Genomic DNA, 56148 nt, shown 5'->3' on the forward strand with positions numbered 1-56148 from the left:
CTGGCGCCAATTCGATGAACCATTTCATCGCCCGCGCCATGCCCATCACGCTCATTCTGTTCCTGCCGCTGCTCTCGCATTTCGGCGTGGTCACCGGCCTCTGGCAATGGCTGCTCTTTGCCATCAATCCCGGCCACGCCATGTTGCGGGTCATGCTCTGGGCGGCGGAACCCTCTGCCGTGTCCCTTGCAGACACCATCTATGGCTTTGTCTATCTCGGCATCACCGGCGTGGTGTTGTTCCGCTGGGCCTTGGCCGTCTACAGCTCCGAACTCAGCCGTGTCGAAGAATAGGACCGGACCATGAACCAGATCCTCACCGTCATCCGCCACGACATTGTTTCGATCACCCGCGACAGCGTCATGATCAATATTGTCGTCATGCTGTTCGTGCTGGCGGCAGCAGCAGCCACCTTGCGCCATATGGGGGTCTATCCCGAATACTGGCACAATACCCAACTCTTGCTCCTGCTCACCTATATGCCGGGCATGGGCTATCTGTTCGCCATGCTCATCGTCGACGAGCTCGACAGTGGCGTGAATCAGGCCCTGCTGGTCAGTCCCGCCTCGGTCATGGGCGTACTCTGGGCGCGGGTGGCCATGCCCACCCTCTTCGTGATCCTCTACGCCTTCCTGTTCATCTACAGTGCCCGGGCCATCGATCTGCCCTTCGTGCAATGGCTTCTGCCGGTGCTCACGCTGTCGCTCGCCGTGTCATGGGTGACCCTCCTGGTCCCCGCCATCTCGCGCGATAAGGTGCAGGCACTGGGCCTGTTCAAGATCCTCAACCTCTATGTGGCCATCGCCACGGTTGGCCTCTTCATCCCCCAGGATGCATGGTACCGCCCGGTACTGTGGCTGACGCCCGCAAGCTGGGCCCTCAACGGCATCGAGGCCTTTGTCGCGGGCAATGGCGGGACTGGTTATGCGTGGTCCGCCGGAGGACTGGTGTTCTTTGGCCTGCTGGTGGCCCATGCCGCCTGGCTCTATCTGCGTCGACAATCACGCTGAAACTTCACATCATCGCCTGCAGCAACAGTCCTGCCATTGCGCAGAGCACCAGGGTCCGCAGCACGCCCCAATGCAGGACAAACAGCGAGAAGGCAGCCAGGGCGGTCAGGGCAAGCGCCCACACATCCAGGCTGGACCATAAGGGCAGTGCAATCGTGACCGGCCCGCTGACAAAGGTTCCGACTTCATTGAACAGCACATGCAAGCCGAACCACAGTGCCAGATCGAAGATCACGCCCACCACGGCGGCTGTTATCGCGGAGAGTGCTCCAGCCAGGGCGGCATTGTTGCGCAGCCGCTCGATATAGGGCGCACCGAGGAATATCCAGAGAAAGCAGGGAACAAAGGTGACCCAGGTCGCCAGGCTCGCCCCCAATATGCCACCCCAGACCGGATCGAGGCCGAATGACTGCCGGAAACCGGCAATGTAGCCGACAAAACTGAGCACCAGCACCAGCGGGCCGGGCGTGGTCTCCGCAAGCGCCAGTCCATCGAGCATTTCCCCGGGCCGCATCCAGCCAAAAGTGCCCACGGCCTCGGTGGCGACATAGGCCAGAACCGCATAGGCGCCGCCAAAGGTCACCACCGCCATCTGGGAGAAGAAGCCCATGATGGCGACAAAGGTGTTGTCCCAGCCCCAGATCAGCACCAGTGGGATCAGCGGCCCCAGCCAGAGCGCGCCCCAGATTGCCAGGACGCCTGCGGTGCGGTGCCAGCTCGGAACGATCTCGGCGATGTTCTGGTCGATGACAGCGGGGCCGCTGGATTTCGTGTCGCCGCTCTTGTGACCAGCGTTGGCCAGCAGGTCCGGCCGCTGACGGGCGACGAGAAAGCCGATCATCCCGGCCAGGAGGACGACAATCGGAAAGGGGACGGCAAAGACGAACAGGGCGATGAAGGCGGCGATGGCCAGCCCATAGGCGATTGCGTTCTTGAGGGCACGCCGGCCCACCCGGATTAGGGCCTCCACCACGATGGCGAGGACAGCGGCCTTGAGGCCAAAGAAGATGCTCGCAACCCAGTCAAGCTGCTGGAACAGCGCATAACCGGTTGCCAGCGCCAGGATGACGGCGAAGCCAGGCAGGATGAAGAGCACGCCTGCGGCCACGCCGCCGCGCCATCCATGCAGCAACCAGCCGATATAGGTCGCCAACTGCTGCGCCTCGGGACCGGGCAGCAGCATGCAATAATTCAAGGCATGGAGAAATCGCGCCTCGGATATCCAGCGCCTTTCCTCGACCAGTTCCTTGTGCATCAAGGCGATCTGGCCGGCCGGGCCGCCGAACGAGAGAAACCCGATCCTGGCCCAGACGTGGACCGCCTCGGAGAAAGTGGGGTAGGGTGGGATCGAAGTATCGTGCATGGAGATGGGCACTCAAGGAAGTCTATTTGGGTACCACGACCTCTGCGTCCACCACCATGGTCTGGAAGCGCGACGGAATGGTGACGCCCTGCCCGTTCCCGGCGCCGTCTCCGCCGATGCAGAAGTCGCCCCGATTGGCGCGGTCTACCCAGGGGTGCATCCGCCTCAGGCTCTCGTCCACGCTCATGGATTGCTCATGCGGCGTTTCCACCAGCAGATGGTCCAGCGCATAGGAATAGCTGTCATAGCGGTAGTTGAGCGCCCGCACGAACCAGTCGATATGCCACTGGTTTTCCGTCCGCCGGGCCGCGACATTGTCGGCAACGCTCTGCTCGATCCCGCCCAGTTCGGCCAGGGCCACCCGCCGCTGCCGGTCCACCTCAACGACAGCGCAGATCGATTGAAACGTCGTAGGCAGCGTGTCGAAATCGGCCAGCACATGGCGGCCGACCGTGTTGTAGCGGGTGGGCGAGGATTGGTACGTCGTGGTCCGCAGCCAGGTGTAGTAGCGCTGTTCGGTGTATCGGAAGTCGCGGGTCGGCCCGATCCGTGTGCGCTGCAATTCCACCGATGAATCAAACATCCAGTCACGGCCGTGCGCGGCAATGAGGAACCGCCATGTGCGGTCATGCATCTCGCGTTCCTGGTCGGTCTGGTTGAGATTGGAAACCGGCTCCTTGCGATTGGTCGCAATCAGCTTGCCGGCATAGGGCATGACAGTGTCATGCAACACGCTGGGCTGGGCGCGGCCGAAATCCCCCACGGGCCGGGCGACGCAGCCGGTAGCAAGGGCAGCCACAAAAAAAATGGCAATGGAACGGACCCATGGCCCGATGGGCCTATACACGCTTGCGCTTGCGCCTTGCATCGCTGTGCTTGCTTGGTGGCGACGGCGTCCCGCGTTCATAACGCACCCCGGTGAAAATCAGGATCTGGGCGTCGCCGAGAACTTGCATCCCGGCTTTGGCGGGTTTCTTACGCCCATCGAACTTCAACAGCTTTCCCAAGCCGGCCTCCTCATATGCGCCGCTCCCCCGTCCCTAGTGGAGGCAGCGAGTCAGTGACTCATGTTCCCGGCGCGACGCCCCTCGCGCTGTTCTGCATTAAGAGATCGTCAAGGTTAACAGTCTGCTAACGAATTGGCGGCAAGAGTCGTACTCGCATCAAATTCGATGCAAAAACGAGTCGATGGTTCCGCCAGAAATGCTTGGATTTCAGCCTTACGAGACCTTTCAGCTATTGATCGAGACGGGTGGTGTTGATCGCACCAATACCCTCCTGATCGCTGCATGCGACGCCTATGCGCGGCGCGGCAAGCCGACGGCTCCCGAAATGGAACAGTTCGAGGTCCTGGCGGCGCGACTGTTTCCCACCGCAGGCCCCCAGGCCCGGGCCAAGGGTGCGGCTATCCTTGGCCGTGCCGAAATACTCTCCCCGGCGCTCGAGCGACTGGTGGTAGAGAATATCGGCGAGGACCTGATCCCCTTCCTCGAAGGGGCCGCCGAACTCTCCGACCAGACCATGCTCGACATCATTGCCCGTTATGACGTGCCGGCCTGTGCCACGCTAGCGACGCGAGCCGACCTCTCCAATGTCGTCATGGCCAAGCTTTTTCAGATGAATTCGCGCAAAGTCTATCGGGCCCTCGCCGCCAATGGACAGATTACGCCACGTGGCGCCTATCTCAGTGCCCTCGCCCGTTCGGCGCAGATGGATCACCTCGTTGCCGAGGCGCTGGGACGGCGCGACGATTTCGACGCGGCGCTCCTGGCCCCGGCCTTTTTCGATCTATCCGACGCGCATCGGGTCAAGGTCATCCAGTCCTTTGCCAACCGCACCACCCCGACTGCCCCGATATCGCGCACCATCGAGCAGCTCTCGGTTGCGAGCGGCGAGTTGACCAAGGCGTTGATGAAGCTATTCTCCGAGAACCGTCGTCCCGAGGTGACCCGTCTTCTCGCCCAGATCACCGGGCTGGACGAAGTCCGTTGCGGCCAGATTGCCCATGATGTTACCGGCGCCTCGCTGTTCGTCATCCTGCGGGCCTTCGGTGCCACGGCCTATGACGGGCTCAAGGTGCTGATCCATGCCACCAGCCATGACAGCGAGCGCTCCCGCGCCCTGGCCGATTTTGCCACCCTGTTCGGCGCCGTCTCGTCCGAATCCATGGCCTATCTGATGAGCGCCTGGCGCGGCGAGGTGAACCTGCTCGAACTGTCCAAGCCGCAGCACCAGCCTCTCGCCCAGGTCAGCAAGCGCACCGCTTCCCTCGGCCCGGCGCATAATCCGGTGGTCGAACAAGCCATCGAGGCCCTGGCCAAGATCGGCGTGCGCCGCGCCAGTTAGCCCGTTTCTGCACGAAAGATTGCAAAGCCCTCGAACCTGGTTCGGGGGCTTCTTGCTATGGGTTGGTGTCGCGCACTAGGTCGATATCGAGGTCATCACCCCGCCGGTCGATGCTGAGCACCCAGAGGTCAGGATCGAAGTCGATTTCCTGGGCGATGCGTTCGCGCACCTTGCCCGGTTCCACCCGCATGTAACGACGCTGGAAGACCGGTCCTACCTCGTCGCCGCGGCTGATGGTCGGCGCGGGCGTATAGAGCGAGCGCGTACCATCGAGGTGATCGACTTCGATGAACACCTGTCCGGCGATCGGGTCGCCGCGCCGCACCACGACGCACATATTGCCCATGTCATTGTGGCGCCGGACAAAGGCCATGCACCACAGATCGCTGCGGAGGCTCGTCACCTCAGATCGTCGCGCCGGCCTTGACCAGCAGCTCCACCAGGTCCGGCTGCACCTGCCCGGTCATCTTGTAGCGATGGAAATTTTCGAACTCGCGGATGGCGCGAGAGGTTTCGGGGCCTGGTTTGCCGTCAATAGGTCCGCGGAAGAACCCCAGGCTGGCCAGCCCAGTCTGGATCTGCGCCACCAGCGCGGTGTCGGTTGCCGGCGGCACGCGGGCTGGCATCGAGCCGCTCCCGGCGCTGGCAAGTTGAACCGTAGGCGCTGGAACGGAAGCCGTCGGCTGCACAGGTGCCGGCATCGGCTGGCTCTGCGCCGTCAGGCCCGGCAATGTCGCGCGAGGAACCGGCGGGCTGCTGTTGGACGTTGGTGAGCCCCGCGACACATCAACCGCGGCAATGATGGAATCGATGGTGTTGGCAGCCGATTGCGCGACATCGTCGAACACCTGCTCGGCCGGCGAAAGAGCGGGCAAGCGAGCCACCACCTGATCCTGCTGCACCGGCGCCGGGGCGACCTCAGCCACAGGCTGCAATGCTTGAGGTTGCGCCACCGGTGCGGGAGCCACGGCCTGGGGCTGTACCACTGGCGCAGAAACGCGGCCCGCGGAATCCGCCGCCAGAATTGCCGCAATCACGGCTGGATCATTGGCGCCGGTCGGGGTCAACCCATTGCGCTGCTCGAAGGCGCGGATCGCCTCTGCGGTCTTGGGGCCGTAATAGCCATCGACCTCGCCAGTAAAGAGCTGCAACTCGAACAGTTTCTTCTGCACCGCAAACATCTGTTCATTGCCCACTGGGGCATCGGGGACAGTTGGCGCGGTCGCATTCGCTACACTGCCGGTGGTCTCGGCAGACGAGACCGACGCTGCAGGGATTGAGGGCAGAACCTGAACAGCGTTGCTTCGCTGTTCAACCGGTCGCTCGACCACAGGGGTCGGCAGTGGCGCAACAGGGCTGCCCAGATCGGCAAAGAAGGGCGAGGGATGGTCCGATGTCTGGAAGAACAGCGCATTGCTGCCGGCAAGCGCCGTCAACGTGACCATCGCCAACAGGCCGGTGGATGCCAGGGGCGCGCGCATATAGCGCGAAAATGTCCAAAGCCCCGCGCGGCCAAGAGTGCCGAGCAGGGCGCTGCCGGCCATGAGCGGCAGCTGGGTGAGGGTCGAAGCCGTCATTGCGCTTTTCTTTTTTCGTTTGGCCATGAAATGGGGGCCGCCGATGCGGGCTCGGAAAACAGAGGAAGAATGTCGGCAGTTTCACCTGGTTTGGTTGCTGGACCGTTTATGGGCAGCAAGACAGTGATGGTTGTTCCCGCCCCGATTTCGGACATGGCCCGCAATGTGCCGCCATGCAGTTCCACCAGTCCCTTGACGATGGAGAGCCCCAGTCCGGTCCCCTCATACTTGCGCGCCAGCCCGTCCTGCACCTGGAAGAAGGGCTCGCCGATCCGCGCCATGGCGGCCGGCGCCATGCCGATGCCCCGGTCGCGGACCGAGAAATTGATGGACTGGCCCTGCCGCTTGGCGCTCACCGTCACCAGGCCGCCGACATGGCTGAACTTGATGGCATTGGAGAGCAGGTTGATCATGATCTGCCGGCAGACCCGCTCGTCGGCATTCATCAGCGGTAGTTCGGGCTCGATTTCCGAGACCAGGCGAACTGAGCGTTCCTGGGCCAGCGAGTCGACCATGTTGAGGCATGCCGGAACAATTTCTGCGGGATCCATCGATTCGGCCTGGATTTCGAACTTGCCGGCCTCGATGCGGGACATGTCGAGCAGCATGCCCACCACTTCGAGCAGGTGTTTGCCGCTCTGCTGGATCAGGCCGGCATATTCCTTGTGGGTCGGCGACAGGTCGCCGCCGATGCCGCTGCTCATCATTTCGGAGAAACCCACCACCGCGTTGAGCGGGGTGCGCAATTCGTGACCAATTGTGGCAAGGAAGCGGGACTTGGCCTGCGAGGCGTCTTCGGCCACGCGGCGCGCCTCGGCCATGGCCGTCTCGGCGTCCTTGCGAGCCGAAATGTCCCGGACCAGCGCAATCACTTCGTGGCGCGGGCCGCGATTGCCCTCCTCCACAATGGGTGACAACTGCATTTCCGCCCAGACGAAGCGCGGCACATTGCTGCGAGCGCGCGGGTCGTCCTGGCGCAGGCGCACTTCGATGGTCCGGCTGCGGCCATCTTCCGCTGCATCGGCAAATGCCGTGAGGAAGGTGGGACGGTCCATGACATGAAGGCGTTCACTCAGCTTGGCGCCAGCGATCTGGTAGCGCGGGCAACCGAACAGGGCTTCGGACGACCGCGAGGCAAGCAGGACCGCCCCATCGGGCGAAAAGCGCAGCACGGCGTCCTGAACATGTTCGATCAGATGCCGGTAGGCGCGGATCTGTGCCTTGTCGTGCACTTCAAAGGCAGCATTGATCCGGTGGGCACTGTGGGCCACCACAGCAAAGGCAATCATGAAGCCGGCAGCTGACGAGGCCAGCAGAAACGGCTCGGCAACCGGCACGGCCGGCAGGCCAAATATGGAGGCAACCAGCCCGAGCAATACCACTGGCACGAGGGCCAGCCAGCTCAGGCGGCGCAGCATGGTGCGGGCCAGCAGTGCGGCGAGGACCGGGCCCATGACGGCCATGGCAAGCCCGGCATCGCCGAGGCGCGGGTCGGCCAGGGTCAGCACCAGGCCCAGCGCCATGAGCGTGGCCGTTTGGGTCGCGACCGCAACATCACTCTGGCCCCGCCGATGCTTGGCCAGGCTCACCAGTCCACCGGCCAACGATATCATGGCCAGGAGAAATGGGAGCGAAGCCCCTGACAGGAGGGCGTAAATCGCTGGGGCCGTGCTGAGCACGGCCGCGATGATCAAGATGTGGGCATTGTTGGCGATGGTCTTGCGCCGCAGCATTTCAGGTCGATTGCCGCCGCTCACCAAAATGGGGTCGCTCGCCTTGCTGGCTCCGAAGACCTTGAAGCTACGCATCCACAAAAAACTCACTCACCAACGCCTGTCTTTGTCCGGCCGCTGCGGCCTGGATCGCGGCCCTTCCCCGAGCCGTTCCGCCCGAATGGGTTCGGGTCTTTGCTGGCGCGAGCCTCGTCCCCCAACCGCTAAGACGAGCTTAAATCGGGCGGTCCAGGAGGCAGTTACTGGGCCATCTGGGGCTGTTTTGGCAGTTAGCGTAAACAAGGGGTTGCAGGAGTTGAGCGAGACCTCGGCATTTGTCTCAAATTTTATCGACTTGTCCCAGTCGCGCTTAATCGGTGACCGCTAGCGTTCAGTCATCGGACGGGAAATGGTCCCCGCCGCGATGGACCCGAGACGATGTTTCTTTTGCGCTCCGCATTCTGGCTCACCCTCGCCTTCCTGGTCATCCGGCCGGGTATCGGCGCAGACATGAGCGACAACGCCGCGACAATGTCGCGCGACGCCATGGCGCGCGGCAGTCTTTTCGTGGCTGAACAGATCCAGGCCATCGAATGCAGCGAAATTCAGTGCCTGGGTGGCAAGGCTCTTGCCGCCGCAGCACTCCAGGCCACCCCGCACGTCGGCATTCCCATGCACGCTGCGCCGGCGAAAATACAGGTTCCGTCCCCAAGACCTCGACCGGACCGCGCGGGATGACAGATGCTTGCCCCGGCACCTGAGTTTCTACCCCAGGGGTCGTGTCACTTCCCCAAGCGACGCTACTCCATAGGCCCCTGGCCCTGCCGCAGATGCGCTGCCCCGCATCTGCGGCTTTTTCTATCGCCTCCGGGTCTGGCAAAGGCTCTTCTCTTCCCCTAGATAGGGCGCATGACCCAGCTTGATATTCAGCCCCAACAATTCCGTGAGATAGCCGAAAACCTCTCCTATCTCGGGGACGGAAGCGACAGTCTTGAGTACTTGATGGAGCTCGGAGAGGCATTGCCGCCTCTTGCCGAAGAAGAAAAGACCGATCAAAATCGACTACGCGGTTGTGTGTCCGACGCCTGGCTTGTGACAGAGCCATTCAATAAGGGTGAGGAAATTGCACTCCGTTATCGCGGTGCTAGCAAATCAAGAGTAACTCAGGGGCGAATGGCGGTGCTTATAGCCTTGTACTCTGGCCGTACAGCAGCAGAAATCTATGCCACTGACGCAGTTTCGCTACTGAATCAACTTGGTCTTCGGGAAAACTTGCCACTTAGTAGAGCAGCCGGCCTCAAGTCGATGATTGACCGCATCCGCAATGAAGCTCTCGCTCTAACGAGAGTTTGAGATTCTCCCTGGCACACTGTGCCAATGGCCTGGTGGCCATGGTCAATCGCATCCGCGGCCAGGCGCGGGCCGCGCTTTAGGCAAACGCTAGTACGCCCCGGATGGTACTTTCATTTTCCGGCAAAGCAGATTGCTTTGGTGGACAGGAGCAGCCTCTTCGATATGCCCGACCCTGCCGTCAAGACCAGCAAGGGCTCTGCGAATAGGCGTGCGAAGCTGGCATCAGGATTGCGGCAGAGGCGCAAGGAATGGATGGCAGCGATCCTGGATGACATGGATCGGTGCGCACGCCATTTCCCTACTATCGCGGAGGCTGACGCAACAGCACCAGGCATCACATCGTTAATCTGCGCATCCCGCTTAACCCATCGGAACGCGCTCGGGCAGCCAGCTTCGCGTCGTGGCGCGATCCCGGCCAGTAGCCTGTTCCAGCAGGCCCATTCGGGCGGCGACCTGATCGAGACCAATGCGTAGAACCAGCTTGGCACTTCGCCTTGGCCAGTTGCGTTCGGTCTCGACCTGCTGCAGGCCCTTGTCATACAGGCAGACATCGACCAATACGCCCCAGCAATCGGGCGGCAGCAGCCCGGCGAACACGGCGAGCCTTTTGCGGGCATCGGCGGCATTGTCCGAAATATCTGCCTGTGCCGCTCCCCTGCTGCGCCCCACCCGCCCCGGATCGTAGCTCATGGTCACACGCTGCCGCAGCGCCGCCCCGTCGAACAGTCGCGCGAGGCGGGACGAGGCCTCCAGATGGTGGGGAGCCAGAAAATCTTCCGGCTTGCCGGTACCGCCCAGCCGAAGCAGCGGCTCTGGTATCGATGGTGCAGTTTCGAGGCCGGCCATGGCTCAATTACCGCCATTCTGCAATCGCAGCTCAAGGTCGGTGACTTCGGCATCGAACTGGGGGTCGTCGCGCATATCCTCGATCAACCCGCAAGCATAAGAGACTGTAGTCCTATCTCGCCCGAAGGCCGTCCCGATCGATGTCAGGCTCTCGCCCAGAATCACATGCGCCAGGTACATCGCCAATTGCCGGCTCCGCGCCACACCGACCCGGCTGCGAGAACCATGAAGAATCATGGCAATCGGGATACCCTTGTGTGCCGACACCAGGCCGACAACCTGGCTGATGGATCCCTGGGGCAGCTTGGCAGGCAACAGCACTGCGGCTCGAATGGTCCCCGTGATATCGATTTGCATGGTTCGCTCCGTCGTGACTAGGATTCTATTCCTAACCATGAACTAAAGCTAGCCACCCGGGGATAAGTCAGCGCCTCGCCGCTGATGTCCTGCCGCTAAAAATGAGAATGGCCGCCCAAGGGGCGGCCATTGCGGCAGACACTGCAATCACGCCTGAAGCGTGTCAGCCGGCCTTGCGGCCCAGACCATTGTCCTTGGCAAGCTTGGAGCGCGTTGCCGAATAGCTCGGAGCAACCATCGGATAGTCGGCCGGCAGGCCCCACTTCTCACGATATTCCTCGGGCGAAAGATTGTAGTGGGTCCGCAGGTGGCGCTTGAGCGACTTGAACTTCTTCCCGTCTTCCAGGCAGATGATGTAGTCGTTGGCAACCGACTTGCGGATCGGCACCGCAGGCTTGAGTTCCTCGACAGGCGCGGGAACTTCATTGGCATGCAGGGCGCGCAACGCACCATGGACCTCGGCGATCAGCTTGGGCAGATCACCCGGGCTGACAGCATTGTGACTCACATAGGCAGAGACAATCTCCGTGCTGAGCTCGATGAGATCAGACTCAGCAGTTGCGAACGCGCCGGTATCGTCGTTCATTTTTCAACCTTCCGTTTTTTATTGGGCGGCAACAGGGGCAGCCACCGCCTTTTTGATCTATTATGACCCTTTATTAGTCCATGCAACCCCGGCGGAACGCCTTAACATGTAACTCACGAGGGATTTATGTGGCAGGATTTTGTTCGTTGTTTGTGGCGAGTTGATCAATCAAAGTTTCATTACATGGCTTGTAGCCGGATATATAACTCGCCCTCGCCAGCAGATGGGCGGAAACAGGCGTTGTCAGCAAAGGAAAAACCACGCCAATAACGGCGCCCATTGCAGCTGCGGCGTCTTGACGGAGCACGGCCACCGCAAGGAGATTCAGTCCCCCGCCCACCGCGCCGGCCTTCGATGCTGCGTGCATGCGCGTATAGAGGTCGGAAGGCGAACCACGTCTCTCGAGATTTGTATTGCCTGCCGCGCCGTCACTCTCGCTCTCCCGCAAGTCCGGTGGCGGCGACATAACGCGACGGGTTGGCGATATCTGCTGCACCCGTGATGATGGTCTCCATCAGCGGGCCGGGCCAGAGGCCGATAATGACAATGCCGGTTACCAGGAAAGCCGTTGCTCCGAAGGCCAGACGACCGCGACGATCGAGTGATAGTAGCGGCAGGGACGCATGCTCGGCGCCCTCGCCTTCCGGCCCCGCGCGCCAGAACACATGGGCCCAGAGCCGCGACCCCGCGATCAGGGTGAGAACGGCGTTGATCATCAGGGCAAACACCATGGCAACTCCCAGCCAGCCCGGCGCCACCCCGGTGGCGCTTTCGGCAAGGCCCGCTTCAAGCAGCAGCAGCTGGGGCCAGAAGCCGAGGAAGGGCGGCACGCTGGCGGCCGCCAGCACCAATATCAGAAAAAGAATCGAAATCGGCGCACTGGCCGCATAAAGCCCTCCCATCTGCCGCGTATCGGTGACCCCGGTGCGCTTCTCAATCAGCCCCGCGACCATATAGAGCGCCGTCATGGTCAGGATCGCATGGAAGATATAGAGGCCCGAGCCGGCAATGCCGTTCAGGGAGGGCATGGCAAGGCCCACCATCACGGCGCCGATGCCGCCAATGACCACGAAGCCGATGGCGCGGCGCAGGTTGGTCTCGGCTATGGCCCCGAGCGGCGCAATCACCAGCGTAGCCATGGCGAGCATGGCCAGAGCCGGCTCCAGAAGATCGCGGCTGCCCGGCAATACGGCGACCAGCGCCCGCAGCATGGCATAGGCGCCCACCTTGGTGAGGAGGCCCGCAAACAGCGCGGAAACTGCCGCCGCCGGCGTGTGATAGGAGGCCGGCAGCCAGGCATTGACCGGGAATGCCGCCGCCTTCATTCCGAAAGCCAGCAGCAGCAGGGCCGCGACGCCGGCCATGGCTGCCGGATTGGCACCGGGCGCCACGCGCATGATGTCGGCCATGTTCAGCGTGCCGAGCAGTCCATAGAGCAGGCCGAGGGCGAGCAGAAAGAACGTGGTCGCCAGGAAATTGAGGAAGCCGTATTTGACCGCCCCGTCCAACTGCATCGGCCGACCGCCTTGCACGATCAGTCCGAAGGAGGCGATCAGCATGACTTCGAACCACACATAGAGGTTGAAGAGGTCGCCGGTGAGAAAGGACCCCGTCACCCCGGCCAGCAACAGCAGGACCATCGAGTGGAACGCATCGCGCCCATCGGCATCGGCCCGGTCGATTTCGGCGTAGAGAAGCACGATCAGGGTCACGACTGCAGCAGCCAGGGCGAAGCTGGCGCCAAACAGGTCGGCCGTCAGGCTGATCCCGAAGGGCGGCAACCACTTGCCCATGGTCATGCTGACCGGCCCGTTGGCCAAAATCTCAATCAGCAGCGCGACCTCGCAGGCAATGATGCCCAGGACCACGATCAGCGCGCCGATCAATGGCGTGCCATTGCTGCGGCGGAACATCAGCAGGCCGGCCGCGCCCATCAGGGCGAGCGCGATGGGCAGCACGATCGCCCAGTCGGCTGCGGGCGTCACCGTGTCGAGCATGGCCAGCGGCAGGTTGGTCGCGGGAGAGGGAGTTGCCATGGGATCAATAGCTCAGTGGCGGGCTGGGCGAGCGTTCAGGCTCAGCCATGCGCATGGTGTCGGTATTGTCCGCGTCCAGGCTCTGATAGGCGCGGAATGCCAGCACCAGCAGGAATGCGAACATCGAAAAGCCGATGACGATCGCGGTGAGGATCAGCGCCTGCGGCAGCGGATTGGCGATCGCGCCTTCGGGCACGTCAAGTCCAGGTGGCACGATTGGGGCGATTTCCCGTGTCAGCCGTCCGGCCGTAAAGATGGTCAACAGGACACCATTGCCGAAAATGGTCATGCCGATCAGCATGCGGATGACCGAGCGCGACAGCAGCAGATAGGTGCCGACGGCGATGAAGAGGCCTACGAGGCCAGCCAGAATGTATTCCATCCTAGAGATCCTCCTCGCGGTCGCTTTCGAGCGAGAGCGCTATGGCTGACAGTGTGCCAAACACGACGCAATAGACCCCGAGATCGAAGAATAATGGGGTGGAAAGCGGGATTTCGCTGCCTCCGAGGGGCACATAGAGCCAGATACTGGTCATGAAAGGCGAGCCGGTGAACAGGCTGAGCAGACCCGAAAATCCGGCCAGCATCACGCCGAATCCGGCAAGTGCCATGGGATCGACGTGGAGGGAACGGCGCACGGCGCGCACGCCCACCGCCATGCCGAACACGGCAATCGAGGCTGCGGCGATCAACCCGCCGATAAAGCCGCCGCCCGGCTCGTTGTGCCCGCGCAACGTCACATAGACCGAGAACACCAGCATGATGGCGACGATTAGCGGCGCTAGGGTCCGGAAAATGACTGTGTTCATGATGCGGCCTTCCTGGGCTTACGAACCCGTTTGGGCTTGGCCGTCTCGGAGGGAGACACATCCATGGTCTTTTTCTGCCGCCGCAGCAGCGCCAGTATGGCCATGCCCGCGCCCATCACCACGGCGATTTCGCCCAGCGTATCAAAGCCGCGATAGTCGACCAGGATCACATTGACGATGTTGCTGCCATGGGCAATGGGCACGCTGGTCGCGGTGAAGAAGTCCGAAAGCCGGGTGTCCAGGGTTCCGTTCAGCACCAGCATGAGCAACAGGCTCACGCCAAGGCCGCAGACAATTGCCAGCAGGCCATCGCGCGCCCAATCTTCGAACGGACGGTGATCGCGCTGGTCGAGCCGCAGCCGTGTCATCACAAAGGTCAGGATGACCACCGAGAGGATTTCAACCATCAATTGGGTAAAGGCCAGGTCCGGCGCGCCAAAAACCAGGAAGATCAGCGCCACGGCCGTGCCTTGCACGCCCAACGACAGGATTGCGACAAGGCGCGACGGCGCCACCAGCACGGCGATCAGCCCCAGCACGGCAAGGCCGACAATGCCCCATTCATAGATTTCCAGCGAGGGCAGAACGAGGCGGTGGCTCCAGTCCCCGAGTTCCGCTATGGGCACAAGCCAGTCAAGGCCACCCCAGGCCAGCATCGGCCCGAACAGTGCCACCGCCATGGCCCCGAAAACCGCGGCCAGATAGAATTCCAGTTGCCCGTGATGCAGGAACCTTGTGACGGCGCCTGCGAAACGGATGAGACCGAACATGACCGCGTCGAACACCGTGTCAGCGGTCCAGCCCAGGGCGTTGTCGAAGCGGCGCAGCAGGGTGCGGATGGTGTCCGCCTGCCTGAAGACCAGCACGCCCAGCCCCCAGGTCAGCGCTGAAAGCCATAGCAACGGCGAGGTCACGTCCAACGCCAGCGTTAGGTGGCTCTCCACCTCCGTTGCCAGAATGGCCGAGGATCCGGGCACCAGTACGTCATGACCCAGCCAGTCGGGCAGGATCCCGGTCACGATACCGGCGGCACCCAGCAGGATCGGTCCGGCCAGCATGGCGATGGGCGCTTCATGCGGTTTCTTGGGCGTTTGCACGGCTTCCCCGAGGAAAGGCCGGATCATGACCAGCAGTGCAACGCCCGCCAGCATGGCATTGCCGATGACCAGCACGACCAGCACCAGCCACGCGGTCCATTGCCCGCTCATAAGCCCGAGATACATTTCCTCCTTGGCGAAATAGCCCACGGTCAGAGGCAGCCCGATCATGGACAGGGCGGCCAGGGCCGCCCCGATGAACGTCACTGGCATCTTGTCGGCCAGCCCGCCAAGGGCGGTGATTTCGCGCGTCCCGGCCTCATGGTCCACGGCGCCGGCGACCATGAACAGTCCGGCCTTGTAGAAGGCATGTGCGACGAAATAGATCACCATGCCGGCAATGGCATAGGTGCTGCCCAGGCCGATCAGCAGGACCAGCAAGCCCAGCGAGGCAATCGTAGTCTGGGCGAGTATCTGCTTTAGATCGGTCTCCTTGAGCGCGCCCAGCGCGCCCCAGATCAGCGTCATGCCGCCAAAGGTCACCAGCACATTGGTCCAGACATCCGTCCCCCCCAGCGACGGGGTCATGCGCGCAAGCAGGTAGACCCCTGCCTGCACCATGGTGGCCGAATGCAGGAATGCCGAGACAGGCGTCGGCGCCTCCATGGCATTGGGCAGCCAGAAATGCAGCGGAAACTGCGCCGATTTAGTGAAGGCTGCGCCAAGGAAGCAGATCAGCACCAGCAGATAGAGACCGTTGCCGCGCAGCACGTCGCCCATCTCGTGTACGACGCTCATCTCCCAGGTGCCGGCCAATTGATGCACCAGAATGGCCCCGGCCAGCAGGAACATGCCGCCGATATTGGTGATCACCAGCGCCTGGATAGCGCCGCGCCGAGCCGCCTGGCGAGAATGATCGAAACCGATCAAAAGGAATGACGTGACCGAAGTCAGCTCCCAGAACAGGAACAGCGACAAGAGGCTATCGGACAGCACCAGCCCGAGCATGGCGCCCATGAAGGCCAACATGAAGCCGAGGAACCGCCCCTGATGGTGATGTCCTGCAAGATAGGCCCCCGAATAGAGCACGATCAGCGTGCCTATGCCGGAAATGGTCAGCGCAAAGATCAGGCTCAGTCCATCCACGAAGAAGGACAGGTTGATGTCGTAACCCGGTATCCATGCGAGCGAGCTTGCAGCAGAGCCGCCGTCGACCACGGTTTCGACAAAACCAAGGAGGAAAACAAAGATGCTGGCCGGGACAATGGCAAGAATCCAGCCGGTATATGCGCCCGCAAAGCGGTGAATGAACGGCGCCAGGACAGCGGCCACGAATGGCGCAATGGCAACAAGCCCTATGCTTGCATCAAGGGTCGGCCCCAATGCTGCCACTCCTCTCTCGCTCTCGAGCGATTCAATTGGATAGGGTTGCGACCTTACCGATTGGCGACCGGGGAACAAGGGGAATCGGACCGGGTGCGACCATAGGGCCATGTGTTTTCAACCATTTCCGGGGCTGGCATTGCCGCATCGGTCGGCCTATGTGCTCTTGCAGCTTGTTCACGCGGCCCCGGCCGACTGTATCGCGGAGAGATCATGACCAAGGCCACACCGCCCCTCGCCAGGCGCGTTCCCCACAGCCACACGCATCACAACGTCACCCGCGATGACCCCTATGCGTGGCTGCGCGCCGATAATTGGCAGGAGGTGATGCAGAAGCCTGAAACGCTCGATCCGGAAATCCGCGCTTATCTCGAAGCCGAGAACGACTATTACGAGAGCCAGTTCGGGCAGCCCACGGCCGACCTGCAGGACGCGATCTACAAGGAAATCCGCGGCCGCATCAAAGAAGACGATAGCGGTGTGCCCTCCCCCGACGGGCCGTTCGCCTATAACTCGCGCATGCTGGAGGGGAAACAATATCCCCAGATCGTGCGAACACCCCGCAATGGCGGCGAGGAGACAGTGCTGCTCGATTGCAACATCGAAGCCGGTGAGAGTTATTTCGGTTTTGCCGGCGCCAGCCACGATCCGTCGCACCGCACCCTCGCCTGGGCCGCCGACCGCGCTGGTTCGGAATATTACGACATCGTGCTTCGCGACCTCGCCACCGGCAGGGACAGCGACGAGGTCATCCAGGACACTGCCGGCGCCTATGTCTGGTCCAATGACAGCCGCGCGCTCTATTACACCGAATATGACGACAATCACCGGCCCTACCGCATTCGTCGCCATGTCATCGGCACCGACCAGTCGGCGGACCCGATCATCTACGAAGAAAAGGACCCCGGCTTTTTCGTCGGGGTGGGCAAGACGCTATCTGACAAATTCATCATCATCGATGTTCACGACCACCAGACCAGCGAGGTCTGGCTGATCGACGCGGAAAAGGGCGGCGAACCGCGCCTCGTTGCCCCACGCGTCATCGACCGCGAATATGAGGTCGATGAGCGGGATGGCGTTCTCTATATCCGTACCAATGCGAATGGTGCGGAGGACTACAAGATCGTCACGGTCTCGGCAGACAATCCGTCCGCGGAGAACTGGGTCGACCTCGTTCCGCACCGCGAGGGCGTGCTGATCCTCGATCTGTCCCTGCTCAAGAACCACATGCTTCGCCTTGAACGCGAGGACGGGTTGCCGCGCATCGTCGCCCGCGACCTCAGGACCGGCAAGGAGGAAACCGTCGATTTCGCCGAAGAGGCTTATTCGCTCGGAATGTCCACCGGATACGAATTCGATACCAGCGTCTTCCGGCTGTCCTATTCCTCCCCCACGACGCCCAGCCAGGTGTTCGACATCGACCTTGAAACCGGCAAGCGCACCTTGCTCAAGACCCAGGGAGTGCCCTCGGGCCACAACCCGGTCGACTATGAAACCAAACGCCTCTTTGCCACAGCGGCCGATGGCGAACAGGTGCCGGTGACCCTGCTTTACCGCAGGGGCATCCAGCTCGATGGGTCGAACCCCGCCCTGCTCTATGGCTACGGCGCCTATGGCATGTCGATGCCCGCTGCCTTTTCGGTGTCGGTGCTGTCGCTGGTGGATCGTGGCTTTGTCTATGCCATCGCCCATATCAGGGGCGGCATGGACAAGGGCTATCGCTGGTACAGGCAAGGCCGGCGCGAGCACAAGGCCAATACCTTCACCGATTTCATCGCCGCTGCCGAAATGCTCATCGAGGCCGGCTATACGCAGAAGGGCCGCATCGTTGCCCAGGGCGGTTCGGCCGGTGGCATGTTGATGGGCGCCATTGCCAATCTGCGCCCCGACCTTTGGGGCGGTGTCATCGCGCAGGTGCCCTTCGTGGATGTGCTCAATACCATGCTGGACGAGACGCTGCCGCTCACTCCGCCGGAATGGCCTGAATGGGGCAACCCGATCACCTCGCCCGATGACTATAGCCGCATTGCTGCCTATGCGCCCTATGAGGCAGTGTCCGATCAGGTCTATCCGCCGATCTTCGCGCTTGCCGGCCTGACCGATCCGCGCGTCACCTATTGGGAACCGGCCAAGTGGGTGGCAAAACTGCGGGCAACCAAGAGCGGGGACGCGGCTTTATACCTCAAGACCAATATGGGCGCCGGCCATGGCGGCGCGTCCGGCCGCTTCGACCGCCTCAAGGAAACTGCCCAGTGCTATGCCTTTGCAATAAAGTCAGCCGGACTGGACGTTTAGTTCCACGCGCGACATTGTTGCGGCCAACGCATCTGCCTATAACTCACCGCGAATTGCGGCTTGTGCCGGCGTCATCCTGAAATCCAACTGGAGGCTAAAATGACCACCTTTGAACTCCCCGCCCTGCCCTATGCTTATGATGCGCTGGGCCCCTACATGTCCAAGGAAACGCTCGAGTTTCACCACGACAAGCACCACCAGGCCTATGTGACCAATGGCAATAACCTGCTCAAGGACTCGGGTCTGGAAGGCAAGAGCCTCGAAGAGATCGTCAAGGAGAGCCATGGCAAGAATGCCGGCCTCTTTAACAATGCCGGCCAGCACTACAACCACATCCACTTCTGGAACTGGATGAAGCCCAATGGCGGCGGCAAGTCCCTGCCGGGCAAGCTGCAGGTGGCCGTGGACAGCGATCTGGGCGGTTACGACAAGCTGCGCGCTGATTTCATCGCCGCCGGCACCACCCAGTTCGGCTCCGGCTGGGCCTGGATTTCGGTCAAAAACGGCAAACTCGAAATTTCCAAGACCCCGAATGGCGAATCTCCGCTGGTCAGCGGCGCCAGCCCGATCCTGGGCGTCGATGTTTGGGAACACTCCTATTACATCGACTACCGCAACGCCCGCCCGAAATATCTCGAAGCCTGGTTCGACAACCTGGTGAACTGGGACTACGTGGAAAAGATGTTCGCGGACGCCACGGCTTAATTCCAGATCATCGACCCGATCGATTTCCAGACCCGTCAGCGCAAGCCGCTGGCGGGTTTACCTTTTTCGAAATCGCTTTGGGGAACTCCAACCCCGCCCTTCAAACCCCCTGTGGCGCATGTTAACGAAGGCTTAACGATAAAAAGGGGAAGCCGTGAGCGTTCCGGGCAAGACCATAGCCATGCTGGCCGCTAACCCGGCCCTCAGCGCCGTGTTGACCATGGTGCTGGTCGGCGACTCACGCCTGCGGGTGCGCCCTTTCGACAGCGAAGCCGAGCTGTTCGCCTATATGCGCATTGCCCCGCTCGATCTGCTGGTCGTTGATTTCGACCGCGAGGGGCGCCCGGCCTATGAAATGGTCGAGGCCATCCGTCTGGATCCCGCTTTCGTGTCGCGCGAACTGCCGGTCATTGCGCTCACCCGGGCCGTTACCCCGCCCATGCGCCAGCAGGCAATCAGCGCCGGCATCGACGAGGTGGTGGTCAAGCCGATGTCGCCTCGCCATCTGCTGCAACGCGTGCAGACGCGTCTGCTCAATCGCAGCGTCGTCGGCGCTCTGGGTGCCGGTTATCGCGGCCCGGAGCGGCGCAACCGCCCGTCGGCGCGCCTGCCCGAGCCGCATCCCGGCCGCCGCTATACCGACAATGTGGTGCCGCTCTTTCCCGATCGCCGCGCCCAGCGGCCCGATCTCGGACCCCTGAGCTAATCCAAGTTAGGGTTGAGCAATCGGTTCCTGCGCCCCCTCGCCCTCAGGGGAGAGGGTTGGGGTGAGGGGTGAAGACCCCTCGGCCAACCTCAAAGCTAAACCCCTCATCCGGCCCTGTCGGGCCACCTTCTCCCCTCAGGGGAGAAGGGCACGACAACCAGCCCCATCTAGGCCCCTCGCCTACCGCCGCTGCTCGCTGACCCAGATGACCTTGTTCCATAGGTCCTCGACGCTGTCGGCGAACTGGATATTGCGGTCGTGATTGGGAACCGCAGCGGCCAGAACATCCACGGAAAAGCCTCGTAAGACCTCGAAGGCACGGTGGCGGTTGAGCATCACCACCGGCCGGGAACTGCCCGAGGCCCAGGTGCCGAACAGCGATGATACCGAGGCCAGCGATCCGGGCAACGCCACGAAGGCCGTGCTGGCCGCGCCGAGATAGGCCAGCCGCTCAGCCCGATCGGGCAGCACGGTGATCGGAACACCGCCCAGTGCCTGGGGCAGCACGATGCTGGCATCGGCCACGATCTCGACTGTCCCGCCGGCCGTGCGCGCCGCCGTGATCAGCGGCACGGGGATGATGCCCTGTTCGGCCAGGCACAGCATGCGCGCGCCCTTGCGGGCAAACACCCGTCCGACCTCGCCCATCAGGCTGGCCCGTTCCGGGTCGCCCGGCCCCTTGTCAGAGGCAAAGATGGCGACGGCTATGGCAGACTGGACGGGAGCGGCCATCAGCGCCTCCCCCTGAGGCCACCGAGAATGCCTCGCACGAGTTCGCGTCCCAGCGTGTTGGCAACGGTGCGTGCGAATGACGTCATTGCTGCCTCGGTCGGCGACGCGCGCGTGCTGCGGCGCGGCGCGGCTGCCTTTTCGGCGCGGGCGCGCTCCTTGGCCAATTGCTCGGCTTCGGCCTGACGCTGCGCGTCATATTCGGCACGCTCGTCGGCCAATTGCCTGTCGCGGGCGCGCTTGTGCAACACCTCGAAGGCGGATTCGCGGTCAAGCACGGTGTCATAGAGGCCACCCACGGGCGAGTTCGCCAGCGTTGAGTCGCGCTCTGCCACAGAAATCGGCCCCACCTGGGCCGAAGGTGGACGGATGAAGGTGCGCCCCACCACGGAGGGCACGCCCTTATCCTCCAGCACCGAGACCAGCGCCTCGCCGATCCCCAACTGGGTGATCGCCTCTTCGGTCGAAAAGGCAGGGTTGGGCCGGAATGTCTCGGCGGCGACCCGTACCGCTTTCTGCTCGCGGGGCGTATAGGCGCGCAACGCGTGCTGCACCCTGTTGGCCAGCTGGGCCAAAATGCTTTCGGGAATATCGACCGGGTTCTGGGTGACGAAATAGACGCCCACCCCCTTGGAGCGGATGAGCTTGACCACCTGCTCGACCTTGTCGATCAGCGCCTTGGGCGCATCATCGAACAGCAGGTGCGCCTCGTCGAAGAAGAACACCAGCTTCGGCTTTTCCGCGTCGCCCACCTCGGGCAATTCCTCGAATAGTTCGGAGAGCAGCCAGAGGAGGAAAGTGGCATAGAGCCTTGGCGATTGCATGAGCTGATCGGCGGCGAGAATGGAGACCACACCCCGTCCATCTTTGTCGGTCCGCATCAGGTCGGCAATGGAAAGAGCCCGCTCGCCGAAGAAATTGTCCGCGCCCTGCTGTTCCAGCACCAGCAGCGCCCGCTGGATGGCCCCAATCGAGGCCGAGGTCACATTGCCATAGCGTCCCGAGATTTCCCTGGCGCGCTCCTGAACATCGCTCAGCAATGCCCGCAGGTCCTTGAGGTCGAGCAGAAGCAGACCCTCTTCATCGGCCAGCTTGAAGGCAATGTTGAGCACGCCCTCCTGGGTGTCATTGAGGTCGAGGATGCGGCTGAGCAGCACCGGGCCCATCTCCGAAATGGTGGCGCGCACCGGATGGCCCTGGGCGCCGAACAAATCCCAGAAGATCACCGGATAGACATCATCGGCGAAATCGGTGAACCCGATCTCCTCGGCCCGCTTGGTCTGCCAGCCCTGCGCCTGCCCCAGCTTGGACACGCCAGAGAGATCGCCCTTGATATCGGCGGCGAAGACCGGCACGCCGGCAGCCGAAAACCCTTCTGTCAGCACCTGCAGGCTCACCGTCTTGCCAGTGCCGGTGGCCCCGGTAATCAGACCGTGGCGATTGGCATATTCGAGGTTGAGATATTCCGGCTTGTCGCTCACGCCCAAAAAGATCCTGCCGTCCACGAGCATGCCGCATCACCTGTTGGTCAATCTTCGATCGCTGTTATAGCCGCCGGTGGAGGGCGCGAACAAGCAGACAGGCAGGAGATCCGCACGAAGACGATCGGCCAGACTTGCCATTTGGCAAAATCACTCTTATTTTACGCCACAGGAGTTTTGCGATGCTTGTTGAACTGCCGCGAACCCGGGCCTTGCCGGATGTGCCTGTCATCACCGAAGAAGAAGCAGCCGCCATGGCCCGCGCCGTGACGCGCCTGTTCGAGCACTGGCAATTGAGCGATGCCGAAGCACGCGATATTCTGGGCGGGTTGGCGGCCCGCACCTATGCGCGCTGGAAGGTCGGTGAACCGGGCCGTATCGACCGCGACCTCGCCACGCGTCTCTCCCTCCTCATGGGCATTCACAAGGGCCTGCGCTTTCTCTTTTCCGAGCCCGAGCGCGGCTATGCCTGGGTCAGGAAACCCAATAGTGCCCTTGGCGGCCGCACCCCTGTCGAGATCATGACCGAAGGCAGCATCTTTGCCCTGGTGCGAGTCCGCTCCTGGCTCGATGCGGAGCGCGGCGGCTGGTGAGTGACACCATCGCCATCGCGCATATCGACTGGCCCAGGGCCCACCGGATCATCCGCTCCATCCATCCGCCGATCGACCTCTTCGAGGACATTGCCGATCCCCGCGACTGGGAGGCCCTGGCCTCCGCCGAGTCCAAGACCAACCCGCGCCTCTGGGAGCATCTGGGTCGGCTTGACCTGGTCCCATCGGAGCGGCGGGTTTCAGGGCCCGGCTCGAGCTATCTCATGGCGCCTTTCGTGCATGTCAGTCCCGACCGGCCAGGGCGGTTCACGGATGGCAGTTATGGCCTTTACAGCGCCGGCAGTCGCGAGGAAGTCGCCATCAGGGAAGTCGCCCATCACCAGGCGCGTGCCATGGCCGCAAGCGCCGAGACGCCGGGCTGGACTTCGCAATTCCGTCTTCTGGTCAACAGCGTGAATCTCGACCTGCACGATGTCCGGTCGCTGGATCGCTATCACCACCCGGACGACTACTCCGCCCCGCAGACGCTGGGGCGGGACCTGCGCAATACCGGCAGCAATGGAATTATTTACCGCTCGGTGCGCTGCCCGGATGGGGAATGCGTAGGCATCTTCTGGCCCGACCTCATCCCGGTCCCGGTGCAGGCCGACCATTTTGATTTCCACTGGGACGGCCAGAAGGTCGACAAAATCCGCAATTGCCGGACGCAGGCGATCTTTGGGCTCTAGAACCCAACCGCCCGCATTTCCCCAACCACTGTACCGCGCACATTCCTGGTCGGCTGCCGCGCAAACTGTTCCAGCACGTCCTTCTGCGCCGCATCCGGATCGGCATATTTCAGCAGCAGGCCCGCGACCATGGCATGGCTGGCCGCCATGTTGCCGTCGTCGCATTTGAGCGCATAGCCCCAGCCCTTGTCGCGAATGGCGCCGCATTGCACACCCTCTGCTCCGCCCTTCTGCATGACGCGCCCTCGGAAGGCCGTCATGACCAGCGTATCCAGATGCCCCGTCCCGGCCACCAGATGCGGATGGCTGGTTGCCGCGTCGAACAGCAGTTTCGCGCCGGCGGCATGGCCATTGTCGAGGCCCTTGCCGGTCGCCATGCGGGCAAAGCCCTGCGCCCAGGCGCGCAATGGCGCGGCCCAAGTGGGAATCGAGCAGCCATCGGTGCCACAGCGGTCCTCGGTCAGGTCCTCGCCGATGACATATTCCATCGCGGCCCGCACGGCCTTTTGCACATCGTGTTCACGCTCGACATAGCCCGCCGTCGGCACGCCCATGGCCAGCGCCACGCTCAGCATGCCCGAATGCTTGCCCGAGCAATTATTGTGCAGCGCACTTGGCTCCGCTCCCGCCGCCCGCAGGGCCGCGCGCGCCTTGCTATTGGTGGGCATGTGGGCGCCGCATTCGAGGTCCGAGACGGTCAATCCCATGCGGTCGAGGAAATGAGCGACATTGTCGACATGCTCGTCTTCGCCATGGTGGGAGGCGCAGGCAAGGGCCAGTTCTTCGGCACTGTGATGGAAGCGGTCGATCGCGTGCCGGTCAAAAATCGCCAGCGCCTGCATGGACTTGATGGCCGAGCGCGGAAAGATCGGCCGCTCGACATCGCCGCCCGAGGCTATCAATGCGCCGTCGGCATCGACGATGATGAAAGCCCCGCGATGGCGGTTTTCGACCCAATTGCCACGCACGGCTTCGGCAAGAATGGGGTTGGCGTCCATGCAAAAAGCTCCGGTCCAAGACTGTTCACCACGAACAACCGAGGACCGGAAAAGTCAACATGCACGGAAAGGAGATACGCAGTACTGAGGCAGGCGCGACGGGGTCAGTTGTCCCAGTCGTAGGCGGGTGTGAGGAAGCGGGAATTGACCCAGCCCTTGGTGTCGCTGCGGTCGACCAGGCACCAGTCCGAGCTGTTCTGGACCTCGATGCACCGCTCGACCCAGACATGGACGCCGGGCTCGAAGGCACCGACCTTCTGGGAATAGCTGGCGGGCCACTTGCGCACATTAAGTTGGTCCCAATGAGCCACGCCGGTGATCTGCGCCAGCGTGTCGACCTGGTAGCCCGCGGCCATGGCGGGCTGTACGGTAAAAGCGGCGGCGGTGGTGACGATGAGGCCGCACAGCGTGGCCACGAGCACCTTTTCCTGAGCCTTGTTCATTTGATGTCCCTCTGGACAGGTTGAAGCGTTGAAGGGACCCTAGTGGCCGCCCATTGAACCCATGCTGAGAGTGTCATTCAGACTCCGTTCATCCTCGCGCTGGTTGGCAGAACGGCCAATCCGCACTAGGCTTGATCACAACAGGCGCGGGAAATTCGCGTTGAATAAGAGGAGGTTCGAATGGCCAAGGTTCTGGTGACGGGTGGCAGCGGCAAGCTCGGGCGCGCGGTGCTACGCGATCTGGTCGAGCACGGTTACGACGTCCTCAATGTCGACCAGCAGGCGCTCAGCGAACCCATTTGCCCCAGTGTCAGGATTGACCTGAGCAATTTCGGCGAGGTGGCCGGGGCGGTCCTGGGTGGCGTTGATGAACGAGGGGGCCCCTTCGATGCCGTGGTGCATCTGGCCGCCATTCCAGCGCCCGGTCTTGCCGCCAATGCGCGCACGCTCTCCAACAATGTCACCTCCAGCTACAATGTCTTCGAAGCCTGCCGGCTCGCCGGCATCAAGAACGTGGTCTTTGCCTCCAGCGAGACCGTTCTCGGCCTGCCCTTCGACAATCCGCCGCCCTATGCGCCGGTCGATGAGGAGTATTTTCCACGGCCCGAAAGCGCCTATTCGCTGGGCAAGCTGCTCGACGAAACCATGGCCGCCCAGTTCTGCCGCTGGGATCCGGAACTGCGCATGGTGGGGCTGCGCTTTTCCAATGTCATGTATCCGGAGGACTACAAGGCCTTCCCGGGCTTTGACAGCGATCCGCGCAAGCGCAAATGGAACCTCTGGGCCTATATCGATGCGCGTGACGGGGCGCAGGCGGTGCGCCGGTCCATCCAGGCCGATTTCAAGGGCTTTGAGGCCTTCATCATCGCCAATGCGGATTCGGTGATGTCGCGCTCCAACATTTCCCTCCTGGCCGAGGTGTTCCCCAGCGTCGAGCAGAAGGGCAATATCTCCACCAATGGCACGCTGCTCTCCATCGAGAAGGCAAAGCGCATGCTGGGCTATTCGCCCCAGTTCAGCTGGCGGAACGAGCTGAAATAGCCCAGCCTTTCGCTGTCGCATAGGTCAACTGCAAGCAATTTTGCATCTGAAATGTGCATTTTGGACACTTGTGCTTTTTCTATGCACAAGCATAAGTGCCCTCGATGCCGAGCCCCGACCTGTCCATCCTGATCATCGATGAGAACCGCATTCGCGCCTCGATTATCGAGGAGGGGCTGCGTGAAGCGGGCTATGAACGCGTCGCCGTCATCCATGACGTCAACGAGGTCGGCCGCACCATTGCGCTGACCGCGCCGGACGTCATCTTCATCGATCTCGAAAATCCCAAGCGCGACACGCTCGAGCACTTCTTTTCCCTCAGCCGGGCCATCCAGCGCCCCATTGCCATGTTCGTCGACCGCTCCGACGGCGCGATGATCGAAAAGGCCGTCGAGGCCGGCGTTTCGGCCTATGTGGTGGACGGGCTCAAGAAGGAGCGCGTCAAGCCCATCCTCGACATGGCCATTTCCCGCTTCAATGCCTTCTCGCGCCTCAGCCGCGAACTTGAGGAAGCGCGCAGTGCGCTCGAAGAGCGCAAGATCGTCGACCAGGCCAAGGGCATCTTGATGAAGACGCGCGGCCTGGGCGAGCCCGAGGCCTATGCCCTCCTGCGCAAGACCGCCATGAACCAGAACCGCCGGCTCGTGGACATTGCCCAGAGCCTCATCACCGCCGCCAATCTGCTTGGGCCGTAGGAAATCGCCATGTTCCGTCCCCATCTCACCGCCGGCTTCCTCCCCCTGCTCGACAGTGTCCTCCTGGTTCTTGCCCATGAACTGGGCTTTGCCGAAGCCGAAGACTTCTCCCTCGCCCTCACCCGCGAGACGTCCTGGGCCAATATTCGCGACCGCACGGCGCTGGGCCATTTCGACATTGCCCTGGTGCTGGCACCCATGCCCATTGCCGCCAATCTGGGCCTTACACCCATAGCGACACCGATGATCACCCCGGTCATGACCGGCCTGGGCAACAATGCCATCACGGTCAGTGCTGAGCTCTGGTCGGCCATGGAAAATGCCGGCGCGCCAGGCGACATGGCGGCCGGGCCTGCTGGCGAGGCCCTTGCCAAGGTGGTGCGCTCGACGACACGCAAACTGCGCTTCGGCGTGGTGCACCAGACCTCCTCGCACAATTACGAGCTGCGCTACTGGCTGGCCGCCAGCGGCATCATGCCGGATCGCGACGTGGAGATCGTGGTGCTGCCGCCGCCCCTGCTGCCCGAAGCGCTGGGCGCGGGAAGCCTTGACGGCTATTGCGTCGGCGAACCCTGGAACAGCGTGGGCGTGGTCAATCACGGCGCCCGTATCGCCACCACCAAATCATCGATCTGGCAATGGAGCCCGGACAAGGCCATCGGCATGCGCGCCGACTGGGCTGAGCAGCATCCCGAGATCGTCTCGGCAGTGATCCGCGCCATCTACCGGGCCGCGCAATGGTGCCAGAAGACCGAGAACCGGCTTGAGGCCGCCCGGATCATGGCCGCACCGGCCTATCTCAACCAGCCGGTCGAAATTGTCGCGCGGGCGCTCACCGGCCAGATCGACGGCGGCGTTCAGCAGGTCTCGATGCCGGACTATTTCGTGCCCCATGACGGTGCCGCCAACTTCCCCTGGAAGAGCCATGCCCTGTGGTATTACAGCCAGATGGTGCGCTGGGGCGAGATTGCCGCGAGCCCGGCCAATGCCGATCTGGCCGCCGCCACGTTCCGTCCCGACCTCTATCGTGCTGCCCTCGCTACCATCGGCGCGCCCGTGCCCGCCGAGGACTATCGCCGCGACGGCGACCAGGCCCAGAGCCACGACATCCCCGCCCTCAATGGCACGCTGACATCGGGTCCGAACCGCTTTTTCGATGGCGCCATATTCGACCCCGCCGCCCTCGATTCCTACATCGCCGGACAGCGCTCAAAGGCGTGACTATATTTGTCGCAGTGTGTGTTTCTGCCTAATTGATAGGCGCGCGCCTGTTCAGGCTGCCGCTCCAACAAGCAGATGCGTCACCTCGGCATTGCCCTGTCGATAAATTCAAATCACTGCCAGAGCACAACAAATCGATCCAGCGCCGAGTTGGCACGCTTCGTGCAATGAGGTTGGCGAATGAGCTCCTCCCAAGACGGCTCATAGATATCGGCGTCCGATGCAGGGCGCTCCAATGGCAAAGCCGCCAACTGGCAAGCGTCCGATCTGAGATCGGAGCGCGGATCAGTTGGCGGCTTTTGTTTTTTGGAGTGCTCCGGGCGGGGCCGGTTTGTCGACACAACACGGAGACGATGATGCCTCAGCCTGCCAGCCCCACGCCGCCACGCCAATTGCTCTTGCTGTTCGCGGGTCTTGCTGCCTGCCTGATGGCGAGTACTGCCAGTTCGGCGGCCATGCTCGATGTCGAGAAGGATGAACTCAAGTTCGGCTTCATCAAGCTGACCGACATGGCGCCGCTCGCCGTCGCCTATGAGCTTGGCTATTTCGAGGACGAGGGCCTCTATGTCACGCTGGAGCCGCAGGCCAATTGGAAGGTGCTGCTCGACGGCGTCATTACGGGCGCGCTCGACGGCGCCCACATGCTGGCCGGCCAGCCGCTTGCGGCAACCATCGGTTACGGTACCAAGGCCCATATCGTCACCCCGTTCTCCATGGACCTCAACGGCAATGGCATCACCGTTTCCAACGCTGTCTGGGAGCTCATGAAGCCGCATCTGGAAATGGGCGCTGACGGCAAGCCGGTTCACCCCATTTCCGCGGCTGCCCTCAAGCCGGTAATCGACGAATTCGACGCCGAGGGCCGCCCCTTCAACCTCGGCATGGTCTTCCCTGTGTCCACCCACAATTACGAACTGCGCTATTGGCTGGCTGCCGGCGGCGTCAATCCGGGCTTTTATTCGCCCGAGGATGTCTCCGGGCAGATTGCTGCCGAAGCCTATCTCTCGGTCACCCCGCCGCCGCAGATGCCCTCCACGCTCGAAGCCGGCACCATTGACGGCTATGCCGTGGGCGAGCCCTGGAACCAGGCAGCCGTGTTCAAGAAGATCGGCGTGCCGGTCATCACCGACTATGAAATCTGGAAGAACAATCCCGAAAAGGTGTTCGGCATCACCGCCGAGTTTGCCGAGACCAATCCCAACACAACCATCGCCCTCACCAAGGCCCTGATCCGCGCGGCCAAGTGGCTCGACGAGAATGACAATGCCAACCGTGCCGAAGCGGTGGAAATCCTGTCACGCTCCGAATATGTCGGTGCCGATGCCGAGGTCATCGCCGCTTCCATGACCGGTACATTCGAATTCGAGCCCGGCGATGTGCGTGAGGTGCCCGACTTCAACGTCTTCTACCGCTACTTTGCGACCTATCCCTATTACTCCGACGCGGTCTGGTATCTCACCCAGATGCGCCGCTGGGGCCAGGTCGCCGAAGACCAGCCCGACAGCTGGTATGATGACGTTGCCCGGTCGGTCTATCGCCCGGACCTTTATCTCGAAGCCGCGCGCCTCCTGGTCGAGGAAGGCCTGATCGAAGAAGCCGATGTCCCGTGGGACAGCACTGGCTACCGTGACCCGACAGCCGAATTCATCGATGGCGTCACCTATGATGGCACCGCCCCCAACGCCTATATCGACAGCCTTCCCATTGGCCTCAAGACCGGTGACCGGGTCGAAGGCGCTGAAGTCGTAGCCAGCAACTGATCGCTCAGGTGGCCGGTTCGCCGGCCATCCCAGCCCCGAGGATAAACCGATATGACCCTTGCAAGCGAAGCCTCCACCCCATCGGGCGAGCGCCGGCAAAAACTGTTCACCGCCATCAATCGATCTGCCGCCTGGCTCACCGCACTGGGCCTGGGGTGGCTCGTGCCTCTGCTCAAGATCGCTGCTGGCGACGATCTGCGCGAACAGATGGGCGAGTTGCGGGACAGTCTGTTCTTTCCGCTGCTGGGCATTGCCATCTTCATCATCGCCTGGGCGAGCCTGGCCCCGCAGGTGCAGACCTCGCTCGGGGCCATTCCCGGTCCCGCGCAGGTCTGGGAACAAACCGGCGCCCTCTGGCAGGACCATGTTTCCGAGCGCGAGAAAGAGGCCGAATTCTATGCCCGGCAGGACGAGCGCAACGCCGAACTAGTGGCCGAGGGTCGTGAAGACGACGTCAAATGGCGCGCCTTCACCGGCAAGCCGACCTATCTCGACCAGATCCTGACATCGCTCAAGACCGTTGGCCTCGGCTTCATCATCGCCACCATTGTCGCGGTTCCGCTCGGCATCGCTTCTGGCCTCAGCCGCCCGTTCAATGGTGCGCTCAATCCGCTGGTGCAATTGTTCAAGCCGGTGTCGCCGCTGGCCTGGCTGCCCATCGTCACCATGGTGGTTTCGGCCACCTATGTGGACGCCAGCGACGCTTTTCCCAAGGCCCTGGTCATCTCCGCGGTTACCGTCACCCTTTGCTCGCTCTGGCCCACGCTCATCAATACGGCGCTGGGTGTCGCCTCGATCGACAAGGACCTGGTCAATGTCGGCAAGGTGCTCCAGCTCTCTACTGCCACCACGATCACCAAGCTGGTGCTGCCCTCCGCCCTGCCCCTGATCTTCACGGGCCTGCGGCTTTCGCTCGGTGTCGGCTGGATGGTGCTGATCGCGGCCGAGATGCTGGCGCAGAATCCTGGCCTTGGAAAATTCGTCTGGGACGAATTCCAGAACGGTTCCTCCACCTCGCTGGCCCGCATCATCGTGGCGGTGCTCACCATCGGCATTATCGGCTTCCTGCTCGACCGGGTGATGTTCACCCTGCAGACCGCGTTCACCTTCTCCGGCAAGCGATAGGAGCGGACCATGGCCCTCATTCTCCAGCTCTCCGGTATTTCCCGGCATTTTGGCGAAGGCACCAAGCGCGTTGATATTCTCGACAACATCAACCTGGACGTCGAGCATGGCGAGTTTGTCGCCATTCTCGGCTTCTCGGGCGCCGGCAAGACCACGCTGATCTCCCTCATGGCGGGCCTCTCCGAACCCGACCGGGGTGGCGTCATCTTTCGCGGCCGTGAAATCGACGGCCCCGGCCCGGAGCGGGGGGTGGTGTTCCAGTCCTATTCGCTGATGCCCTGGCTCAGCGTTGCGGGCAATGTGGATCTCGCCATCGACGCCGTGCACAAGCGCAAATCGCGTGCAGAACGGCTCGAACTGCGCCAGCGCTATGTCGAGATGGTCGGTCTCGGCCATGCCCTCGACCGGCGCCCAGCCGAGCTGTCCGGTGGCATGCGCCAACGGGTCGCCGTGGCGCGCGCCCTGGCCATGCAGCCCGAAGTGCTGCTGCTCGACGAACCGCTTTCGGCGCTCGACGCGTTGACCCGCTCCAAGCTGCAGGACGAACTCGCCCTCATTTCGGAGGCGGAAAAGAAGACCATCATCCTGATTACCAATGATGTCGACGAGGCCATCCTCCTGGCCGACCGCGTCATTCCGTTGACACCTGGCCCCGCCGCGACGCTGGGGCCGGCTTTCACAATCGGCATCGAGCGTCCGCGTGATCGCACTGCCCTTAATGGCGATGATCGCTTCATCACCCTTCGGCGCCAGATCACCGAATATCTCATGGATGTGGGGGCCGCCCGCAACCAGTCGGGCGATTCGGAAATGACCCTGCCCAATGTCGTTCCGATCGCGCGGGGCCGCTCGGCGCGTCCGCCAAAAGCCTATGCCGAGGCGGCAGGGGCCGCAGGCAGCCAGAGCTACCTCACCTTTTCCGACGTCTCCAAGGTGTACCCTACCGCCAAGGGGCCGCTCACAGTCGTCGACCGTTTCGACTTCCAGATGAAGAAGGGCGAATTCGTCACCCTTATCGGCCATTCGGGCTGCGGAAAATCGACTGTGCTGTCCATGGTCGCCGGGCTCAACGACATTTCCTCGGGCAGCATCACTCTTGATGGCAATCCGGTGGTCGGCGCCGGGCCGGAGCGGGCCGTGGTCTTCCAGGCCCCCTCGCTCATGCCCTGGCTTACTGCTCGCGAAAACGTTGCCCTGGGCGTCGACCGGGTTTATCCCAAGGCCAGCGCGGCGGAGCGCCGCGATGTGGTCGAATATTATCTCAACCGGGTGGGCCTGGGAGATTCCATGCATCGCCCCGCATCCGAACTCTCAAACGGCATGAAACAGCGCGTCGGCATTGCCCGCGCCTTTGCCCTCTCGCCCAAGCTGCTGCTGCTCGACGAACCCTTCGGCATGCTCGACAGCATCACCCGCTGGGAACTTCAGGATGTGCTGATGGATGTGTGGGCGCGCACACAGGTGACCGCGATCTGCGTCACCCACGATGTGGACGAGGCAATCCTCCTGGCCGACCGAGTGGTGATGACGTCGAACGGGCCGAACGCGCGGATCGGCAATGTCATGGAGGTCGACCTGCCCCGACCGCGCTCGCGCAAGGCACTGCTCGCCCACAAGGACTATTACGCCTATCGCGAGGAGCTGCACGATTTCCTTGAAGCCTACGAGGGCGGCGCCGATCCCGACCAGGCCACACTCGACCATATCCGGTCCAAGCGGGCAGGACGGAGCCAACCTGTTGCGGCGGCAGAGTAGTGCAGAGTGTTCGCACATAAAAGGTGCAACCACTCTCAACACGCAATTGCAGCCTAAAATATGGGCATCATGATGCGGATTGCTGCTGACGGACTGCGTGTCCCGTCATCCAGAGAAGATACGAATGTCACGCTAGCTATTGAAATCGCATAGAAATCTGGACCCTCGTACATCTGGCACGGTTCCTGCAATGAGGTAGCCGAAGGAGCTCCTCCCAAGACGCTCTTTAGTGAAAGTCGACGTCCAAGGGTGGGCGTCCAGTGGCAAGGTCGCCAACAGACACAGACTGGTCCTGAACCAGCCTCGTGTCGGTTGGCGGCCTTTTTGTTTTCAGACCCGAACCGGAGCCCATCCGATGATGCAGCCTGACCCTATCCGCCCTGCCGCCGTGCAGCTCGACTGACCCGATTTCTGGAGCCCAATTATGGAAAAACTGGTCGTTATAGGTGCTGGCATGGCCTCAGGCCGCGCCCTTGAGCACATCTTCGAAGAAGCGCCGGGCCGCTACGACGTCACCCTGTTCGGTGCCGAACCGCGCGGCAATTACAACCGCCTGATGCTGTCTCCGGTTCTCGCCGGGGAAAAGGACTATGAGCAGATCATCACCCACGACTCTGCCTGGTACGAGGCTCAGGGCGTACATACCCGCTTTGGCGAGGCGGTCACGCTGATCGATCGCCAGCGCAAGGTGGTCGTCTCCAAATATGGCGAGACTCCCTATGACAAGCTGATCATCGCCACCGGCTCGGCGCCCTTCATCATCCCTCTGCCCGGCAAGGACCTGCCCGGCGTCATGGCCTTCCGCGATCTCGACGACGTCAACCGCATGGTGGACGTATCGAAGCGCCCCGGCGCCAGGGCCGTGGTGATCGGCGGGGGCCTCTTGGGCCTCGAAGCGGCCGCCGCGCTCAATGCCCGCGGCATGGAAGTGGTCGTGCTGCACCTGATGGGCCATGTGATGGAGCGCCAGCTCGATCCGGCTGCTGGCTTCCTCTTGCAGCGTGACCTCGAAGCGCGCGGCATCAAGGTGCATTGCAAGGCCCAGACCAAGGCCATCCTGGGCGAGACCCATGTCGATGCCGTCAGCCTTGAAGATGGCACCGTCTATGGCGCCGACATCGTGGTGATGGCCGTGGGCATTCGCCCCGAGACACGCCTTGCCGTCGATGCGGGCCTGCATGTGGAACGCGGCATCGTGGTCAATGACCAGATGGTCACCTCAGATCCCGACGTGCTGGCCGTGGGCGAATGCGTCGAACACGAAAAGATGGTCTATGGCCTGGTCGCGCCGCTTTATGACCAGGCCAAGGTCCTGGCCAAGACGATGGCCAAGGTCGACGCCGTCTTCCGCCCGGTGCAGACCGCCACCCAGCTCAAGGTGACCGGCGTGTCCGTCTATTCGGCCGGCGATTTCGCCGATGCCGAGGACCGCGAGGAAATCGTGCTGCGCGATGCCACTTCGGGTATCTACAAGCGGCTCGTGCTCAAGCAGGACAAGATCGTAGGCGCCATGCTCTTTGGTGAAACCGCCGACGGGCCATGGTTCTTCGACATGATCCGCAAGGGCACGGATACGCGTGACATGCGCGACACCCTAATTTTTGGTCAGGCCTATCAGGGGGGAGCCGCGCTGGACCCTATGGCGGCCGTTGCAGCCTTGCCGGATGATGCAGAAATCTGCGGCTGCAACGGTGTCTGTAAATCAACGATCACCGGCACGATCGTTTCCAAGGGCCTGACCGATCTCGATGGCGTGCGCGCCCACACCAAGGCCTCGGCCTCGTGCGGAACCTGTACGCATCTGGTTGAAAAGCTCATGGCTATCACCCTGGGCGACAGCTACAACCCGGCTGCCGTCAAGCCGATGTGCCCCTGCACCGAGCACGACCATGGCACTGTCCGCCGCCTGATCGTGGCCAAAGGTCTCAAGTCGATCCCGGAAGTCATGCAGGAGCTGGAGTGGAAGACCTCCTGCGGCTGCGCCAAGTGCCGCCCGGCCCTCAACTATTATCTCGTGGCCGAATGGCCCGGCGAATACGAGGACGACAACCAGTCCCGCTTCATCAATGAGCGCGTGCACGCCAATATCCAGAAGGATGGCACCTATTCGGTCGTGCCGCGCATGTGGGGTGGGATGACCAATCCCAAGGAATTGCGCGCCATCGCCGATGTGGCCGACAAGTTCGCCATTCCCGCCGTGAAGGTCACGGGCGGCCAGCGCATTGACCTGTTGGGCGTCAAGAAGGAGGACCTGCCCGGTGTCTGGGCTGATCTGAATGCCGCCGGCATGGTTTCGGGCGCCGCCTATGCCAAGGGATTGCGCACGGTCAAGACCTGCGTGGGTTCGGACTGGTGCCGCTTTGGCACGCAGGATTCCACGGGCCTGGGTGTGCGGCTCGAAAAGTTCATGTGGGGCGCCTGGACCCCGGCCAAGGTCAAGCTCGCGGTCTCGGGGTGTCCACGCAATTGTGCCGAGGCCACCTGCAAGGACATCGGCGTCATCTGCGTGGACTCGGGTTACGACATCCAGTTCGCCGGAGCCGCCGGCCTCGACATCAAGGGCACCGAACTCCTCTGCCACGCCAACACCGAAGACGAGGCGCTGGAGATCATCGTGGCGCTGACCCAGCTCTATCGCGAGCAGGGCCACTATCTCGAGCGCATCTACAAATGGGCCAAGCGCGTCGGCAATGAAAGCATCAAGGCTGCCGTGGTCGACGACCTGGCCAGGCGCGGCCAGCTCTATGAGCGCTTCGTCCATGCCCAGCAATTCGCCCAGGTCGATCCCTGGGAAGAACGCGTCAATGGCAAGGATGCCCATGAATTCGCCGCGATGGCCGAATTCGGGCTCCCGGTAGCAGCGGAGTGATGGCGATGACCGAATGGATCGAACTGGGCAATATCACGGCCATCCCGGTGCGCGGGGCCCGCTGCGTCAACACCCCATCGGGCAAGATTGCCGTGTTCCGCACGGCCGAAGACCAAGTCTACGCCATCGAGAACCGCTGCCCGCACAAGGGCGGCCCGCTCGCCGAAGGCATAGTCCATGGAAGCTCCGTCACCTGCCCGCTGCACAACTGGGTCTTTGACCTTGCCACCGGTCAGGCCCAGGGCGCCGACGAAGGCGCGGTCCGCACCTACCCCGTCAGGCTGGAGAATGGCCTCATCTTCATCGCCCCCGACGTGCTCATGCAGATGGCCGCCGAATAGCGGTCCTCTCTGTCCTTTCCCGAGATCAGGAGAAATCCAATGTCCTATGTTGCCCCCAAGGAACTCGCCGCCAAGATGATCGAGGCCGGCGAATCCAAAGTCTTCATGTCCACGAAGGACACGCTGATCCGCGCCTATATGGCTGGCGCCATCCTGGCGCTGGCCGCCGCCTTCGCCGTGACCATCACCGTCAACACCGGCCAGCCACTGGTGGGCGCCCTATTGTTCCCGGTCGGGTTCTGCCTGCTCTATCTGATGGGCTTTGACCTGCTCACCGGCGTCTTCACGCTGGCACCGCTGGCGCTCATTGCCAGGCGTCCGGGCGTGACCTGGCAGGGGGTGCTGCGCAATTGGGGCCTGGTGTTCGTCGGCAATTTTGCCGGCGCCTTCACCACCGCGGTCTTCATGGCCATCATCTTCACCATGGGCTTTTCCCATGCGCCGGACGCCGTCGGCGTCAAGATCGGCCAGATCGGCGAAGCCCGCACCTTGGGTTACGCAGAGGCCGGCTGGTCGGGCATGCTGACCCTGTTCGTGCGCGCCGTCATGTGCAACTGGATGGTCTCGACTGGCGTCGTCGCCGCCATGATGTCCACCTCTGTCTCGGGCAAGGTCATCGGCATGTGGATGCCGATCCTGGTGTTCTTCTACCTCGGCTTCGAGCACTCGATCGTCAACATGTTCCTGTTCCCCTCGGGCATCATGCTGGGCGGCCAGTTCACCTGGGGCGACTATCTGATCTGGAACGAAATCCCCACCGTCGTGGGCAATCTGGTTGGCGGCCTGACCTTTGTTGGCGGCATGATCTACGCCACCCATTATCGGACTTCGCCCAGCCGGGCCCCGGCCGCTCGCGAAGGCCAGGCCACTGTTCGTCCCGCAGAATAATTGACAAAAGGGGGCGGCGACAGTCGCCCCCGCTCCTCCCTGCATGCTGGACAAACCCTTGCCCCCAACCCTGTCCGTCACCATCGGTCAGCATTCATCGCAGGGCTGCAAGCCGCTCAATCAGGATTTTCATGGGGCCCTTGTGCCCCAGGGCACCGCGCTATTGCACAAGGGCATTGCCGTTGCCATTGCCGATGGTATCTCGCCCAGTCCGGTGAGCCATATCGCCGCCGAGACGGCGGTCAAGAGCTTCCTCACCGACTACTACTGCACCTCAGAGGCCTGGGCGGTGAAGACCGCCGTCAGCCGGGTCATCGGCGCCACCAATAGCTGGCTGGCCGCGCAGGGCGCCGCAATCGAGGAGCGTGACCATGCCTATGTCACTACCTTCAGCGGATTGGTGCTCAAGGGCTCGACCGCTCACCTCTTTCATATCGGGGACAGCCGCATATGGCGCCTGTCGGGAGACAATCTCGAACCGCTGACCCAGGACCATCGCGCCCTGATCACCGGCGGTCAGGGCTATCTCGCCCGCGCCTTGGGCCTGGAAGCCTCGATCGAGATCGACTATCGCAGCCTGGCGCTCGCGGCGGGGGACATCCTGGTCCTGACCACCGATGGCGTGCATGGTTTCCTGCCGCCCCGCGACATCGCGGCGCGCCTGACAAAGGCGACAGATTTCGATGCCGCAGCCCGGGACATTGTCGATGCTGCGCTGGCCGCCGGCAGCGACGACAATCTCACCATCCAGATCGTACGCGTGGATAGTCTGCCAGATCCCGGCCAGGTCGCCGATCTCGATGACGGTCAATTGCTGCCCCCGGCGCAATTGCCGCTGCTGCCGGCGCTGCTCGATGGCTATCGCATCCAGCGCGAACTGCACGCCTCCAGCCGTAGTCATGTTTATCTGGCCACCGAGGTCGACACCGGCAACCGGGTGGCCATCAAGTTTCCTTCCGCCGACCTGCGCGAGGACGAAGGCTATTTGCGGCGCTTTGCGGCCGAGGAGTGGATCGCCCGCCGGATCAGTTCGCCCCACGTGCTGGCCGCGGCGCCCGTCCCCGCTGGCCGCCGCACGCTCTACACTGTCACCGAATATCTCGAAGGCCAGACGCTCAGGCAGTGGATGGAAGACCATTCCGCCCCGCCGCTTGAGACAGTGCGCGGGTTGATCGAGCAGATCGGCGCGGGCCTGCTCGCCTTCCACCGCAAGGACATGATCCACCAGGACCTCCGGCCGGAAAATGTCATGCTCGATCCCGATGGCACCGCAAGGATCATCGATTTTGGCGCCGTTCGCGTTGCTGGCGTGGTCGAGGCCATGCCCCGCACCGATAGCGACGACATTCTGGGCACGCACCAATATGCAGCGCCCGAATATTTCGCCGGGCTGCGCGGCACCGAGCAATCCGACCTCTATACCCTAGGCGCCATCGCCTATGAGCTGATCACGGGCGATCTGCCCTATGGCGCTGCGGTGGCGCAGGGCCGGCGTCTCATCTACCGGCCCGCCTTTTCCCGACGGCGCGACATCCCCAGCTGGGTGGACAGCGCCCTGCGAAAAGCGGTCCATCCGGACCCGGCGAAACGCTATGACGCCATCAGCGCCTTCCTCTATGATCTACGCCATCCCAACCCGGCCCTTCCGAATTTCGATCATCTGCCCCTGGCCCAGCGAAACCCGCTGCGGTTTTGGCAGTCGATCAGCGCGATCCTGGGGATTTTGTGTGTCCTGCTAACCTGGTTGCTGCTGCACGAATAGCCCATACGCCTAATTTGTAGTCATGAAATTCTTTTGCCCCGTTTTTGCGCGTTTTTCTTTGCGCCGCAGCGAACTCAGCGCTAAGTTGATCCTGTCGTCCACAGCTGGGCGACGTCCCGGCAAAGCCGCCAACCCGGATTGAAAGCCCCAGTGCTTTCGCTCCCGGTTGGCGGCTTTTTCTTTTTGGACCTTCCATGACCCAAACTTTGGCAAGCGGCACCGTCAAGACCACCTGCCCCTATTGCGGGGTTGGCTGCGGCGTGCTGGCGACGCTCCAGGCCGATGGCTCGGTCGCCATAGCCGGCGACCCCGACCATCCGGCCAATTTCGGGCGTCTGTGTTCGAAGGGCTCGGCGCTTGGGGAGACCCTGTCGCTCGATGGACGCCTGCTACATCCAGAAATCAACGACGCCCGCGCCAGCTGGGACGCCGCCCTTGATCTGGTCGCCAACCGCTTCAAGGCGACCATTGCCGAACATGGTCCGCAATCGGTTGCCATATACGGTTCGGGCCAATTGCTGACCGAGGACTATTACGTCGCCAACAAGCTGATGAAGGGCTTTCTCGGGACCGCCAATATAGACACAAATTCGCGCCTCTGCATGGCGTCATCCGTAGCCGGGCACAAACGCGCCTTTGGGTCCGACACGGTGCCAGGCAATTACGAGGACCTTGAACAGGCCGATCTCATCGTCCTGGTTGGTTCAAACCTGGGCTGGTGTCATCCGGTGCTCTATCAGCGCATCGTGGCCGCGCGCACCGCCCACCCCGAGATGAAGGTGGTTCTGATCGATCCGCGCCGCACGGTTTCGGCCGACATTGCCGAACTGCACCTGCCAGTGGCGCCGGACGGAGACAGTGCTCTTTTCGTCGGCCTCTTGGCCCATCTCGATCATCTGGGCGTTACCAACAGCGATTACATCTCCCACTACACGACCGGCTTTGGGGCGGCGCTGCTGACAGCTGAGGACTGGGACATTGCCCGTGTGGCAAAGGCCACCGGCCTGTCGCCTCTTTCCATCGCCCGCTTCTACGATCTGTTCGCCCGCACTCAGAAGGTCGTCACGATCTATTCGCAGGGGGTCAATCAGTCGGCCGCCGGCAGTGACAAGGTCAATGCCATCATCAATTGCCATCTGGCCACCGGCCGCATCGGCAGGCCGGGCATGGGGCCCTTCTCGGTCACCGGTCAGCCCAATGCCATGGGGGGCCGGGAAGTGGGCGGGCTGGCCAATATGCTGGCCGCGCATATGGATTTCACGCCCGATGCCGTCGACCGGGTTTCCCGGTTCTGGGGTAGCAGGTCGGTTGCCCAGGCGCCGGGGCTGAAGGCAGTTGATCTGTTCGCCGCCATGGCGCGGGGCGAGATCAGGGCCATCTGGATCATGGCTACCAATCCGGTGGATTCCATGCCGGAGGCCGATGCCGCGCGCGACGCAATCAAGGCCTGTCCCTTTGTCGTGGTCTCCGACATGAATCGGCATACCGATACGATGGAACTGGCCCATGTGCGCCTGCCAGCCGCCGGCTGGGGCGAGAAGGATGGCACCGTCACCAATTCGGAGCGACGCATTTCGCGCCAGCGCCCGTTCCTCGCCCTCCCCGGCGAAGCCCGGCCCGACTGGTGGATCATCAAGGAAGTGGCCCGGCGTCTCGGCGTTGGCCAGGCGTTTTCCTATTTCGACGCCGCGCAGATCTTTGCCGAGCACGCTGCCCTCTCCGCCTTCGAGAATGACGGCAGCCGCGATTTCGATCTCTCTGGCCTGGTCGGCGCCGACTACGAAACCCTGGCGCCGGTTCAGTGGCCGGTGCGCTCGCGGCCCACAGCCCGCATGTTTGGGGATGGGAAATTCTTCACGCCCGATGGCAAGGCCCGCTTCCTGCCCGTCCAGCCGCCGCCACCCTTTGCGCCGGCTCCGGGCAGCTTCATCCTCAATACCGGACGGGTGCGCGACCACTGGCACACCATGACCCGCACCGGCAAGACGGCGCGCCTGTCGGCCCACATGGCCGAGCCCTACGTGGAAATCCACCCCGCCGATGCCAATGCGCTGGGCGTGCGCCGCACCAGCCTGGTGCGCCTCTTCAATCGCCATGGTTCGACGCTGGTGCGGGCGCTGATCACCGACCGGCAATTGCGCGGCCAAATCTTCGTGCCCATGCACTGGACCGACCAGTTCGCCTCAAATGGGCGGGTTGATGTGCTGGTCACCGGCAAGGCTGATCCCGTTTCCGGACAGCCGGCGCTGAAAATGGCGCAGGTCCATGCCGAGCCAGTAGGCATCCGTCTTTTCGGCTTCCTCGTCGCGCGGGAAAGACCAAATCTTGCCACCGACTACTGGGCCATCGCCCCGGCCAGTAATGGCTGGCGCGGCGAAATCGCCCTGGTGGAAGAGCCACAGGACTGGACTGCATTCCTCGCGACCACCTTTGGCACCGACGCCGCCTTCCAATCCATCCGCGACGAGCGCTCCGGTCGCCGCGCCTTTGTGCTGATTGCGGACGGGTTGCTGGTGGCGGCTCTCTATACATCGCCCGACCCGGTGCTGGTCTCCCGTCAATGGGCCGTTGATCTGCTGGGCGAGACTGACCTCACCGCCTCCATCGTGCTGGCCGGACGACCCGGAGCCGACCGTCCGGATGGCGGGGCCATTGTCTGCTCCTGCATGGGCGTAGGCATCAACACCATTACCCAGGCCGTGACCCGTCACGGCTGCACCAGTGTCGAAGCCGTTGGCGCCCTCACCCGCGCCGGCACCAATTGCGGCTCCTGCCGCGCCGAAATCAGGGGGATTGTCGATGCAAACCGTCTCATCGCCGCCGAATAGAGCGCGGATTTCGCCGCTCGCTGTCCTTCCGGTCTTTTTTGACCTCAACGGCAAGCGCGTCGTCGTCATCGGCGGGAGCGAACCTGCCACCTGGAAGATCGAGCTGCTGGCCGCGGCCGGGGCGCAGGTGGATGTCTATGCCGAGGAGGTGTGCGCGGAACTGGCGGCGCTTTCGCTTCCCACCATCACCATCCGCCCCCGCCCCTGGACCCCAGCCGACCTTGCCGGCGCCAGCCTCGCCATTGCTGACATCGACGAGGATTCCGAGGCCCATGCCTTTATCGCTGCCGCCAGGGCTGCGTCGGTCCCCTACAATGTCATCGACCGCCCCGAGTTCTGTCAGTTCCAGTTCGGGGCCATCGTCAATCGCTCCCCCGTCGTGGTTGGCATTTCCACTGCCGGTGCCGCGCCCATTCTCGGGCAGGCCGTGCGCCGCCGCATCGAAACCCTCTTGCCGCAGACGCTCTCGCTCTGGGCGCAACTGGCCGCCAAGGTCCGCAACACGGTCATGGACCGGCTTGAGGCCGGACCGCAGCGCCGCGCCTTCTGGGAGAAGCTGGCCGACAATGCCTTCGGCAATCGCGCGCCCGAGGCCAGTGACGCCGACGTCACCTTCGCTGCCCAGCCCGCCATCGGCCGCGTCACGCTTGTAGGTGCCGGCCCCGGCGAGGCGGACCTGCTCACCATCAAGGCCGTGCGCGCCCTGCAATCGGCCGACGTCATCCTCTTCGATGATCTCGTCTCATCCGAGGTGCTGGAGCTGGCCCGCCGCGAGGCTAGGCGCATGCTGGTGGGCAAGCGGGCCCAGCGCGAAAGCTGCGCGCAGGATGAGATCAATGCCATGATGCTGTCGCTGGCCCGGCAGGGCAAGCACGTGGTCCGCCTCAAGTCCGGCGATCCGATGATCTTCGGCCGTGCAGGCGAGGAGATCGAGATGCTCGAAAGCCACGGCATCGCCGTTTCGGTGGTGCCCGGCATTTCCGCGGGCTTGGCGCTGGCCAGCCGCCTCGGCGTTTCGCTCACCCATCGCGATCATGCCCAGTCCGTGCGCTTCGTCACCGGCCATTCGCGCAAGGGCGTGCTGCCCGAAACGCTCAACTGGACGGCGCTGGCCGATCCGGCCACTACCTCGGTCTATTACATGAGCCGCGGCACCCTGCCCGGCATTGTCGCCGAACTCACCCAAAAGGGCATGAGCCCAAAAACTCCGGCCATCATCGCCGGCAGCGTGGGCCGCGCCGACGAGCAGATCTGGCGCGGCACAATTGCCGGAGCCATCACGGCGGTGGAGGCCTTCCCGCTCTCGGCCCCTACAATTTTTGCGGTGGGGGATGCGCTGCGGGAGAGGAAGGTCGAGGCGCTGGCCGCCACGGGCACCTGATTCTCACTTCATCCAGAACATCGGTGTCAGGTCCACCGAGATCGGCTCGTTCTTCTCGTTGGTGGCCATGATATCGGCCATATGCGCCCACCAGCGCTGCATCACCTCGGTCCCGGGTAATTCACCCATCGTATGATCCACCCGCCGCCACAGCACGCCAAACAGCGTGTTGGTCTCTTCGTCGAGGTGGATGGAATAGTCCTTTACTCCGGCCGCGTGCAGCAGATCGACCAGTTCGGGAAAGATCGCGTCATGGCGGCGTCTATATTCTTCCGCCATGCCCGGATTGAGCTGCATCTTGAAGGCGTGCTTTTCGTAAGCCTCATCGACGATCATGCCGGCGCTCCTTAAACATCCGGAACAGGATGGGCAGCGCGATCACCACGATCAGCAGCGAGCCGGTGAAGATGGTCATGACGATGCCCGGCACATTGAGCAGGCCGAGCCCGAAGGTGACGAGGCCTATAATCAGCGCCGCCAGCACCACGCCGATGATCGAGCCGGCGCCGCCCAGGATCGACACGCCCCCCAGCACCACCATGGTCACCACATCCAGTTCAAACCCCTCGGCGATGGAGGGGCGGGTCGAGCCCAGACGCGCCGTCAGCAGCACGGCGGCAATGCCGCTCATCAGGCCCGTTAGGCAGAACAGAACGAATTTGATGCGATCCACCCGCACGCCCGAAAAGCGCGCCGCCGTGGCGTTGTTGCCGATGGCAAAGACGCGGCGCCCGAAAGTCGTGCGATGCAGCAGTACATAGAAGACCGCCGCCGCCACGAGGAACAGTACCAGTTCGAACGAGATCACCCACCAGACATAGCCTTGGCCGAACCAGGAGAAACTGGACGGGTAACCCTTGAAGCTTTGGTCCCCGAGGATGATGAAGGCAATGCCGCGGAAGAGGCTCATCGTGCCGATAGTCACCACGATGGAGGGCAATTTCAGCCCGGTCACGAGGAAGCCGTTGAAGGCACCACAAAGGATGCCGACGCCAATGCCGACCGCCACCAGCGTTGGCGTATCGGCGCCATATTGCAAAGTCAGCCCCATCAGTGTCGAGGCCAGCGCGATGATCGAGGCCACCGATAGGTCGATCTCGCCGGTGATGATCACCAGCGCCATGGCTAGAGCGATCAGCCCCTTCTCGGTGAAGTTGAAGGTTAGGTCGGAGAGGCTCCAGGCATTGAGGAAATAGGGCGATGCCAGGCTGTTGGCGAGGAAGATGCCCAGCACCACCAGCACCAGCAGGCTTTCCCAGCTCAGCACGGCTGACTTCAGCGGATTGTCGAGCCGGTTGGGCAATTGCCGGCCATTCGCGGTTAGGTCAGTCATCCCGCCACCTCGGCCTTCTTGAGAATGATGCGTCCCTTGGTCCGCTCGCTCGTGGCATTGAGCACCACGGCCAAGAGGATCGCGGCGCCGGAAATGGCCATCTGCCAGAAGGGCGAGACACCAATGACAGGCAGGGCATTGTTGACCACGCCGAGGAACAGTGCGCCCAGCAGCGCCCCGCCCACGGTTCCGATGCCACCGGCTATGGAAACGCCGCCGATAACGCAGGCGGCGACAATGGTCAGCTCATAGCCACCCGCCACCTCGACCGAGGCGATGACATAGCGTGAAATCCACAGATAGCCGCAAAGCCCCGAAATGGCGCCCGAGAGCACGAAGGCCAGGAATTTGGTGCGGCCCACATTGATGCCGGTATAGACCGAAGCGGTCGGATTGACGCCGATGGCATAGAACGCCCTGCCCCACGGGGTGCGGGTCATCAATACATAAATCAGCCCCGCCACGACGATGGCGAACCATGAGAGGATCGGCAGGCCGAGGAAGGAACCGCGCTGGAGTTGGATGAAATCGGTGCTCATCTGTGCGGCATTGACCCAGGCGCCACCCGAAATCACGAAGACCAGGCCACGGAAAATCGTCAGCGTGCCCAGCGTCACCACGATGGGCGGGATATCGAGTTTCCAGACGAGAATACCGTTGAACGCCCCCAGCACGGCCCCGACCACAATGCAGCCGGCGATTAGCAGTGGAATGGGAATGAAGGGGAAGGCTGCATTGGTCATCGCCACGATCATGCCGGTCAGCGCCAGGTTGGAGGCCATGGACAGGTCGATGGAGCGCGTCAGGATGACCGCCATCTGCCCCATGGCCAGCATCATCAGGATCGATGTGTCATTGAAGATGGTCAGCAGGTTTGCCGGTTGGGAGAAGCGGGGGAAGCGCAGCGTCACCAGCACGATGACGGCGAGAATGGCCAGAGCCAACCAGAGTTCGCGGGATTTGAGCAGCCGGTTCATGCGGCTTTCTCCTCGACGATGCCCGCAGCCAGCCGCACCAGCGTCTCGGGTTGCAAGTCTTTGTTTTCCAGCGTGTCCACCACCAGTCCCTCGCGCATCACCACGACCCGGTCGCTCATGCCCAGCACCTCGGGCAGTTCGGACGAGACCATGATGACGCTGAGGCCCTGGGCGACCAGTTCACCCATGAATTCATGCACGGCAGCTTTCGAACCGATATCCACGCCCTTGGTGGGTTCATCGAGAATGATGACCTTGGGCAGGGTCGCCAGCCACTTGGCGATCACCACTTTCTGCTGGTTGCCACCCGACAGGGTCGACACATTCTGGCTCAGCGAGGAGGCGCGCAGATCCAGCCGTTCGGTGTAGGTGCGCGCCAGCTTGAACTCCTCGGCCATGCGCAGGAAGCCGACGCGTCCGGTTTTGTCGAGGCTTGGCAGCGACACATTCTTGAAGATGGGTTCGCCGGTGATGACACCCTGCTTGCCGCGTTCCTCCGGCACATAGACAATGCCGGCATCGACGGCATCGGCCGGCGATCTTGGCGCCACAGTCTGGCCCTCCAGCACCATCGTGCCCGATGAAGGCCGGGTCATGCCGAACACGGCCTGCATCACTTCCGAGCGTCCCGCGCCCACCAGGCCATAAAAGCCCAGGATTTCGCCCTTGCGCACCGCGAATGAGACATTGTCGAATTCGGTCGGGTGGCTGAGACCCTTCACCTCCAGCACCGTCTCGCCGAGAATGGCTTCGCGGGCCGGGAAGATATGGTCCACCGAGCGGCCCACCATCAGCTTGACGATCTCGTTCTGCGGGGTGTCCTTGATGAAGCCCTTGCCCACCATTTCGCCATCGCGGAACACCGCATAGCGGTCGGCAATGCGATAGATTTCGTCGAATTTGTGCGAGATGAAGAGGATCGCCTTGCCGTCCTGCCTGAGCAGGTCGACCAGCACGTAAAGCTCCTCGATCTCCTTGAGGGACAGCGCTGCGGTCGGCTCGTCCATGATCACCACCTGCGCGTCGACGCTGAGCGCCCGCGCCACGGCGACCAGGTGTTTCTTGGCAATGCCCAGTTCCTTGAGCGGCATGCCCGCATCGATCCCGGCAGCCATGCTGTCGAGGGTCATCTGCGCTTCGCGCCGCATCGCCTTCCAGTCGATCAGTCCAAAGCGATTGGTGGGCGTGTGCCCCAGATAGATATTTTCGGCCACCGTCAACTCGTCGAACAGCACGGTTTCCTGGTGAATGGCCGTGATCCCCAGTTCGGTCGCTGAGTGGGCGGTGGGCAGCGTGATGGGACCGCCGCCAAGCCAGATTTCGCCCGCGTCCGGCTGATAGATGCCGGTCATGGTCTTGACCAGCGTCGACTTGCCGGCACCGTTTTCGCCGATCAGCGCCGTCACCTGGCCGGGATAAAGCTCCAGCGACACATCATGCAGCGCCCGCACGCCGGGAAAGCTCTTGGATATGCCCGAAAGGGCCAGGATTGGGTCGGTCATTTCAATTCCTTGGGTCGAGCGCCGGCCTGGTCACGCGCTCGATACAGTCCCCTCTCCCTTTGGGGGAGAGGGTTAGGGTGAGGGGGCCCTTTGGCTATCCACCAAGGCTCCTCACCCGCCGCTTCGCGTCGAACTCTCCCCCGAAGGGAGAGGTGAAGAACGCCTTAGTAGATCTTGGAGAACTCTTCGATGTTGCTCGCATCGAACTGGAACGGCGCGGCCATGGCAGCGGAGTTGGTGTCGTCCAGGGTCACTTCACCCACCTTGCCGATGGAGAAGGTTGCGCCCGGCTCAGCCGTCTCGCCTTCAACCAGCGCATTGGCCAGCATCACAGCCGAATAGCCCAGGTCGATCGGGTTCCACAGCGCCACGGCCTGGCTCGCGCCATTGTCGATGAACTGCTTGAACTCGCTCGGCAGGGCCAGGCCCGTGACGTTGATCTGGCCGATCAGGTTCTGGTCGGTCACCACCTGGGCAGCCGCCACCACGCCGACAGTGGTCGGGGCAATGATGGCCTTGAGGTTGGGGTGAGCCGCGATCAGGCCGCGAGCCTCTTCGGTCGACTTCACCGAGTCATCATCGCCATAGACGGTGGCGACCAGATTGATGTTCGGGAACTTCTCCGGGATCACGGCCTTGGCGGCCTCGATCCAGGCATTCTGGTTGGTCGCGGTGGAGGCTGCCGAGAGAATGGCAACGTCGCCGCCCTCGGGCAGATGGTCCGCGGCCAGCTTGATGATGGTTTCGCCGATCAGGTCGATGTCGGAGGGGTTGAGGTGGATCTGCCGGCCTTCGGGAGCAACGCCCGAGTCCCAGGAGATCACCTTGATGCCGCGTTCCATGGCACGCTGCAGCACCGGCACCAGTGCGTCCGGATCATTGGCCGAGATAGCGATGGCGTCGACCTGCTGAGCAATCAGCGAATTGACGACTTCAATCTGGGCTTCAGCGGTTGCAGAGGTCGGCCCGGTATAGATGACTTCGACGTCGCCCAGTTCGGCGGCAGCTTCTTCGGCGCCCTTGGCGGCAGCATCGAAAAAGCCGTTACCGAGCGACTTCACGACCAGCGCGATGCGGGTCTGAGCCATTGCAGGGGTGGCGAGCAGAACGGCGGCAGCGGCCGTCGCGGCAAGCAGTTTCCAGAGTTTCATTTGATCCTCCCGAGGATTGGTCTGGTCTTGGTTGTTGGTCGTCTCGTTCTCAGGCCAACTTGGCTTCGGCCTGAGCAGTCGCGTCCGCAACGATGAGCCGCACGCCTGCTGTGTCCAGCATCTGTCGGTCTTCGTCGCGGATACCGCTATCGGTGATGACAGCGGTAATTCGGTCGAGCCCGCACAGGATGAGGCTCGAGCGTCCCGAAAATTTGGATGAATCGGCAAGCACGATCAGTTCGTCCGCCTGCCCGATCAGCGCCAGCTCCGATTGCACGACCATCGGGTCGGCCTCCATCAACCCGTGGGCGCCGATGCCCTGGCAGCCGATGAACATGCGCTTGGCGTAGAAATGGCTCGCCACCACCCCCCCAAAGGGCGAGAGGATAACGTTCTGCTCGCGATAGACGGTGCCGCCGGGAATGACGACGGAATTGCGCGAGTTGTGAATGAGGAATTCGGCGATGCCGAAGCTGTTGGTGAAGACGCTGAGACGCTTGCCGGTCAGGTAGTGCACCATCTGGTAGGTCGTGGTGCCGCCATTGATGATGACTGGCTCGCCATCGCGGCACATCTCTGCGGCGACGCGGGCAATTGCACGTTTCTGCGCGATATTGATCGTTTCGTTGACCGAGAAGGGCCGCCCCATCAGTCCGCCCTGCGCCGGCGGGTTTATCGCCTCGGCGCCGCCCCGTACCCGGCGCAGCCGGCCTTGCACATGCAAGGCCGCAATGTCGCGACGAATGGTGGCTTCAGACGACCCGGTGACCTCGCACAGCTCCGCAACCGTCACCACGGGGTGGGATTGTGCGGCGGCCAGAATGACGCGGTGGCGTTCCGTTTCGTGCAAGGCTGATACTCCCTCCCGCGCATTTGCTTCCATCAAATTCGGGCAGAGTCAATCATCATTCCGCATACATCCGTCATAAACGCGCAAAGATGACGAAAGATGATTGTTTCTGATTGACAGCGTCGATCGTTCCATGCCCATTTCCGCGCAATCCAGTCTTGCCTTACTCTCGGGAGGAATCCGATGTCCACCGCGCCCAAGCGCCTCGCAAACCTGTGGGATGATGCCAAGGCCGCGTCCATGTCCGAGCCTGAGCGCCTCGTCTATCGCTCGAACCTCCTGGGCTCCGACAAGCGCGTCACCAATTATGGCGGTGGCAATACCTCCTCCAAGATCATGCAGAAGGACCCTTTGACCGGCGGACAAGTCGAGGTTCTCTGGGTCAAGGGTTCAGGCGGGGACAATGCCTCGATCAAGCTCGATGGCTTTGCCACGCTCTATATGGACAAGCTGCGGGCGTTGAAGGGGCTCTATCGCGGGGTCGATTTCGAAGACGAAATGGTGGGCTACCTGCCCCACGCCACATTCAACCTCAATCCGCGCGCCTCTTCCATCGACACCCCGCTCCATGCCTATGTGAACCGGCCCTATGTCGATCATATGCACCCGGATGCGATCATCGCCATCGCAGCCTCGAAGAATTCGAAGGAACTCACCCAGCAGATTTTCGGCGACGAGATCGGTTGGCTGCCCTGGAAGAAGCCGGGGTTCGAGCTGGGCCTGTGGCTGGAAAAATTCTGCCTCGACAACCCCGGCGCCAAAGGCGTGGTGCTCGAGTCGCACGGCCTCTTCACCTGGGGCGACACGCCCAAGGAATGCTACGAAACTACCATCGCCATCATCAATCAGGCCATTGCCTGGTTCGAAGAGCAGACCGCGGGCAAGACCATTTTTGGTGGCGCTGCCGCCGCCTCGCTGCCGGCAGAAGACCGTCGCACCATCGCCGCGCGCCTGATGCCGAAAATCCGCGGCTTCATCTCCGAGGACAGCCACAAGCTGGGGCATTTCGACGACAGCGACGCCGTTCTCGAGTTCGTCAATTCCAACAATCTGCGCCCTTTGGCATCCATGGGCACCTCCTGCCCCGACCATTTCCTGCGCACCAAGATCCGCCCATTGGTTGTCGACTTCGATCCGCAGAAGCCGGATGTCGACGCCGTCATCGCCGGTCTGGGCGACCAGATCGCCGCCTATCGCGTCGACTATCAAGCCTATTACGACCGCTGCAAGCATGACAATTCGCCCGCCGTGCGCGATCCGAATGCCGTGGTGTATCTGATCCCCGGCGTGGGCATGATCACCTTTGCCAAGGACAAGGCCACCGCCCGCATTTCCGGCGAGTTCTATGTCAACGCCATCAATGTGATGCGCGGCGCCTCGACCGTCTCGGAATATCAGGGGCTGCCCGAGCAGGAAGCCTTCGACATCGAATATTGGCTGCTCGAAGAAGCCAAACTCGCCCGCATGCCCAAGCCGAAGTCACTGGCCGGCAAGATTGCCCTCGTCACCGGCGGTGCTGGCGGCATCGGCAAGGCCACGGCTGCCCGGCTGCTGCGCGAAGGCGCTTGCGTTGTCCTCGCCGATATCGACCAGACCGCGCTGGACGCTGCCACGGCCGAACTCTCCGGCGTCTTCGGCAAGGATTTCGTTCGGCCGGTGAACATCAACGTCACCAGGGAGGACCAGGTCCTTTCCGGCTTCGCCCATGCGGCAGTCGAATTTGGTGGCCTCGACATTCTCGTCTCCAATGCCGGCCTCGCCTCTTCGGCGCCGATCGAGGAAACGACGCTCGAGCTCTGGAACAAGAACATGGACATCCTGTCCACGGGCTACTTCCTCGTCAGCCGGGAAGCGTTTCGCCTGTTCCGCCAACAGGAGATCGGCGGCAATGTGGTCTTCGTCGCCTCAAAGAACGGCCTCGCCGCTTCGCCCAACGCCGCCGCCTATTGCACCGCCAAGGCCGCCGAGATCCACCTCGCCCGCTGCCTCGCCCTTGAAGGCGCCGAAGCACAGATCCGCGTCAATGTCGTCAATCCCGATGCCGTGCTGCGTGGGTCCAAGATCTGGGCAGGCGAATGGCTCGAGCAGCGCGCCTCGACTTACAAGACCGACAAGGACGGGCTTGAGGAAATGTATCGCCAGCGCTCCATGCTGAAGCGCTCGGTGTTCCCCGAGGACATCGCCGAAGCCATCTACTTCTTCGCTTCAGAAGCCTCGGCCAAGTCCACCGGCAACATCATCAATGTCGACGCGGGCAACGCCCAGTCGTTCCCGCGGTAAGGTTCAGCGCCATGACCGAACACATCATCGACCCGTCCGTCATCGAAGCCCAGAACGCTGCCCGCGCCGCTGACCTCCACGTCGACTATGACACCCTTGGCGAGCGCCTCGACCGGCGCGGCATTGCCATTGACGCCATCAAGGCCAAGGTCGCCGCCTTTTCCGTGGCCGTCCCGTCATGGGGCGTCGGCACTGGCGGCACCCGCTTTGCCCGCTTCCCGGGCAAGGGCGAGCCGCGCGACATTTTCGACAAGATCGAAGACTGCGCCGTCATCGCCCAGTTGACCCAGGCGACGAAGACCGTTTCGCTGCACATCCCCTGGGATAAGGCCGATCCAAACCGGTTGAAGCAGGCCGCCAGCCGCTTCAATCTCGGCTTCGACGCCATGAATTCGAACACCTTTGCCGATGCCAAGGGCCAGTTGCAGAGCTACAAGTTCGGCTCGCTCTCTGCCGCCGACAAGGCGACACGCGACCAGGCCATCGAGCATAATCTGGAATGTATCGAGATCGGCAAGACCATCGGCTCGAAGGCCCTCACCGTCTGGATCGGCGACGGCTCCAACTTCCCTGGCCAGGTCAATTTCGCCAACCAGTTCGAGCATTATCTTGATTCAATGAAGCAGGTTTATGCCGCCCTGCCCGACGACTGGCGCGTCTATACCGAACACAAGATGTATGAGCCGGCCTTCTATTCTACGGTCGTGCAGGATTGGGGCACCAATTACCTCATCGCCAAGGAGCTGGGCGACAAGGCCTATTGCCTCGTCGATCTCGGACACCATGCGCCCAACGTCAATATCGAGATGATCGTCTCTCGCCTGGCCCAGTTCGGCAAGCTCGGCGGCTTCCATTTCAATGACAGCAAATACGGCGATGACGACCTCGACGCCGGCTCGATCGATCCCTACCGCCTGTTCCTGGTGTTCAACGAACTGGTCGATATCGAAAGCCGCGATGCCGCGTTCCATCCAGCCCACATGCTGGACCAAAGCCACAATGTCACCGACCCCATCGAGTCGTTGATGCTCTCGGCGGCCGATGTGCAGCGCGCTTATGCCCAGGCCCTGCTGGTCGATCGCAAGGGTCTCAAGGCCGCACAGGAGGGCAATGATGCGCTGGTCGCCACCCAGGCGCTGCGCCTTGCCTATCGCACCGATGTCGAGCCGATCCTGGCCATGGCCCGCATGGAACAGGGCGGCGCCATCGACCCCCTGGCCACCTATCGCGCCTCGGGTTACCGCGCGAAAGTCGCGGAAATCCGTCCCGAGATCGCGGCCGGCTCCAGCGGCATCGTCTGATTTTCCGCGGCACCTCCCCGCCAAGGAAAACGGAAGGCCCGGTGCGCAATCGCCGGGCCTTTTGCAATGGTTTCAGCCCGGCCGCCGCATATAGGCCGTGGCCTCCAGCATCCAGTCGCGGAACATGCGGATCTTGAGTGCGTTGCGGCGGCTCTCGGGGTAGGCGAGGTAATAGCCCCGGGCGGCTTTTGCCAGCAGCGGAAAGGGCTGCACGAGGCGGCCGGCGTTGATCTCATCGCGAAATAGGGCCGGCGTCAGCATGGCAACGCCGCGTCCGGCCATGGCTGCCGTGCCCAATAGGCTCTGCTGACCCATCATGCTTACCGGCCGCCCCTCTACCGAATAGCCCTCGACACCCGCCGCGTGGAACCATTGTTCCAGCCATTCGTCGCGCGGGTCGAGAATGGGCAGCCGCAGCAGGTCAGCGGGGTGCTTGACGCCCCCGATGCTCTCGGCTAGCGCCGGACTGAGCAATGGCGTGAAATCACCCCTGACCAGAAGGTGCGACACCAGCCCATCGACCGGCCCCTCCGGCATGGTGCGGATGGCGAGGTCAAAATCGTCATGCAGCAGATCGACCAAGTCGTTGCTGCTATCGAGGCGGACGGCGATCTGGGGGTGGGCGAGTTGGAACAGGCCTAGGTTCTGCGCCAGCCATTGGCTGGCAAAGGTCGAGACCGCTGTGATGGACAATTGATTGTCCACCGCCCCCCGCGTTGTCGCGAAGGCATTGCGCAGAATATCGAAAGCCTGCCCCACCTCCGGCGCCAGCCGCGCGCCGACTTCACTCAGTTCCACCCGGCGTGGCTTGCGCAAAAACAGTTGCGTGCCGACCCGGTCCTCCAATTGCTTGATCTGATAGCTCACCGCCGCCTGGGTCATGCCCAATTCTTCGGCGGCACGGGTAAAACTGAGGTGACGCGCCACCGCCTCAAAAGCGCGCAGCGCCGTCAGGGGCGGCAAGGACATGGATCAAATTTCCTTATGGCATCTTATCGAGGTTTAGTTGGTAACTCGCGGCATTCGGCGTCAATCTTCTTTTCATGTCAATCACAGCGAGGCACTGGCCATAAGGCCTGTGAATGAAAATGATCTCATATTCTAGCCTCTTTGCCCTGCTTCTGCCTCTCCCGGCTCTGCGCGATGCTGCTAGCAAGGCCCTGGTGCAACGCCGCCGCCGCAGGGCTGTTACCGCCCTGCGTCTGCCGCCTCACCTGCTCATGGATGTGGGGCTCGATGCCTATGAATCACCGGCCGATGATCCGCGCTGGGTCCGCCGCTTCGATCTTGATCGCTGAGGCTTGCCAGGCGGCGCGGATCGCCTAAAACACATCCATGTCCAAGACCACGCCCGCCACACTGGCCCTCATCCATGCCGGCATTCCTTTTACGCTCGCAGCCTATGACTATGACCCCAGCGCCGAGCGGGTCGGGCTACAGGCGGCAGAGGCGATGGGGGTGTCGGCGTCCCAAGTGTTCAAGACGCTGATGGCCGAGCTCGATGGCAAGCCCATCTGCGCCATCGTGCCTTCCGATGAAGAAGTAAACATGAAGAAGCTGGCTTCGGCACTGGGCGGCAAGTCGGCGCACATGATGAAGCCGGCGGATGCAGAACGTCTCACCGGCTACAAGGTCGGCGGCATCAGCCCGCTGGGCCAGCGCAAACAAGTGCCCACGGCGCTTGATGAACTGGCAACCCTATATGACGAGATCTATCTCAATGGTGGGCAACGGGGATTGCAGATCAGGATCAGACCCGATGACTTGATCCGGGTTCTTAACTGCGTGGGCGCCGATCTGGTGCGGTAGGAGTACCGCCACCCTTGATCCCTCTTACGCAGTTCTCCAGACAGCTCCGAGCCGTCCTCGGGCTTGATCCGAGGACCAGTCACGACAATCGAGGGGCGGCGAGCGGCATTCGGGTCAGGCCCGAGTGCGGTTCAGTGAATATGGCAGCCGTCGCGCCCTGACCGCTGGTCGTTAGGGCTTCCCACCCCAGAAACGACAAAAGGCGCCCTGGTGGACGCCTTCATCGGATGACCTGGAGGTCAGTGCCGCCTTATCGGCGACAATCGCAGATTAGTTTACGTAGGTGCCGCGAGCGATGGAGCGGATATCACCCTTGGTGATGCCCAGGTCGTGCAGCTGGCGGTTGTCCAGAGCGTTCAGCTCACGCAGGGTGCGCTGGTACTTGGCAAAGTCGGCAATCTTCTTGGCGATGTTCATTTCGGTTTCCCCTTCGTTTCGATGACCTATATCTATAGCAGCCTAGTCGTGATTAGTAGATGGCCTTGCTGCACATCCGTTATGCACTCAATGCAAACGAAAGAGGCAGTTTCGCCACATTCCTTTCATGTTGGTCAGGGTGCATCACCAAGCAAGCCCCGCAAATGGACCCACCTATCTATCTGAAAGCAAAAGGAAATCGGATGCGAGCAATCTCGAATCCGGCTTCGTTCGATTTTTGACCAAACGGTCAACAGCCATGCGTCAGCGGGCGGCTCTTTCCAAACTCTGCTCGCGTGCCAGACGCCGATCCTCGCGCATTTCAAACCACATGGCGTTGAGAATGCCGAAGCTGCACGCAAGGCTCAGGCCCAGGATCCACGAAAAATACCACATGATCGGCTCCTAATAGGCGTTGGGGTTCTTGCCCAGGCTCTCCGTCGTCACCGAGCCTCGCATCACCCGAAACACCCAGGCTGTGTAGAGCAAGATGAGCGGCAGGAAGATGAGGGTCGCCAGCAGCATGATGAACAGGGTCAGATGGCTCGACGACGCATCCCAAAGGGTCAGCCCGGCATTGGGCATGGTCGAGGATGGCAGGAAGAACGGAAAGATCGAGACACCCGCTGTGGCGACGATGCCGAATATGCCCGCGCTCGATCCGAGCAGCGCCACTAGCTTTCGGTGGCCCCACAGCGAGAGCACTGCGACCGCCATACCGGCAAAGCCGATGATGGGTGCCGCAAGCATCCACGGATAGGTCCCGTAATTGCTCAGCCAGCCACCCGGTACCAGTTCAACCGACTTGGACAGAGGGTTGACCGCCGCATTGGGGTCGATTGCGCTGGTGACGACATAGCCGTTCATGAAGGCGATCCATGCCCCGCCCAGGGCAAAGAGGACCATGGTGGCCATTCCAGCCACTACCCCATAGCTGCGGGCTCGATCGGCGATTACCCCTTCGGTGCGTCCGGCAATTACGGCAGCCCCCTGGGTCACGATCATCCCCAGGCTGACAAGGCCCGCCAGCAGCGCGAAGGGCATCAGCAATTGGAAGAAATTGCCAGTGTAGAAAATGCGCATGCTGTCATCGAGATGGAATGGTGCGCCCAGCAGCACATTGCCTACTGCAACGCCCATGATCAGCGTCGGCACGAAGCCTCCGACGAAAAGGGCCCAGTCCCAGGTGGTGCGCCAGCGCGGGTCTTCCACCTTGCCGCGGAATTTGAAGCCGACAGGCCTCAGGATCAGCGCCAGCAGGATGACGATCATAGCGAGGTAAAAGCCCGAAAAGCTCACCGCATAAAGCGGCGGGAAGGCCGCGAAAATGGCCCCGCCGCCCAGCACCAGCCAAACCTGGTTGCCTTCCCAGGTCGGGCCGACCAGGTTGAGCAGGACCCGCCGCTCCGCATCGGTGCGGGCAACGAAGGGCAGCAGCGCGCCCACGCCCAGATCGCGTCCACCCATGATGGCGAAGCCGATCAGCAAGACGCCCAGCAGCAGCCACCAGATCAGCCGCAGCGTTTCATAGTCGAGAGGAATGGTGCTCACGATCCGAGCTCCTTGGTTGCGGGAGTGGCAGGCAGGGCGACCATGACAAAGTCGTCCTTATCATCCGGCGCGAGCATATTGTCCTTGGGGCCGGCCTTGATGATCCTCACCATCAGGATGACCATGATGACCAGCAGCACGGTATAGAGCAGCACGAAGAAGGTCAGCGACAGGGTGAGGTCGAGGACGCTGAGGCCAGATGCCGCGTAGAAGGTCGGCAGCACCCCCTCCACCACCCAGGGCTGCCGCCCGAACTC

Annotated in this window: 55 protein-coding genes (2 of these 55 only partly in view); 26 read left to right on the forward strand and 29 right to left on the reverse strand. The window is 62.5% G+C overall.

The window, feature by feature from the left end; all coding sequences use genetic code 11:
- Both ACXYMS_RS06890 and ACXYMS_RS06895 read left to right on the forward strand, forming a co-directional pair.
- Positions 1-293 carry the 3' end of a hypothetical protein gene (locus ACXYMS_RS06890; protein WP_458904887.1) on the forward strand. The gene continues 433 nt to the left of window position 1, outside the view, so the window shows 293 of its 726 coding nt (coding positions 434-726); its start codon lies off the left edge, out of view; its stop codon occupies positions 291-293.
- A gap of 9 nt (positions 294-302) precedes the next feature.
- Positions 303-1010, forward strand: coding sequence for a hypothetical protein (locus ACXYMS_RS06895; protein ID WP_458904889.1), 708 nt, complete (start codon positions 303-305; stop codon positions 1008-1010).
- Between the two features lie 4 nt (positions 1011-1014).
- On the opposite strand, the gene chrA is transcribed toward ACXYMS_RS06895, so the two are convergent.
- The 3 genes from chrA to ACXYMS_RS06910 are packed head-to-tail and all read right to left on the reverse strand — an operon-like array spanning position 1015 to position 3380.
- A complete protein-coding gene (chrA, locus tag ACXYMS_RS06900) occupies positions 1015-2373 on the reverse strand; it encodes a chromate efflux transporter (protein ID WP_458904891.1) in 1359 nt (452 codons plus the stop codon).
- A gap of 22 nt (positions 2374-2395) precedes the next feature.
- Positions 2396-3220: a hypothetical protein gene (locus tag ACXYMS_RS06905; RefSeq protein WP_458904893.1), complete on the reverse strand. Its 825-nt coding sequence runs from the start codon at positions 3218-3220 to the stop codon at positions 2396-2398.
- Entirely contained in the window at positions 3213-3380 is a 168-nt protein-coding gene (locus ACXYMS_RS06910) for a hypothetical protein (RefSeq protein ID WP_458904895.1), read from the reverse strand. The genes ACXYMS_RS06905 and ACXYMS_RS06910 overlap by 8 nt, the downstream gene beginning before the upstream one ends.
- Positions 3381-3576: 196 nt before the next feature.
- On the opposite strand from ACXYMS_RS06910, the gene ACXYMS_RS06915 reads away from it, so the two are divergent.
- Positions 3577-4719 carry a DUF2336 domain-containing protein gene (locus tag ACXYMS_RS06915; protein WP_458904897.1) on the forward strand — a complete coding sequence of 381 codons (1143 nt, stop codon included), beginning with the start codon at positions 3577-3579 and terminating at the stop codon, positions 4717-4719.
- Between the two features lie 55 nt (positions 4720-4774).
- Here the strand turns inward: ACXYMS_RS06915 and ACXYMS_RS06920 are convergent, their stop codons facing one another.
- From ACXYMS_RS06920 to ACXYMS_RS06930, 3 genes are read right to left on the reverse strand one after another with little or no spacing between them, the layout of a single operon-like run.
- Positions 4775-5122 carry a DUF1491 family protein gene (locus tag ACXYMS_RS06920; protein WP_458904899.1) on the reverse strand — a complete coding sequence of 116 codons (348 nt, stop codon included), beginning with the start codon at positions 5120-5122 and terminating at the stop codon, positions 4775-4777.
- 1 nt (position 5123) lies between these two features.
- The gene (locus ACXYMS_RS06925; RefSeq protein WP_458904901.1) at positions 5124-6296 is read right to left on the reverse strand and encodes a peptidoglycan-binding domain-containing protein; all 1173 of its coding nucleotides are present in this window, start codon (positions 6294-6296) and stop codon (positions 5124-5126) included.
- Entirely contained in the window at positions 6293-8104 is a 1812-nt protein-coding gene (locus tag ACXYMS_RS06930) for a PAS domain-containing sensor histidine kinase (RefSeq protein ID WP_458904903.1), read from the reverse strand. Before ACXYMS_RS06930 ends, ACXYMS_RS06925 begins: the two co-directional genes overlap by 4 nt.
- A 342-nt stretch (positions 8105-8446) precedes the next feature.
- Here ACXYMS_RS06930 and ACXYMS_RS06935 point away from each other — a divergent pair, with 342 nt between their 5' ends.
- Entirely contained in the window at positions 8447-8746 is a 300-nt protein-coding gene (locus ACXYMS_RS06935) for a hypothetical protein (RefSeq protein ID WP_458904905.1), read from the forward strand.
- A 171-nt stretch (positions 8747-8917) separates the two neighbouring features.
- The gene (locus ACXYMS_RS06940; protein ID WP_458904907.1) at positions 8918-9361 is read left to right on the forward strand and encodes a SufE family protein; all 444 of its coding nucleotides are present in this window, start codon (positions 8918-8920) and stop codon (positions 9359-9361) included.
- A gap of 360 nt (positions 9362-9721) precedes the next feature.
- Here ACXYMS_RS06940 and ACXYMS_RS06945 read toward each other — a convergent pair whose 3' ends face one another.
- The 8 genes from ACXYMS_RS06945 to ACXYMS_RS06980 form a co-directional block, all read right to left on the reverse strand.
- Positions 9722-10207, reverse strand: coding sequence for a DUF6456 domain-containing protein (locus ACXYMS_RS06945; protein ID WP_458904909.1), 486 nt, complete (start codon positions 10205-10207; stop codon positions 9722-9724).
- 3 nt (positions 10208-10210) lie between these two features.
- Positions 10211-10564 carry a helix-turn-helix domain-containing protein gene (locus tag ACXYMS_RS06950; RefSeq protein WP_458904911.1) on the reverse strand — a complete coding sequence of 118 codons (354 nt, stop codon included), beginning with the start codon at positions 10562-10564 and terminating at the stop codon, positions 10211-10213.
- 163 nt (positions 10565-10727) lie between these two features.
- Positions 10728-11150 (reverse strand): Ros/MucR family transcriptional regulator, encoded by a 423-nt coding sequence (locus tag ACXYMS_RS06955; protein ID WP_458904913.1) that lies wholly within the window; start codon positions 11148-11150, stop codon positions 10728-10730.
- Positions 11151-11274: 124 nt separating this feature from the next.
- Entirely contained in the window at positions 11275-11616 is a 342-nt protein-coding gene (mnhG, locus tag ACXYMS_RS06960) for a monovalent cation/H(+) antiporter subunit G (protein WP_458904915.1), read from the reverse strand.
- Positions 11579-13186 carry a proton-conducting transporter transmembrane domain-containing protein gene (locus ACXYMS_RS06965; RefSeq protein WP_458904917.1) on the reverse strand — a complete coding sequence of 536 codons (1608 nt, stop codon included), beginning with the start codon at positions 13184-13186 and terminating at the stop codon, positions 11579-11581. Before ACXYMS_RS06965 ends, mnhG begins: the two co-directional genes overlap by 38 nt.
- Before the next feature lie 4 nt (positions 13187-13190).
- Positions 13191-13568, reverse strand: a complete 378-nt coding sequence (locus ACXYMS_RS06970; protein WP_458904919.1) for a Na+/H+ antiporter subunit C — start codon at positions 13566-13568, stop codon at positions 13191-13193.
- A 1-nt stretch (position 13569) separates the two neighbouring features.
- On the reverse strand, positions 13570-13995 hold the full coding sequence (locus tag ACXYMS_RS06975; RefSeq protein ID WP_458904921.1) for a Na(+)/H(+) antiporter subunit B: 426 nt from the start codon (positions 13993-13995) through the stop codon (positions 13570-13572).
- Positions 13992-16415 (reverse strand): putative monovalent cation/H+ antiporter subunit A, encoded by a 2424-nt coding sequence (locus ACXYMS_RS06980; protein ID WP_458904923.1) that lies wholly within the window; start codon positions 16413-16415, stop codon positions 13992-13994. The genes ACXYMS_RS06975 and ACXYMS_RS06980 overlap by 4 nt, the downstream gene beginning before the upstream one ends.
- A 213-nt stretch (positions 16416-16628) precedes the next feature.
- Between ACXYMS_RS06980 and ACXYMS_RS06985 the strand changes: the two genes are divergently transcribed.
- From ACXYMS_RS06985 to ACXYMS_RS06995, 3 genes are all read left to right on the forward strand, one after another.
- A complete protein-coding gene (locus tag ACXYMS_RS06985; RefSeq protein WP_458904925.1) occupies positions 16629-18710 on the forward strand; it encodes a S9 family peptidase in 2082 nt (693 codons plus the stop codon).
- Positions 18711-18809: 99 nt separating this feature from the next.
- Positions 18810-19415 (forward strand): superoxide dismutase, encoded by a 606-nt coding sequence (locus ACXYMS_RS06990; RefSeq protein WP_458904927.1) that lies wholly within the window; start codon positions 18810-18812, stop codon positions 19413-19415.
- A 154-nt stretch (positions 19416-19569) separates the two neighbouring features.
- Positions 19570-20121 (forward strand): response regulator, encoded by a 552-nt coding sequence (locus ACXYMS_RS06995; RefSeq protein ID WP_458904928.1) that lies wholly within the window; start codon positions 19570-19572, stop codon positions 20119-20121.
- Positions 20122-20301: 180 nt separating this feature from the next.
- On the opposite strand, the gene ACXYMS_RS07000 is transcribed toward ACXYMS_RS06995, so the two are convergent.
- The gene (locus ACXYMS_RS07000) at positions 20302-20853 is read right to left on the reverse strand and encodes an LOG family protein (RefSeq protein ID WP_458904930.1); all 552 of its coding nucleotides are present in this window, start codon (positions 20851-20853) and stop codon (positions 20302-20304) included.
- Positions 20853-22361, reverse strand: a complete 1509-nt coding sequence (locus ACXYMS_RS07005; protein ID WP_458904932.1) for a helicase HerA-like domain-containing protein — start codon at positions 22359-22361, stop codon at positions 20853-20855. Before ACXYMS_RS07005 ends, ACXYMS_RS07000 begins: the two co-directional genes overlap by 1 nt.
- A gap of 152 nt (positions 22362-22513) precedes the next feature.
- On the opposite strand from ACXYMS_RS07005, the gene ACXYMS_RS07010 reads away from it, so the two are divergent.
- Both ACXYMS_RS07010 and ACXYMS_RS07015 read left to right on the forward strand, forming a co-directional pair.
- A complete protein-coding gene (locus ACXYMS_RS07010; RefSeq protein ID WP_458904934.1) occupies positions 22514-22924 on the forward strand; it encodes an antitoxin Xre-like helix-turn-helix domain-containing protein in 411 nt (136 codons plus the stop codon).
- On the forward strand, positions 22918-23613 hold the full coding sequence (locus tag ACXYMS_RS07015) for an RES family NAD+ phosphorylase (RefSeq protein ID WP_458905924.1): 696 nt from the start codon (positions 22918-22920) through the stop codon (positions 23611-23613). Before ACXYMS_RS07010 ends, ACXYMS_RS07015 begins: the two co-directional genes overlap by 7 nt.
- Here the strand turns inward: ACXYMS_RS07015 and ACXYMS_RS07020 are convergent.
- Both ACXYMS_RS07020 and ACXYMS_RS07025 read right to left on the reverse strand, forming a co-directional pair.
- Positions 23610-24611, reverse strand: coding sequence for an asparaginase (locus ACXYMS_RS07020; RefSeq protein ID WP_458904936.1), 1002 nt, complete (start codon positions 24609-24611; stop codon positions 23610-23612). The two genes, ACXYMS_RS07015 and ACXYMS_RS07020, sit on opposite strands and share 4 nt — an antisense overlap.
- A gap of 104 nt (positions 24612-24715) precedes the next feature.
- Positions 24716-25054, reverse strand: coding sequence for an SH3 domain-containing protein (locus ACXYMS_RS07025; RefSeq protein ID WP_458904937.1), 339 nt, complete (start codon positions 25052-25054; stop codon positions 24716-24718).
- 180 nt (positions 25055-25234) lie between these two features.
- On the opposite strand from ACXYMS_RS07025, the gene ACXYMS_RS07030 reads away from it, so the two are divergent.
- From ACXYMS_RS07030 to cysG, 12 genes are all read left to right on the forward strand, one after another.
- Positions 25235-26095: an NAD-dependent epimerase/dehydratase family protein gene (locus ACXYMS_RS07030; RefSeq protein WP_458904939.1), complete on the forward strand. Its 861-nt coding sequence runs from the start codon at positions 25235-25237 to the stop codon at positions 26093-26095.
- 104 nt (positions 26096-26199) lie between these two features.
- Positions 26200-26790 carry an ANTAR domain-containing response regulator gene (locus ACXYMS_RS07035; RefSeq protein ID WP_458904941.1) on the forward strand — a complete coding sequence of 197 codons (591 nt, stop codon included), beginning with the start codon at positions 26200-26202 and terminating at the stop codon, positions 26788-26790.
- Between the two features lie 9 nt (positions 26791-26799).
- Complete coding sequence (locus ACXYMS_RS07040) at positions 26800-28011, forward strand: CmpA/NrtA family ABC transporter substrate-binding protein (protein ID WP_458904943.1); 1212 nt, start codon at positions 26800-26802, stop codon at positions 28009-28011.
- 428 nt (positions 28012-28439) lie between these two features.
- A complete protein-coding gene (locus tag ACXYMS_RS07045; protein ID WP_458905925.1) occupies positions 28440-29771 on the forward strand; it encodes a CmpA/NrtA family ABC transporter substrate-binding protein in 1332 nt (443 codons plus the stop codon).
- 51 nt (positions 29772-29822) lie between these two features.
- On the forward strand, positions 29823-30896 hold the full coding sequence (locus ACXYMS_RS07050; RefSeq protein WP_458904945.1) for an ABC transporter permease: 1074 nt from the start codon (positions 29823-29825) through the stop codon (positions 30894-30896).
- Between the two features lie 9 nt (positions 30897-30905).
- A complete protein-coding gene (locus ACXYMS_RS07055; RefSeq protein WP_458904947.1) occupies positions 30906-32651 on the forward strand; it encodes an ABC transporter ATP-binding protein in 1746 nt (581 codons plus the stop codon).
- 424 nt (positions 32652-33075) lie between these two features.
- Positions 33076-35520, forward strand: coding sequence for a nitrite reductase large subunit NirB (nirB, locus tag ACXYMS_RS07060; RefSeq protein WP_458904949.1), 2445 nt, complete (start codon positions 33076-33078; stop codon positions 35518-35520).
- 5 nt (positions 35521-35525) lie between these two features.
- A complete protein-coding gene (nirD, locus tag ACXYMS_RS07065; RefSeq protein ID WP_458904951.1) occupies positions 35526-35861 on the forward strand; it encodes a nitrite reductase small subunit NirD in 336 nt (111 codons plus the stop codon).
- 39 nt (positions 35862-35900) lie between these two features.
- On the forward strand, positions 35901-36749 hold the full coding sequence (locus ACXYMS_RS07070) for a formate/nitrite transporter family protein (RefSeq protein ID WP_458904952.1): 849 nt from the start codon (positions 35901-35903) through the stop codon (positions 36747-36749).
- A gap of 58 nt (positions 36750-36807) precedes the next feature.
- Positions 36808-38511, forward strand: coding sequence for a protein kinase domain-containing protein (locus tag ACXYMS_RS07075; protein ID WP_458904954.1), 1704 nt, complete (start codon positions 36808-36810; stop codon positions 38509-38511).
- A 194-nt stretch (positions 38512-38705) separates the two neighbouring features.
- Positions 38706-41339: a nitrate reductase gene (locus tag ACXYMS_RS07080; RefSeq protein ID WP_458904956.1), complete on the forward strand. Its 2634-nt coding sequence runs from the start codon at positions 38706-38708 to the stop codon at positions 41337-41339.
- Entirely contained in the window at positions 41311-42720 is a 1410-nt protein-coding gene (gene cysG / locus ACXYMS_RS07085; RefSeq protein WP_458904958.1) for a siroheme synthase CysG, read from the forward strand. Before ACXYMS_RS07080 ends, cysG begins: the two co-directional genes overlap by 29 nt.
- Before the next feature lie 3 nt (positions 42721-42723).
- On the opposite strand, the gene rhaM is transcribed toward cysG, so the two are convergent.
- The 6 genes from rhaM to ACXYMS_RS07115 form a co-directional block, all read right to left on the reverse strand.
- Entirely contained in the window at positions 42724-43056 is a 333-nt protein-coding gene (gene rhaM / locus ACXYMS_RS07090) for an L-rhamnose mutarotase (RefSeq protein ID WP_458904960.1), read from the reverse strand.
- A complete protein-coding gene (locus ACXYMS_RS07095; RefSeq protein WP_458904962.1) occupies positions 43043-44053 on the reverse strand; it encodes an ABC transporter permease in 1011 nt (336 codons plus the stop codon). Before ACXYMS_RS07095 ends, rhaM begins: the two co-directional genes overlap by 14 nt.
- Positions 44050-45030 (reverse strand): ABC transporter permease, encoded by a 981-nt coding sequence (locus ACXYMS_RS07100; protein WP_458904964.1) that lies wholly within the window; start codon positions 45028-45030, stop codon positions 44050-44052. Before ACXYMS_RS07100 ends, ACXYMS_RS07095 begins: the two co-directional genes overlap by 4 nt.
- Positions 45027-46532, reverse strand: coding sequence for a sugar ABC transporter ATP-binding protein (locus ACXYMS_RS07105; RefSeq protein ID WP_458904966.1), 1506 nt, complete (start codon positions 46530-46532; stop codon positions 45027-45029). Before ACXYMS_RS07105 ends, ACXYMS_RS07100 begins: the two co-directional genes overlap by 4 nt.
- A gap of 164 nt (positions 46533-46696) precedes the next feature.
- Complete coding sequence (rhaS, locus tag ACXYMS_RS07110; RefSeq protein WP_458904967.1) at positions 46697-47683, reverse strand: rhamnose ABC transporter substrate-binding protein; 987 nt, start codon at positions 47681-47683, stop codon at positions 46697-46699.
- A 49-nt stretch (positions 47684-47732) separates the two neighbouring features.
- Positions 47733-48533, reverse strand: a complete 801-nt coding sequence (locus ACXYMS_RS07115) for a DeoR/GlpR family DNA-binding transcription regulator (RefSeq protein ID WP_458904969.1) — start codon at positions 48531-48533, stop codon at positions 47733-47735.
- Positions 48534-48716: 183 nt separating this feature from the next.
- On the opposite strand from ACXYMS_RS07115, the gene ACXYMS_RS07120 reads away from it, so the two are divergent.
- Together ACXYMS_RS07120 and rhaI are read left to right on the forward strand one after the other, a co-directional pair.
- Positions 48717-50813: a bifunctional rhamnulose-1-phosphate aldolase/short-chain dehydrogenase gene (locus ACXYMS_RS07120; RefSeq protein ID WP_458904971.1), complete on the forward strand. Its 2097-nt coding sequence runs from the start codon at positions 48717-48719 to the stop codon at positions 50811-50813.
- Positions 50814-50824: 11 nt separating this feature from the next.
- The gene (gene rhaI / locus ACXYMS_RS07125; RefSeq protein ID WP_458904973.1) at positions 50825-52114 is read left to right on the forward strand and encodes an L-rhamnose catabolism isomerase; all 1290 of its coding nucleotides are present in this window, start codon (positions 50825-50827) and stop codon (positions 52112-52114) included.
- A gap of 72 nt (positions 52115-52186) precedes the next feature.
- Here the strand turns inward: rhaI and ACXYMS_RS07130 are convergent, their stop codons facing one another.
- A complete protein-coding gene (locus ACXYMS_RS07130; RefSeq protein WP_458904975.1) occupies positions 52187-53083 on the reverse strand; it encodes a LysR substrate-binding domain-containing protein in 897 nt (298 codons plus the stop codon).
- Positions 53084-53202: 119 nt separating this feature from the next.
- Here ACXYMS_RS07130 and ACXYMS_RS07135 point away from each other — a divergent pair, with 119 nt between their 5' ends.
- On the forward strand, positions 53203-53412 hold the full coding sequence (locus ACXYMS_RS07135; RefSeq protein ID WP_458904977.1) for a hypothetical protein: 210 nt from the start codon (positions 53203-53205) through the stop codon (positions 53410-53412).
- Between the two features lie 37 nt (positions 53413-53449).
- Entirely contained in the window at positions 53450-53923 is a 474-nt protein-coding gene (gene ybaK, locus ACXYMS_RS07140) for a Cys-tRNA(Pro) deacylase (protein ID WP_458904978.1), read from the forward strand.
- Between the two features lie 270 nt (positions 53924-54193).
- Here ybaK and ACXYMS_RS07145 read toward each other — a convergent pair whose 3' ends face one another.
- The 4 genes from ACXYMS_RS07145 to ACXYMS_RS07160 form a co-directional block, all read right to left on the reverse strand.
- Entirely contained in the window at positions 54194-54340 is a 147-nt protein-coding gene (locus ACXYMS_RS07145; protein WP_458904980.1) for a DUF1127 domain-containing protein, read from the reverse strand.
- Positions 54341-54604: 264 nt separating this feature from the next.
- Positions 54605-54736 (reverse strand): cytochrome bd-I oxidase subunit CydX, encoded by a 132-nt coding sequence (gene cydX / locus ACXYMS_RS07150; protein ID WP_458904982.1) that lies wholly within the window; start codon positions 54734-54736, stop codon positions 54605-54607.
- 9 nt (positions 54737-54745) lie between these two features.
- Complete coding sequence (gene cydB / locus ACXYMS_RS07155) at positions 54746-55891, reverse strand: cytochrome d ubiquinol oxidase subunit II (protein ID WP_458904983.1); 1146 nt, start codon at positions 55889-55891, stop codon at positions 54746-54748.
- Positions 55888-56148: the final stretch of a cytochrome ubiquinol oxidase subunit I gene (locus ACXYMS_RS07160; protein WP_458904985.1), read on the reverse strand. It continues 1332 nt past the right edge of the window; 261 of the gene's 1593 nt are visible here — the last part of the coding sequence; its start codon lies beyond the right edge, outside the window; it ends in the stop codon at positions 55888-55890. The genes cydB and ACXYMS_RS07160 overlap by 4 nt, the downstream gene beginning before the upstream one ends.

It is taken from the genome of Devosia sp. CAU 1758, from assembly GCF_054482695.1.

Excerpts from the sequence above, each read along its gene's own strand:
- ACXYMS_RS06925 (WP_458904901.1), bottom strand. The coding sequence starts at position 6,296 with ATGACGGCTTCGACCCTCACCCAGCTGCCGCTCATGGCCGGCAGCGCC.
- ACXYMS_RS07100 (WP_458904964.1), bottom strand. The coding sequence starts at position 45,030 with ATGAACCGGCTGCTCAAATCCCGCGAACTCTGGTTGGCTCTGGCCATT.
- ACXYMS_RS07120 (WP_458904971.1), top strand. The coding sequence starts at position 48,717 with ATGTCCACCGCGCCCAAGCGCCTCGCAAACCTGTGGGATGATGCCAAG.
- ACXYMS_RS07070 (WP_458904952.1), top strand. The coding sequence starts at position 35,901 with ATGTCCTATGTTGCCCCCAAGGAACTCGCCGCCAAGATGATCGAGGCC.
- ACXYMS_RS07040 (WP_458904943.1), top strand. The coding sequence starts at position 26,800 with ATGTTCCGTCCCCATCTCACCGCCGGCTTCCTCCCCCTGCTCGACAGT.
- ACXYMS_RS07130 (WP_458904975.1), bottom strand. The coding sequence starts at position 53,083 with ATGTCCTTGCCGCCCCTGACGGCGCTGCGCGCTTTTGAGGCGGTGGCG.
- ACXYMS_RS06935 (WP_458904905.1), top strand. The coding sequence starts at position 8,447 with ATGTTTCTTTTGCGCTCCGCATTCTGGCTCACCCTCGCCTTCCTGGTC.
- rhaS (WP_458904967.1), bottom strand. The coding sequence starts at position 47,683 with ATGAAACTCTGGAAACTGCTTGCCGCGACGGCCGCTGCCGCCGTTCTG.
- ACXYMS_RS07020 (WP_458904936.1), bottom strand. The coding sequence starts at position 24,611 with ATGGACGCCAACCCCATTCTTGCCGAAGCCGTGCGTGGCAATTGGGTC.
- ybaK (WP_458904978.1), top strand. The coding sequence starts at position 53,450 with ATGTCCAAGACCACGCCCGCCACACTGGCCCTCATCCATGCCGGCATT.
- ACXYMS_RS07025 (WP_458904937.1), bottom strand. The coding sequence starts at position 25,054 with ATGAACAAGGCTCAGGAAAAGGTGCTCGTGGCCACGCTGTGCGGCCTC.
- ACXYMS_RS07135 (WP_458904977.1), top strand. The coding sequence starts at position 53,203 with ATGATCTCATATTCTAGCCTCTTTGCCCTGCTTCTGCCTCTCCCGGCT.
- ACXYMS_RS06975 (WP_458904921.1), bottom strand. The coding sequence starts at position 13,995 with ATGAACACAGTCATTTTCCGGACCCTAGCGCCGCTAATCGTCGCCATC.
- ACXYMS_RS07035 (WP_458904941.1), top strand. The coding sequence starts at position 26,200 with ATGCCGAGCCCCGACCTGTCCATCCTGATCATCGATGAGAACCGCATT.
- rhaI (WP_458904973.1), top strand. The coding sequence starts at position 50,825 with ATGACCGAACACATCATCGACCCGTCCGTCATCGAAGCCCAGAACGCT.
- ACXYMS_RS06950 (WP_458904911.1), bottom strand. The coding sequence starts at position 10,564 with ATGCAAATCGATATCACGGGGACCATTCGAGCCGCAGTGCTGTTGCCT.
- ACXYMS_RS06970 (WP_458904919.1), bottom strand. The coding sequence starts at position 13,568 with ATGGAATACATTCTGGCTGGCCTCGTAGGCCTCTTCATCGCCGTCGGC.
- nirB (WP_458904949.1), top strand. The coding sequence starts at position 33,076 with ATGGAAAAACTGGTCGTTATAGGTGCTGGCATGGCCTCAGGCCGCGCC.
- ACXYMS_RS07080 (WP_458904956.1), top strand. The coding sequence starts at position 38,706 with ATGACCCAAACTTTGGCAAGCGGCACCGTCAAGACCACCTGCCCCTAT.
- ACXYMS_RS07000 (WP_458904930.1), bottom strand. The coding sequence starts at position 20,853 with ATGGCCGCTCCCGTCCAGTCTGCCATAGCCGTCGCCATCTTTGCCTCT.
- ACXYMS_RS07010 (WP_458904934.1), top strand. The coding sequence starts at position 22,514 with ATGCTTGTTGAACTGCCGCGAACCCGGGCCTTGCCGGATGTGCCTGTC.
- ACXYMS_RS07050 (WP_458904945.1), top strand. The coding sequence starts at position 29,823 with ATGACCCTTGCAAGCGAAGCCTCCACCCCATCGGGCGAGCGCCGGCAA.
- ACXYMS_RS06915 (WP_458904897.1), top strand. The coding sequence starts at position 3,577 with ATGCTTGGATTTCAGCCTTACGAGACCTTTCAGCTATTGATCGAGACG.
- ACXYMS_RS07055 (WP_458904947.1), top strand. The coding sequence starts at position 30,906 with ATGGCCCTCATTCTCCAGCTCTCCGGTATTTCCCGGCATTTTGGCGAA.
- rhaM (WP_458904960.1), bottom strand. The coding sequence starts at position 43,056 with ATGATCGTCGATGAGGCTTACGAAAAGCACGCCTTCAAGATGCAGCTC.
- ACXYMS_RS06945 (WP_458904909.1), bottom strand. The coding sequence starts at position 10,207 with ATGGCCGGCCTCGAAACTGCACCATCGATACCAGAGCCGCTGCTTCGG.
- ACXYMS_RS06985 (WP_458904925.1), top strand. The coding sequence starts at position 16,629 with ATGACCAAGGCCACACCGCCCCTCGCCAGGCGCGTTCCCCACAGCCAC.
- ACXYMS_RS06940 (WP_458904907.1), top strand. The coding sequence starts at position 8,918 with ATGACCCAGCTTGATATTCAGCCCCAACAATTCCGTGAGATAGCCGAA.
- ACXYMS_RS06990 (WP_458904927.1), top strand. The coding sequence starts at position 18,810 with ATGACCACCTTTGAACTCCCCGCCCTGCCCTATGCTTATGATGCGCTG.
- cysG (WP_458904958.1), top strand. The coding sequence starts at position 41,311 with ATGCAAACCGTCTCATCGCCGCCGAATAGAGCGCGGATTTCGCCGCTC.
- chrA (WP_458904891.1), bottom strand. The coding sequence starts at position 2,373 with ATGCACGATACTTCGATCCCACCCTACCCCACTTTCTCCGAGGCGGTC.
- ACXYMS_RS06895 (WP_458904889.1), top strand. The coding sequence starts at position 303 with ATGAACCAGATCCTCACCGTCATCCGCCACGACATTGTTTCGATCACC.
- ACXYMS_RS07030 (WP_458904939.1), top strand. The coding sequence starts at position 25,235 with ATGGCCAAGGTTCTGGTGACGGGTGGCAGCGGCAAGCTCGGGCGCGCG.
- ACXYMS_RS07145 (WP_458904980.1), bottom strand. The coding sequence starts at position 54,340 with ATGAACATCGCCAAGAAGATTGCCGACTTTGCCAAGTACCAGCGCACC.
- ACXYMS_RS06965 (WP_458904917.1), bottom strand. The coding sequence starts at position 13,186 with ATGGCAACTCCCTCTCCCGCGACCAACCTGCCGCTGGCCATGCTCGAC.
- ACXYMS_RS06930 (WP_458904903.1), bottom strand. The coding sequence starts at position 8,104 with ATGCGTAGCTTCAAGGTCTTCGGAGCCAGCAAGGCGAGCGACCCCATT.
- ACXYMS_RS07005 (WP_458904932.1), bottom strand. The coding sequence starts at position 22,361 with ATGCTCGTGGACGGCAGGATCTTTTTGGGCGTGAGCGACAAGCCGGAA.
- ACXYMS_RS07095 (WP_458904962.1), bottom strand. The coding sequence starts at position 44,053 with ATGACTGACCTAACCGCGAATGGCCGGCAATTGCCCAACCGGCTCGAC.
- ACXYMS_RS07105 (WP_458904966.1), bottom strand. The coding sequence starts at position 46,532 with ATGACCGACCCAATCCTGGCCCTTTCGGGCATATCCAAGAGCTTTCCC.
- cydX (WP_458904982.1), bottom strand. The coding sequence starts at position 54,736 with ATGTGGTATTTTTCGTGGATCCTGGGCCTGAGCCTTGCGTGCAGCTTC.
- ACXYMS_RS07045 (WP_458905925.1), top strand. The coding sequence starts at position 28,440 with ATGGCGAGTACTGCCAGTTCGGCGGCCATGCTCGATGTCGAGAAGGAT.
- nirD (WP_458904951.1), top strand. The coding sequence starts at position 35,526 with ATGACCGAATGGATCGAACTGGGCAATATCACGGCCATCCCGGTGCGC.
- mnhG (WP_458904915.1), bottom strand. The coding sequence starts at position 11,616 with ATGTCGCCGCCACCGGACTTGCGGGAGAGCGAGAGTGACGGCGCGGCA.
- ACXYMS_RS06955 (WP_458904913.1), bottom strand. The coding sequence starts at position 11,150 with ATGAACGACGATACCGGCGCGTTCGCAACTGCTGAGTCTGATCTCATC.